At 58.6% G+C, this 57,671-nt stretch carries 42 protein-coding genes and 2 pseudogenes (2 of these 44 only partly in view); 16 read left to right on the top strand and 28 right to left on the bottom strand.

Going from position 1 to position 57,671, the window contains the following annotated elements:
• On the top strand, nucleotides 1–1,525 hold the 3' portion of the coding sequence (locus FFY45_RS09240; protein WP_176340204.1) for a phosphoglycerol transferase I. Its footprint begins 584 nt before the window's first position; only the last 1,525 of its 2,109 coding nucleotides appear in the window; its start codon lies beyond the left edge, outside the window; it ends in the stop codon at nucleotides 1,523–1,525.
• 456 nt (nucleotides 1,526–1,981) lie between these two features.
• Here FFY45_RS09240 and FFY45_RS09235 read toward each other — a convergent pair whose 3' ends face one another.
• Entirely contained in the window at nucleotides 1,982–4,405 is a 2,424-nt protein-coding gene (locus FFY45_RS09235) for a DUF3772 domain-containing protein (protein ID WP_176340254.1), read from the bottom strand.
• A 352-nt stretch (nucleotides 4,406–4,757) separates the two neighbouring features.
• Between FFY45_RS09235 and FFY45_RS09230 the strand changes: the two genes are divergently transcribed.
• Nucleotides 4,758–5,099 carry an HPF/RaiA family ribosome-associated protein gene (locus FFY45_RS09230; protein WP_006451224.1) on the top strand — a complete coding sequence of 114 codons (342 nt, stop codon included), beginning with the start codon at nucleotides 4,758–4,760 and terminating at the stop codon, nucleotides 5,097–5,099.
• Nucleotides 5,100–5,196: 97 nt separating this feature from the next.
• Here FFY45_RS09230 and FFY45_RS09225 read toward each other — a convergent pair whose 3' ends face one another.
• The 5 genes and pseudogenes from FFY45_RS09225 to FFY45_RS09210 form a co-directional block, all read right to left on the bottom strand.
• The gene (locus FFY45_RS09225; RefSeq protein ID WP_255171911.1) at nucleotides 5,197–9,825 is read right to left on the bottom strand and encodes a beta strand repeat-containing protein; all 4,629 of its coding nucleotides are present in this window, start codon (nucleotides 9,823–9,825) and stop codon (nucleotides 5,197–5,199) included.
• A gap of 354 nt (nucleotides 9,826–10,179) precedes the next feature.
• Nucleotides 10,180–10,314, bottom strand: a pseudogene (locus tag FFY45_RS22370) (ESPR domain-containing protein); the annotation flags it as partial.
• Nucleotides 10,315–11,325: 1,011 nt separating this feature from the next.
• Nucleotides 11,326–14,217 carry a winged helix-turn-helix domain-containing protein gene (locus FFY45_RS09220; protein WP_176340202.1) on the bottom strand — a complete coding sequence of 964 codons (2,892 nt, stop codon included), beginning with the start codon at nucleotides 14,215–14,217 and terminating at the stop codon, nucleotides 11,326–11,328.
• Between the two features lie 551 nt (nucleotides 14,218–14,768).
• Entirely contained in the window at nucleotides 14,769–15,452 is a 684-nt protein-coding gene (locus FFY45_RS09215) for a thermonuclease family protein (RefSeq protein WP_176340253.1), read from the bottom strand.
• A gap of 179 nt (nucleotides 15,453–15,631) precedes the next feature.
• On the bottom strand, nucleotides 15,632–15,802 hold the full coding sequence (locus tag FFY45_RS09210; protein WP_176340201.1) for a JAB domain-containing protein: 171 nt from the start codon (nucleotides 15,800–15,802) through the stop codon (nucleotides 15,632–15,634).
• Nucleotides 15,803–17,155: 1,353 nt separating this feature from the next.
• On the opposite strand from FFY45_RS09210, the gene FFY45_RS09205 reads away from it, so the two are divergent.
• On the top strand, nucleotides 17,156–17,332 hold the full coding sequence (locus FFY45_RS09205) for a hypothetical protein (protein WP_176340200.1): 177 nt from the start codon (nucleotides 17,156–17,158) through the stop codon (nucleotides 17,330–17,332).
• Between the two features lie 30 nt (nucleotides 17,333–17,362).
• On the opposite strand, the gene FFY45_RS09200 is transcribed toward FFY45_RS09205, so the two are convergent.
• Genes FFY45_RS09200 through FFY45_RS09180 form a run of 5 tightly spaced genes read right to left on the bottom strand, consistent with a single transcriptional unit; the run spans nucleotide 17,363 to nucleotide 23,210 of the window.
• On the bottom strand, nucleotides 17,363–17,935 hold the full coding sequence (locus tag FFY45_RS09200; protein WP_217902505.1) for a hypothetical protein: 573 nt from the start codon (nucleotides 17,933–17,935) through the stop codon (nucleotides 17,363–17,365).
• Between the two features lie 4 nt (nucleotides 17,936–17,939).
• Nucleotides 17,940–18,398 carry a very short patch repair endonuclease gene (locus tag FFY45_RS09195; RefSeq protein WP_176340199.1) on the bottom strand — a complete coding sequence of 153 codons (459 nt, stop codon included), beginning with the start codon at nucleotides 18,396–18,398 and terminating at the stop codon, nucleotides 17,940–17,942.
• Nucleotides 18,398–20,056, bottom strand: coding sequence for a DUF2357 domain-containing protein (locus FFY45_RS09190; protein WP_176340198.1), 1,659 nt, complete (start codon nucleotides 20,054–20,056; stop codon nucleotides 18,398–18,400). Before FFY45_RS09190 ends, FFY45_RS09195 begins: the two co-directional genes overlap by 1 nt.
• A gap of 3 nt (nucleotides 20,057–20,059) precedes the next feature.
• A complete protein-coding gene (locus FFY45_RS09185; RefSeq protein WP_176340197.1) occupies nucleotides 20,060–21,739 on the bottom strand; it encodes an McrB family protein in 1,680 nt (559 codons plus the stop codon).
• On the bottom strand, nucleotides 21,705–23,210 hold the full coding sequence (locus FFY45_RS09180; RefSeq protein WP_176340196.1) for a DNA cytosine methyltransferase: 1,506 nt from the start codon (nucleotides 23,208–23,210) through the stop codon (nucleotides 21,705–21,707). The genes FFY45_RS09185 and FFY45_RS09180 overlap by 35 nt, the downstream gene beginning before the upstream one ends.
• A gap of 499 nt (nucleotides 23,211–23,709) precedes the next feature.
• Between FFY45_RS09180 and FFY45_RS09175 the strand changes: the two genes are divergently transcribed.
• The 5 genes from FFY45_RS09175 to FFY45_RS09155 all read left to right on the top strand — a co-directional run bounded on the left by FFY45_RS09175 (nucleotide 23,710) and on the right by FFY45_RS09155 (nucleotide 33,018).
• Nucleotides 23,710–25,761, top strand: a complete 2,052-nt coding sequence (locus FFY45_RS09175; protein ID WP_176340195.1) for a UvrD-helicase domain-containing protein — start codon at nucleotides 23,710–23,712, stop codon at nucleotides 25,759–25,761.
• A complete protein-coding gene (locus tag FFY45_RS09170; protein ID WP_255171910.1) occupies nucleotides 25,689–28,844 on the top strand; it encodes a helicase-related protein in 3,156 nt (1,051 codons plus the stop codon). Before FFY45_RS09175 ends, FFY45_RS09170 begins: the two co-directional genes overlap by 73 nt.
• On the top strand, nucleotides 28,831–30,660 hold the full coding sequence (drmB, locus tag FFY45_RS09165; RefSeq protein ID WP_176340193.1) for a DUF1998 domain-containing protein: 1,830 nt from the start codon (nucleotides 28,831–28,833) through the stop codon (nucleotides 30,658–30,660). The genes FFY45_RS09170 and drmB overlap by 14 nt, the downstream gene beginning before the upstream one ends.
• Nucleotides 30,661–30,662: 2 nt before the next feature.
• Complete coding sequence (locus FFY45_RS09160) at nucleotides 30,663–32,303, top strand: nuclease-related domain-containing DEAD/DEAH box helicase (protein WP_176340192.1); 1,641 nt, start codon at nucleotides 30,663–30,665, stop codon at nucleotides 32,301–32,303.
• A 271-nt stretch (nucleotides 32,304–32,574) separates the two neighbouring features.
• Complete coding sequence (locus FFY45_RS09155) at nucleotides 32,575–33,018, top strand: hypothetical protein (protein ID WP_176340191.1); 444 nt, start codon at nucleotides 32,575–32,577, stop codon at nucleotides 33,016–33,018.
• 30 nt (nucleotides 33,019–33,048) lie between these two features.
• Here the strand turns inward: FFY45_RS09155 and FFY45_RS09150 are convergent, their stop codons facing one another.
• Nucleotides 33,049–34,560, bottom strand: coding sequence for a hypothetical protein (locus FFY45_RS09150; RefSeq protein WP_176340190.1), 1,512 nt, complete (start codon nucleotides 34,558–34,560; stop codon nucleotides 33,049–33,051).
• A gap of 402 nt (nucleotides 34,561–34,962) precedes the next feature.
• On the opposite strand from FFY45_RS09150, the gene FFY45_RS09145 reads away from it, so the two are divergent.
• Both FFY45_RS09145 and FFY45_RS09140 read left to right on the top strand, forming a co-directional pair.
• Complete coding sequence (locus tag FFY45_RS09145; RefSeq protein WP_176340189.1) at nucleotides 34,963–35,625, top strand: imm11 family protein; 663 nt, start codon at nucleotides 34,963–34,965, stop codon at nucleotides 35,623–35,625.
• 44 nt (nucleotides 35,626–35,669) lie between these two features.
• Entirely contained in the window at nucleotides 35,670–38,501 is a 2,832-nt protein-coding gene (locus tag FFY45_RS09140) for an XVIPCD domain-containing protein (RefSeq protein ID WP_176340188.1), read from the top strand.
• Between the two features lie 114 nt (nucleotides 38,502–38,615).
• Here FFY45_RS09140 and FFY45_RS09135 read toward each other — a convergent pair whose 3' ends face one another.
• The 5 genes from FFY45_RS09135 to FFY45_RS09115 form a co-directional block, all read right to left on the bottom strand.
• A complete protein-coding gene (locus FFY45_RS09135; protein WP_217902504.1) occupies nucleotides 38,616–39,731 on the bottom strand; it encodes a hypothetical protein in 1,116 nt (371 codons plus the stop codon).
• Nucleotides 39,732–39,760: 29 nt separating this feature from the next.
• Nucleotides 39,761–40,264: a DUF4365 domain-containing protein gene (locus FFY45_RS09130; protein ID WP_176340186.1), complete on the bottom strand. Its 504-nt coding sequence runs from the start codon at nucleotides 40,262–40,264 to the stop codon at nucleotides 39,761–39,763.
• A complete protein-coding gene (locus FFY45_RS09125) occupies nucleotides 40,192–41,079 on the bottom strand; it encodes a hypothetical protein (protein WP_306432056.1) in 888 nt (295 codons plus the stop codon). The genes FFY45_RS09130 and FFY45_RS09125 overlap by 73 nt, the downstream gene beginning before the upstream one ends.
• Before the next feature lie 81 nt (nucleotides 41,080–41,160).
• Nucleotides 41,161–41,490: a hypothetical protein gene (locus FFY45_RS22130; RefSeq protein WP_255171908.1), complete on the bottom strand. Its 330-nt coding sequence runs from the start codon at nucleotides 41,488–41,490 to the stop codon at nucleotides 41,161–41,163.
• A gap of 347 nt (nucleotides 41,491–41,837) precedes the next feature.
• Nucleotides 41,838–42,974, bottom strand: coding sequence for a hypothetical protein (locus FFY45_RS09115; protein ID WP_176340185.1), 1,137 nt, complete (start codon nucleotides 42,972–42,974; stop codon nucleotides 41,838–41,840).
• A gap of 300 nt (nucleotides 42,975–43,274) precedes the next feature.
• On the opposite strand from FFY45_RS09115, the gene FFY45_RS22365 reads away from it, so the two are divergent.
• The 3 genes from FFY45_RS22365 (at nucleotide 43,275) to FFY45_RS09100 (ending at nucleotide 46,387) form a co-directional block, all read left to right on the top strand.
• Complete coding sequence (locus FFY45_RS22365; RefSeq protein WP_176340252.1) at nucleotides 43,275–43,469, top strand: helix-turn-helix transcriptional regulator; 195 nt, start codon at nucleotides 43,275–43,277, stop codon at nucleotides 43,467–43,469.
• Nucleotides 43,470–43,785: 316 nt separating this feature from the next.
• Nucleotides 43,786–45,003: an inovirus-type Gp2 protein gene (locus FFY45_RS09105; protein WP_176340184.1), complete on the top strand. Its 1,218-nt coding sequence runs from the start codon at nucleotides 43,786–43,788 to the stop codon at nucleotides 45,001–45,003.
• A 37-nt stretch (nucleotides 45,004–45,040) separates the two neighbouring features.
• Nucleotides 45,041–46,387, top strand: a complete 1,347-nt coding sequence (locus FFY45_RS09100; protein ID WP_176340183.1) for a DUF3987 domain-containing protein — start codon at nucleotides 45,041–45,043, stop codon at nucleotides 46,385–46,387.
• Between the two features lie 77 nt (nucleotides 46,388–46,464).
• Here the strand turns inward: FFY45_RS09100 and FFY45_RS09095 are convergent, their stop codons facing one another.
• From FFY45_RS09095 to FFY45_RS09080, 4 genes are read right to left on the bottom strand one after another with little or no spacing between them, the layout of a single operon-like run.
• On the bottom strand, nucleotides 46,465–47,097 hold the full coding sequence (locus FFY45_RS09095; protein WP_255171907.1) for a hypothetical protein: 633 nt from the start codon (nucleotides 47,095–47,097) through the stop codon (nucleotides 46,465–46,467).
• Between the two features lie 10 nt (nucleotides 47,098–47,107).
• Nucleotides 47,108–47,377, bottom strand: coding sequence for a hypothetical protein (locus tag FFY45_RS09090; RefSeq protein ID WP_176340181.1), 270 nt, complete (start codon nucleotides 47,375–47,377; stop codon nucleotides 47,108–47,110).
• A 2-nt stretch (nucleotides 47,378–47,379) separates the two neighbouring features.
• Entirely contained in the window at nucleotides 47,380–47,598 is a 219-nt protein-coding gene (locus FFY45_RS09085) for a hypothetical protein (RefSeq protein ID WP_176340180.1), read from the bottom strand.
• A gap of 24 nt (nucleotides 47,599–47,622) precedes the next feature.
• Nucleotides 47,623–48,309 carry a J domain-containing protein gene (locus FFY45_RS09080; RefSeq protein WP_176340179.1) on the bottom strand — a complete coding sequence of 229 codons (687 nt, stop codon included), beginning with the start codon at nucleotides 48,307–48,309 and terminating at the stop codon, nucleotides 47,623–47,625.
• 211 nt (nucleotides 48,310–48,520) lie between these two features.
• Here FFY45_RS09080 and FFY45_RS09075 point away from each other — a divergent pair, with 211 nt between their 5' ends.
• Nucleotides 48,521–48,913, top strand: coding sequence for a helix-turn-helix domain-containing protein (locus tag FFY45_RS09075; RefSeq protein WP_176340178.1), 393 nt, complete (start codon nucleotides 48,521–48,523; stop codon nucleotides 48,911–48,913).
• A 62-nt stretch (nucleotides 48,914–48,975) separates the two neighbouring features.
• Here the strand turns inward: FFY45_RS09075 and FFY45_RS09070 are convergent, their stop codons facing one another.
• The 4 genes from FFY45_RS09070 to FFY45_RS09060 all read right to left on the bottom strand — a co-directional run bounded on the left by FFY45_RS09070 (nucleotide 48,976) and on the right by FFY45_RS09060 (nucleotide 51,224).
• Nucleotides 48,976–49,485, bottom strand: coding sequence for a JAB domain-containing protein (locus FFY45_RS09070; RefSeq protein ID WP_176340251.1), 510 nt, complete (start codon nucleotides 49,483–49,485; stop codon nucleotides 48,976–48,978).
• On the bottom strand, nucleotides 49,485–50,438 hold the full coding sequence (locus tag FFY45_RS09065; RefSeq protein WP_176340177.1) for a DUF932 domain-containing protein: 954 nt from the start codon (nucleotides 50,436–50,438) through the stop codon (nucleotides 49,485–49,487). The genes FFY45_RS09070 and FFY45_RS09065 overlap by 1 nt, the downstream gene beginning before the upstream one ends.
• A gap of 83 nt (nucleotides 50,439–50,521) precedes the next feature.
• On the bottom strand, nucleotides 50,522–50,647 hold the full coding sequence (locus FFY45_RS22125) for a hypothetical protein (RefSeq protein ID WP_255171906.1): 126 nt from the start codon (nucleotides 50,645–50,647) through the stop codon (nucleotides 50,522–50,524).
• A 340-nt stretch (nucleotides 50,648–50,987) separates the two neighbouring features.
• Nucleotides 50,988–51,224 (bottom strand): DUF6988 family protein, encoded by a 237-nt coding sequence (locus FFY45_RS09060; protein ID WP_439333522.1) that lies wholly within the window; start codon nucleotides 51,222–51,224, stop codon nucleotides 50,988–50,990.
• A gap of 161 nt (nucleotides 51,225–51,385) precedes the next feature.
• Here FFY45_RS09060 and FFY45_RS09055 point away from each other — a divergent pair, with 161 nt between their 5' ends.
• Complete coding sequence (locus tag FFY45_RS09055; RefSeq protein ID WP_176340175.1) at nucleotides 51,386–53,467, top strand: M13 family metallopeptidase; 2,082 nt, start codon at nucleotides 51,386–51,388, stop codon at nucleotides 53,465–53,467.
• A 435-nt stretch (nucleotides 53,468–53,902) separates the two neighbouring features.
• Complete coding sequence (locus tag FFY45_RS09050) at nucleotides 53,903–55,489, top strand: thioredoxin family protein (RefSeq protein ID WP_176340174.1); 1,587 nt, start codon at nucleotides 53,903–53,905, stop codon at nucleotides 55,487–55,489.
• A gap of 589 nt (nucleotides 55,490–56,078) precedes the next feature.
• Here FFY45_RS09050 and FFY45_RS22120 read toward each other — a convergent pair.
• The 3 genes and pseudogenes from FFY45_RS22120 to FFY45_RS09040 all read right to left on the bottom strand — a co-directional run.
• On the bottom strand, nucleotides 56,079–56,303 hold the full coding sequence (locus FFY45_RS22120) for a hypothetical protein (RefSeq protein ID WP_255171904.1): 225 nt from the start codon (nucleotides 56,301–56,303) through the stop codon (nucleotides 56,079–56,081).
• Between the two features lie 238 nt (nucleotides 56,304–56,541).
• Nucleotides 56,542–57,256, bottom strand: a pseudogene (locus FFY45_RS09045) (hypothetical protein).
• A 56-nt stretch (nucleotides 57,257–57,312) separates the two neighbouring features.
• Nucleotides 57,313–57,671 carry the 3' end of a S9 family peptidase gene (locus FFY45_RS09040; protein WP_176340173.1) on the bottom strand. Its footprint extends 1,573 nt past the window's final position, so only the last 359 of its 1,932 coding nucleotides appear in the window; its start codon lies off the right edge, out of view; the stop codon is at nucleotides 57,313–57,315.

Here is a 57,671-nt window from a genome sequence, read left to right as displayed (position 1 = left end):
CAACCTCACCTCCACCGAAGGCAGCGGCTGGACCATTGCCGGCATGGTCGCCTCGATGTGCGGCGTGCCGCTGACCACCGCGCCCGGCGACGAAAACAGCATGGGCCGCATGGGCCTGTTCCTGCCGGAGGCGCGCTGCCTGGGCGACTATCTCAAGGATCAGGGCTACCGCAATCACTATGTTGGTGGTGCCGATGCCAGCTTTGCCGGCAAGGGCAGTTTTCTGTCCAGCCATGGTTTCGATGTGGTGCACGACGTCAGCTACTTCCGCGACAAGGGCGTGGCGCCGAAACATTTTTCCGCCTGGGGCGTGCACGACGATGTACTGCTGGACGATGCCTGGGACAGCTTCCAGACGCTGTCGCGCGCCGGTCAGCCGTTCATGCTCACCACGCTGACCATGGACACCCACCATCCTGCCGGCCACTTGCCGCTGGCGTGCAAAGGCCAGCACTACGACAGCGCGCTGGGCGACATCGGTTTGTTGCATGCGATCAAGTGTAGCGATCGGTTGATCGGCGAGCTGGTCGCGCGCATTCGCAACAGCCGCTACGGCAAGAACACCATCATCGTGATCGCCTCCGATCACCTGGCGATGCCCAACGATCTCAGCGATGTACTCGCCAAGCAGAAGCGCGAAAACCTGCTGCTGTTCCTGGGCAAGGACATCGCGCCGCAGCAAGTGGTCACGCGCGCAGGCAGCACGTTGGATTCGGGTGCAACGCTGCTGCAATTGCTGGAACCTGGCATGCGCACGCTGGGCTTCGGCCGCTCGCTGCTGGCCAGCGATGCGCCACCCAGCGCCAGCGTGGCGGCCAGTCGCGACAGCGGCAAGGACTACCCGCGCTATCTCGCCTACGCGCGCACGCTATGGACCGGGCGCAGCACACGCATGTTGCGCATCAACGGCAATGGCGATGTGGTGGTGGGCGTGCAGCAGGTGCGCCCGCCGGTGCTGCTGGAATACGACGAGGACACCAATCTGAAAACGGTGTATCTGGAAAACACTTCGCGCCAGTTCGATCGCACCCACACCGAGGGCACGCTGGCGTACGTGGACCGCTGCACGGCATTCGAAGACGGCTCGGCCGACGGCGACTGGTGCGCACTGGTGGTCGATCGCCACCAGAGCATGAAGCTGTATCGCGACCCGGACCTGACCCGCGGCATCGCCGTCGATGCGCCATTGGATGCCAGCCAACAAGGCCCGCGCCCACGCGTGCGTCAGCCGATCATGCTCACCCAGACTGCGCGCAAGACCGAGGCCGGCCGCTATATGCTGGAGCTGTACGCTAAACGCCGGCCCACGCGTGCATTCTGGGTCGAAGCGGTGTCGTCCGAGCGCAAGGTGGTGCTGGCCCAGCAATGGGTGGTGCCCGATGCGGCGGGACGCATCCGCATGCCGGTAGGCCTGGAACATGCGGTGGAAGACCTGGAAATCCGCGCCTGGCTGGATTACACCGAAGACGTCAGCGTGGACGATCTGGCCCTGGTCAAGGAAACACCCGTCGCAGACCGCTCCTGAGTTGCGGCGCTGTACGGCCATAGAGCGGATGATCTGCGGCTTGGCTGCAAGCAGGGCATGACGTGCTTCTAATTCCCCAGCTATCGTGTTCTGCGAACCACGCCAGCAAGCCTACGCAACTTGCGAGGCGGCCAGCTTTTTATCCGGCTACCCGACTGACGTCCTGGTGCGGTGCCCTCACCGATTGCGGGACCGTGTGGCGGCATGGATGCCGCCACCGAGCCTCCAGGGACGGATTTACGGCGTGTCCCGCAAGCGGTGAGGGCACCGCACCCTCGACTCGACTCGACTAACCAAGCTTTTGATTTAATCGTTTGACTGTATCCAAACAACGCGAAGCCTCGACATCCCGGCTATTTTGGAGCAGTTGGACAGTGCGGATAGATCAGTCGTACAGCAGCTGATCTAAGGCGTGGCTGCAGCGCCCATGCCCGCACACTGCGTGCACTCGCCGGCTCAGTCTTCCGATGCAGGCGTGCCATCGCCGGCATCGCGCGCCACCGCAGCACCGGCTCGACTAAAGCGAATTTCCTGCGGCGATTGCAGCGCAATGCCTACGGTTTCCATCCGCTGCAGCAGCGCAAAGAACAACTCGCTGCGCACGCCATATGCATCGCGCGGGCTGCGGACATAGGCGAACGAATTGAAGTTGACGTGACCGCCGGCCAGCGAATCGATGAACACCGCCGGCGCCGGTTCGGCCAGCACCTTGGCGTGCTCGGCGAACAGTTCCAGCAGCATGTCGCGCACCTTCGCCACCTCGGCTTCCAGCGGCACCGAGAACTGCAGCTGCACCCGCCCCATCGGGTTGGACAGCGTCATGTTGCGCACGCTTTTGGTGATCAATTCCGAGTTGGGCACGATCAGGGTGGAGCGGTCGCCGACCTGGATTTCGGTGGCACGCACGCTGATCTTGCGCACATCGCCCTCCTGGTCACCAATGCGCACCCAATCGCCGATCTTCACCGGCCGCTCGGCCAGCAGGATCAAACCAGATACGAAGTTTTGCGTGATCGCCTGCAAACCGAAACCGATACCCACCGACAGCGCGCTCAACACCAGCGCAAGCCGCTTCAGATCCAGCCCGAGTGCGGTCAGGCCCCAGATCGCCACGATCAACCAGCCCAGATAGCGCGCCACCGTGCTGATCGAATTACGCGCACCGGCGTCCAGTTCGGTCTTGGGCAGATAGGTGTTGAGCAGCCACTGCTGCACCAAGTGCACCAGCCCCATGCCGAGCAGGAACACGCACAGGGCCCTGAACACATCGCTGGGCGTGATGATCAGCTCCTTGCCGATGGTGATGCCGTGCGAAACGTTCTCGGCCCAGCCGGTCACTGCAGTGATGTTGGCGCCGTAGGGCGTCAACAGTGCAGCGATGCCCAGCAGCACCAGCAGCACGCGCAACCCTGCCGACATCAACAACCCCACCTGCACCAGCCGCGCGCTGCCGATGTTCAACGCATGCGACAACGCGCGACTGAAACGCCCCTCGGGGTTGAACACCCAGACCATCAGATCGTCGGCGAAGACCACCAACAATCCGAGCAGGCTGCACACCAGGGTGATCCAGATGATCTGCCGCTCCACGAACAGCGCCAGATTGATGTAGCCGAACAACGCCGCCACCAGCGCCACGATCACTGCCAGATGGCCGAGCAGACGGATCAACACGATGTAGCCACCGCCGCGCGACACCACCGGCGGCGGTTCGCTGTCGTCGCTGCTGGTCACGCCCGCACTTGCCGCACGCGCACGCAGCGACAGACTCAAGCCAGCCAGCGCCGACAGGATCAATCCCGCGTACAGCAACGCGGCCAACGCATCGGTGGCGGTGGTCAGCGCAGCGCTGCTGCCGGCCACGTCATTGATGCGGATGGCCATGCCGCTGAACCAGCTCACTGCCGCCGTGGCCAGGCAATGCACGCGCAGGCGATCCACGGTGGCGTCGTCCAGCGGGAACAGCCGCCAGGTGGGCTGATGTTTCATCAGCAGGCTGGCGCTGAGCGAACCGACAAAGGCCGCGACAAAACTGATCACCACAAACGCACTCAGCAACTGCTCCAGATCTGCAGGCAGTTCGCTCAGCGCGCGGACGCTTTCGGCCAGCACCCATGCGGCCATGCCAAGACTCAGCGTGCCGATCAGCAGAAACCACAACGCCAACCCGGAGCGCCGCAAGCGCCCGCCCGGCGCACGCGAGGCCGCATAGCGCCGGCCAAGATGGCGCAGGAAGATGCGCAACGGAAACGCCAGCAAGACCGCCACCACTGCGCCGATCACCAGACCGCCGACGCCATTGGTCAGCGTCGCCGCGCGCACGGTCTGCACCGACTTGTCGAACAATGCCTGCAGCCGCGCGCGGTCGTCGGGCCATTGCTGCGCGATCTGGTTCCACAAGGTCGGCGACAGCGGCGAGGCCACCCGCGTGGACAGCTGCACGCTGAAACGCTGCACGCGTTCGCGCTCAAGCCGGTCGGCCAGATCCTTCGCGTTCAATGCCAGCAGGTTGGTCCGCCTGAACTCGGCATCCAGCCGATCGCGTTCTTTGGTCAGCGACTGGCGTTGGTTGCGCAAGTCGGCCGGTTCGTTCTTCGGCGCAACCCCAAGCCCGGCCAGGCGCTCGTTGAGCTCCTTCAGCGGCGGCTCCAGCGTGCGTGCCAGATCCTGCGCCTGCCGTTGCGCGCCGGTGACATCGTCGGTGAGCTTGCGCAGTTGATCGGTGTCGGACTTGTCCAGGCCGGCCTCGGCCTGGGCGAGCACCTTCTGCATGCTGTCCAGCTGGGTCTGCGCGTTCTCCAGCAGGGTGGGATCGTCCTGCGCCACGGCAGCGCCCACACACACCATCCATAACGCGACAAGCAACAACACACGCTGCAACACGCCGCGGTGGGCACCCAAAGCAACTCGGAATTCAGACACAGGCAGGCATCGGACAGGCGCGGACTACCGCAGTGTCGGCATCTTAATCCACTGCTTCCGGTACAGCAGATCGCTGCTGCCGTGAGGATTCATTCTGGCAGAGCTCGCCAGTGTGGACTGGCAATCCGCGATTGGCCATTCGTGCGCGACAGCCGCGACACAGCTGGCAGCCGCATGGGATGGACGTCCCACCCATCCCGACCTGCGCATGAACGCGGTGCAGCTTGTCACCTCGCGGCAACGGTGCGCTGTCGCAGAATCGAGTCACCGCTACGGCAGACGCAGCGGATGACCGCGAAGGAGACACCCTATGCAGATTCAGATCCAGACCGACAAGCACGTGCCGCATGACCCCTCTGTCGTGCAGCATGTCGAGAAGACCTGCTCCGCCCAGCTGGCGCATTTCGCCAACGACATCACCCGCGTCGAAGTGCATTTGCGCGATGAAAACGGTCAACGCGGCGGCGCGGCGGATCGCACCTGCAGCATCGAAGCCCATGTCGCCGGCCTGCCGCCGATCGCGGCCACCAATAGCGCCGAGACCACCGCTTCCGCCGTCACCGGCGCCGCGCGCAAGCTGCGTACCGCCATCGAACATGCGCGTGGCAAGCAGCACGCCAAGGCGACTGCACCGCCGCCGGACATGCTCTGACTCTGAGCATCCGAGCTACGGCAGGGCCGCACTGCGCCCCTGCCGTGCCGCTGCGGCGCAGCGTGCGAAGGATGCGTTGACGGATCAACGCACTTGATCAGTCGCCAAGCACGCCACTGACGCCCACGTACGCGCCAATGCCATCCCTATTGGTCGACGCACCGCCTTCCACGCTCCAACGTCCGCTCTCGACGGTATGCCGCAAGCTGACGCCAAACGCGGCTTCGCTCTTGTAGGCGCCGAAGCCCGCGTAGTAGGTCGTGCGGCCGGCCACGTACGGCGCCGGCTTGATCGCGATCGCGGTGGCGATGCCCGCATGCATGTCGCGTTCCAGCCGGCGGACGTCGCCCCTCAGGTTCCACACATCGCTGCGCACCGTGGCCACCTGGCCATCGGTGTAGCTATTGGCCTGGACGACCGCATCGCCGAGACCGGATTTCAGCTGGCCAATGTTGACTGCATCGGTCGCCGCAGTGCCGGCCGCGACATTACGCACCGTGGTCTGGCCGGTACCGTTCGGGTTGAGCGTCATGCTGTTGGCGTTGTTGCTCCCGTCGGCGTTCTTGTCGTACTGCAGACCGCCGGTGGTGAAGCCCTTCAACTGCGCGACGTTGACCGCATCGGTGTCGGCGGTACCCACCGCCACATTGGTCACCCGGCGTTCGCTGCCGGCGGAGCCGACGGAGACGGTGCCCTCCTGATTGGCCACCGAACCTGCGCCCAGGGCGACGGCGTTGCCTGCGGAGGCGATGGCGCCGCTACCGAGCGCGGTGGCGCTAGTGCCGGAGGCGGTCGCACCCGCACCGCCTGCCGACGCGTTGGTGCCAGTGGCCGTCGGCGCCGCGTTGTTGTCCTGGCTCACCTGGAACAGACCCGCCGACCCGTTCCTGACGTTGTTGACATCGCCTTCGACAGTGGCGATCCGGTCGTCGTACTGGGCCACATTGCCGGCGATCCGATCGACACGCGTGTCGGTGTAGTTGTTAGCTTGGGTGACGGCCTGGTCGACCCCTGATTGCAATTGCGCCACGTTGACCGCGTCGTCCGCCGCCGAACCGGCCGCCATGCCGCCGATGGTTCGGCCACCGACGTGCACCTGGCCGGTCGAGTTGCTGCTGCCCACGTACGCCGCGTTGTAGCCGTTCTGCGCGCCGACCGTGGTCGACGAGCCAGCGCCGAGCGCGACCGAGTTGGCATGGCCGGCGACCGCATCGCGGCCCACCGCCACCGCATTCTCGGCCGAACCGGTGGCGTTGTAGCCCACCGCAGTCGACCCCACGCCCTGTGCATGCGCATCAGCGTCGGCCAGGCCGTTGTCGTTGCTGCGCGCATAACGCAGACCGGCTCCGTTCTGCGCGACATAAGCCGCATCGCTTGGGCCGGCGACCTGATAGAGCTGGGCACCGTTGACCGCGTCGGTCGAGGTGGCCGACACCTCGCCCTGGGCCAGGTTGGTGAGCTTGCTGCCGCCCGTCGCACCGCCATCGGTACTCACCTGACCGGCCAGCGTCGCCTTGCTGAAATCGACTTCGCCCGGGTCGATCTCGCCGTCCGCATCGAGGTCGTTCCAGTCGTACTTCACCGAGCGCTGTTCGGCCTGGGTGGCGCTGGCCGCCACCGCCTTGAGCTGGCCGACGTTGACGGCATCGGTTTCTTCCGCGCCTGCGGTCACGCCGGTGACGCGGCGATTGCCGACGTTGACCTCACCGGTCGCGGTGCCGCCGACCAGGTAAGCCGCATTACCGAGCGTACTGCCGTTGGCGACCGAACCCGCACCGATCGCCACACTGCCGGCATGCCCGGCCTGAGCGTTGCGACCGATCGCGACCGCATCCGCCGCCGAGCTGGTGGCGTTGTAACCCACCGCAGTCGAACCCACGCCCTGGGCGTGTGCATCGTCCTCGGCCAGGCCGGTGTCGTTGGTGCGTGCATAGCGCGTGCCGCGGCCGTTCTGTTGCAGATACGCCGGATCGGCCGGGCCCATCTGGTTCTTGATGTTGGTGATGTCGCCTTCGCTGGTGGTGACACGGTTGTCGAGAGTGGTGATGTCGCCCTCGGCCGTGGTCACGCGGTTGTCGAGCGCCGCGACGTCCTGGTTGGTCTGGAACAACTGCGAGCCGTTGACCGCTTCGGTGCTGGCCGCACTCAGATCGGCCGCAGCCACGCCACTGATCTTGCCGGTGCCGCCGTCGTTGATGATGACGTTGCCGAACTTCGGCGAGTCGGCCAACTGCACGTTGATCGCACCCGTAGCCGGGTCGGTCACCGTCTTGATGTTGCCGCCACTGTAGGTACCGACGGCGGTCGCATCGCCGCGGATCGAAAGCGTCTGGCCCAGGTCACGGTGCACATCGCCGGCGCTGGCGTCGTTGCCGGTGAAGTTCAGGCCCAGCGAGCTGGAGCCGCCAGCCACTGCATCGAGCTGGCTCTTGTTGACGCCGTCGGTCGCGGCGACACCTGCCGCGACATTCGTGATGACCTGGCCGCCGGCATTGATACCGGCCGCGGTCACGCTCGGGCCACCGGTGATGACCAAGCCGGTGCTGTTAAGCGTGGTGGCGCCGGTGGTGACGCTGTTGACGGTGATGTCGTCGGCCAGATCTAAGCTGACGTTGTTGTCAGTGCCGGTCTTGCTGACGACGATGTTCCCATCAGTATTATTGAGATCGACCGCCTCGCCTGGGGCGACATTGGTGCTGTTGGCGCCTTGCGCGGAGACGTTGAAGCCCGCGTTCGCAGTCGCACCGACCGCATCCAGCTGGCTCTTGTTGACGCCGTCGGTTGCGGCGACACCTGCGGCGACATTCGTGATGACTTGGTTGCCAGCATTGATCCCGGCCGCAGTCATGCTCGGGCCACCGGTGATGGTCAGGCCGGTGCTGTTAAGCGTGGTGGCACCGGCGGTGACGCTGTTGATGGTGATGTCGTCGGCCAGATCGAAGCTGACGTTGTTGTCAGTGCCGGTCTTGCTGACGAGGATGTTGCCGTCGCTGTTGTTGAGGTCGACCGCCTCGCTCGGGTCGACGTTGGAGCCGTTGGCGCCCTGCGCGGTGAGGGTGAAGCCGGCGCCGGCGGCCTGCACCGCCTGATTGGTAGCAAACAACTGGCTGCCGTTGACCGCATCGGTGCTGGTGCCGCTGAGAGCGCCCGCCGCAACATTGCTAATGACCTGGCCGCCGGCATTGATGCCGGCCGCGGTTACGCTCGGGCCACCGGTGATGGTCAGACCGCTACTGTTGAGCGTAGTGGCACCGGCGGTGACGCTGTTGACGGTGATGTCGTCGGCCAGATCGAAGCTGACGTTGTCGTCGGTGCCGGTCTTGCTGACGACGATATTGCCGTCGCTGTTATTGAGGTCCACCGCCTCGCCCGGGGCCACGTTGGTGCTGTTGGCACCTTGCGCGCTGACGTTGAAGCCCGCGTTCGCAGTCGCACCGACCGCATCCAGCTGGCTCTTGTTGACGCCGTCGGTTGCGGCAACACCGGCGGCAACATTCGTGATGACCTGGCTACCGGCATTGATGCCGGCTACAGTCACGCTTGGGCCACCGGTGATGACCAGACCGCTGCTGTTGAGCGTGGTGGCACCGGCGGTGACGCTGTTCACCGTGATGTCGTCGGCCAGATCGAAACTGACGTTGTTGTTGCCGCCAGTCTTGCTGACCAAGATATTGCCGTCGGTATTGTTGAGGTCGACCGCCTCGCTCGGGTCGACGTTGGAGCCGTTGGCGCCTTGCGCGGTAAGGGCGAAGCCGGCGCCGGCGGCCTGGACCGCCTGATCGGTGGCGAACAACTGGCTGCCGTTGACGGCATCGGTGCTGGTGCCGCTGAGACGGCCGGCGGCGACGTTGGTGACTGTGCGCTCGTTCCCCACCGTGCCCACGCTGACCGTGCTGGTCGGCGCGGTGCCGGCGAAGTTGTAGGTGGTGCCGCGGATGACGGTGCTGGTAGTGCCAACTGCGGCGGCGGCCGACGAGCCGCTGCCCAGCGCAACGCTGCGCGCGATATTGGCCGAAGCACCATCGCCCATCGCGACCGCGCCTGCGGCGCCGGCCGAGCTTGCGTTGCCGAGCGCGACCGCGCCCTGGCCCGAGGCGGTGTTGGCGTTACCGAGCGCGAGCGCACCCTGCCCGGTTGCGGTGTTATCGGCACCCACCGCGACCGCGCCTGTGCCGCTGGCGGTGTTGGGGTCGCCGATCGCGACCGCGCCGTTGCCGGTAGCGGTCTGGGCACGGCCGATGGCCACGGCACCGCCGGTCGCGGTGCCGCCATTGGCGGTGGTACCGGTCGAACCGATGGCGACGTTACGCCCCGTGGCGCCGGACACCACACCATCGCCTTGGGCGATACCGAAGGCTCCGTTGACTGTGGCGCCGCGGCCGAGGGCAATGCCCGAGGTGCCCGCCGCGACCACCGAGGATTGCGCACCGACCGCGACGGCATCGGTGCCAGCCGCGTTCGCGCCCGCTGTCGCGTTGGCGCCCAGCGCAACAGCTCCCGCGCCTCCTGCGTTGGCATTGCGCCCGGTTGCAATGCCGTAGGAGCCAGCGATAGCGGCATCGCCTTGGGCGATGCCGTAGGTGCCGCTGACGGCCGAACCGCGCCCGACGGCGATACCGGACGTACTCGTCGCGGTGACCGACGACTGTCCGCCGATCGCGATGGAATTCGCGCCCGCAGCGCTGGCGCCGCCGTTGGTCGCAGTGTCGTTGCTACCCAAGGCCAATGCCCCCGCTCCCGCCGCGTTCGCCGCTCTGCCGAACGCCGACGCGTTGAGACCGCCTGCGCGGCTATTGCTGCCCACAGCCGACGCTCCGGCTGTTGTTGCCTGGGCATCGTTGCCGAGCGCCGTCGAGAGCGAGCCTATCGCTTGCGAGACGTACCCAAAGGCGGCGGAATTGTTTCTCGTCGCCTTTGCACTGTCGCCGAACACGGTGGATCCCCCTTCACCGGCTTCGGCGTTTACGCCGCACGCGAAAGAGTTAGCCCCTCCTAGCACGGCACCGCCATTGTCGTCGTCCACGACGGCGTTATAAAGATCGCATCTGCGTTGGGCGTTGACCTCTGCTGCCCCGCCGAGCATAAAAACCAAGAGCACCGGTGCCAGGGCCCGCGAGGCCCCACGAGACTTCTTCTTGCCGCCTTTCGCCAATTCGGACGCGACGACCCACGTTCCCAGGCTCTTGCTCCACACCTTGCAATAAATAATGTTCATCGGTCATTCCCTTGCGCCCATCGGCGCATCGACAGCAATTGAATGAATACCGATCACAGACCGATATTCGCCCGCGGCTAATACGCCCCATAAAGGGCGAACCGTGTAGTGTCGGGATGGGCAACCGCTGTATATCGAGCGAGTCGCCTTTTCAAATAGATTAGCCAAGCCAGCGATCAAAGGATCCTTTGGATCTTTCCGCTGTTCTGCGTGTGCCACTCCCCCCTGCGGAAGCCACAATAGGCAACGACATCACGATCAGCATCTAAGGAGATATATTTTTTTTGTTATTTCTTCGCAGACCGTTGAGCATTCTGGCGAGAGGAGAGGAAGCTGGGAACCACTATGGCCGCACTTGGCGATATGCCCGCAGCTTGCATGGGCGCTTGTAGTTCAATGAGTTATACCGAAATCCAAACTCACAACTTGCTGCTTGAGCGGCTCCGCGCCGTCAGAAGCGCTGCAGCTGAGCGCCATCCAATCCGTCTAGTTAATACGTGGTGTTTAAACACTCATCCAACCCGAGCTATCCTTAGAGGACTTTGATGAAACTGCCATGACCCAATCCGAATTCAAGATTTCATGGCCTCGCCATGCGAACCAGGCACCCTGCACATCTCTCCGAAGCGGGTCATAGCTGTTCCTGGGATCCGGGCGAAGGACTTAACGGCGATAGCCCATTCCAATTCCAATCTCTCCGGAAATTTCATCGCCCGCGACAACCAGGCTACGGCGAGCCTGCGGCGCTGTTTGCGAAACCTCGCGCGAATGGTGTCGGCTGCACACGCCAACCATTTAAAATACCGAGCAGCTGATATACCGGTTAAGGCATTATTCGCCGCCATAGTTGGACTAGCGCGGCGCCTTTAAAATATAGACTTCATTCACGCACCGAAGAACTGATTCCGCCGCCTCTTCTGCTCCAGCCACGCTCCGACCTTGCGCTGTAGCTCAATCGCCGTGGTGCGAACACGCGCCTGAAATTACAGCAGCTACGGATGGGTCCGCGCGCTATGGCGGCGGCCACCCCGAACCGGCGGACCGCCCGCCAGTCTTTGCAATCAGCGCTTCGCGCTCTGCGACGCTGCAGTCATCCTGCATGATGCCCGCAGGCAGCAGGCGGTGGACCTGAAGCTCCATAGCGACGTCGCCGAGGCGGCGGGCTTCGCGATGCAGCCTCGATGCGACCGCTGCGGCCTCGCCCATGTCGCCACGTGCGCGCGCGTCCCAGGCCTCAAGCAGGTCCAGTCGGCTGAGCAAGGACCAGGCGTCGCTCGGAAGGAGTTTCCTGGCTTCGGCAGAATGCGACCGGCTCAGCGCCCACACCCCTCGGGTAGCAGCGCTTTCGGCCTGGCCGACGCGCACCGCCGCGACCAACATCGTGTAACCGGTCGGCTGCAATTCGGGCAGAACCTTCGCATAGATACGCTCGGCACGATCGGTATCTCCCAGGCGCACGGCGATCGCGGCGATGCCGATCAGGTGCGCCCACTGACTGGGCGCCCCCATGACCGGTGACTTCTCCGCCTGCTCCAACAAGGCAGCTGCTCGCCGTCGATCACCGGAAACTAGCTCGAGGCGGCTTTCGCTGAGGATCGCGGAGGGCTCTGCGAACCAATAGTCCGCCTTCGCGCATCGCTCCAGGCTTTGCCGCGCTTCCGGGAGGCGCCCCAGCTCGATCAGGATGTCTGCGCGGCTGCAGTTCAAACCCGCCCGAATTCCCGTGTCCGCTTGTTGTTGCACGGGGATGGGCTGCAACTCCTCCGCATTGCCCAGTGCAGACAACGCGTCCTGGTAGCGTCCACGAATAAAGGCCAGCTTTGCCACGCGCTGCCCGTAGATGTACACCGCGCCCGTTTGCAGATTCGCGTTGCGCAGCCGAGCGATGCTCACATCAGCGTCGGCAAATTGCCCCGTCTGGATCAGGTCATCGAGCAGCAAGACGCCGATCTGGCGCATCGAATGCACGTCCCCTGATGTTTCCGCCACCGAATAGGACTGCTGCAACCTGGTGCGGTAAGTGGCGATGTCGCCCCTGCCAGCCAACCTGCCGGCACTGGCCATAAGGGCCATGATTTCCAGTCGTCGGTAACCGCCCGCGCGGGCAGTCGCCAGCAGTTCGTCCATGCCGGCGTCGCCGTCCGGGCGGGGAGGCCCGGTCATCTGTGCGAGAAACCGCGAATGCAGGGCCCGGGTCGAATTGCCAGCTTGGTCGTAAAGGTCGGCGGCCCGCCCGTACCAGGGCGAGGCGCCGCGCTCTGGATGCTGGCCCGTATCGGCCATGGCCAAGGTCAGCATGGCGTCCGCACGCTCCAGCGTCCATCCGGGCCCCAGCTCTCGCAACATCTTCTCCGCAGCAGTGGCCAGCGCGCGCGAGCTGTCCAACTCGCCCATCATGCGGTAAGCATCGGCGCGGTACTGATCCTTGGCGATGCGTACGCTGACCGGCTCGTGGTCGTTGGACATCGCCGCCAGCCGCAGCTGTGCATCCTTCGGTCGTCCGACTGCCAGCAGCAGGCGCACCTGTTCCAGCCGGTAGGCGGCCTTCTCCGGATAACGTTCGATCAGTGACGAATAGGCTTCGAGTGCGTTGCGTTCGCTCGCTGGATCGAGCGCCAGACGCTTCGCCTGCAAATGCGCGTCAACCCCAGCGGGCACCGGCGCCAGCAGCCGCACCGCCGCTTGCATCTGTGCGTTCGCCACCGCCGAGTTGTACAACTCGGCCTGGGCCTCGGCCAGTTGCAGGCGCATCAAACCAAAACGCGGCGCCATCGCGACCACCTCCGCGCCGATTCTGGCCACCGCCATCCAGTCGCGCTGGCGGCGTGCGTCCGCTGCCTGGGCATAGCGCTCGGCCGCGCGCGCGCTGAACTCCAGCGTGGGCCACGGCCGCTGGTCTTTCGGCATCAGCTTGGCCACGACTTGACGCGACACCGAGTCGATCAGCGCGGGCGCCTCGGATCGATCGCCCTTCGCTTCGAAACGCGCTTCCTTGCCGTCGCGCAACAAGCGCGCATAGACCGCGATCCGCTCGGGAGCGTCCGGTAAACGCTCCGAGGACAGGAACACCACATCAACCGACGACGGGCCGCCGCCAGCCGCCAGATCGCTTTGCGCGATCAGGTTGACTTCCGACAGGCTGTCCAGCTTCCACGACAGCCATTGCTCCAACAGCGTCGTCGCCCACGTCGTCGAGTCGTGTTGATCGTGTGCCGCCACGATTGCCACCGCCCGCCCTTGACGGTCGGCAGTCGCCCGCCAGGGTTGTCCCACCACCGACGCAACAACGACGCAGACCAACACCAGTGCGGCTGCGGCCGAGCCCCACAGATATCGGCCTCTGATCGGAGCCATCTGAGGCGGCGCACTCACCGCTGGCCACGCGGACTCGCGCACCATCACCTGGTCTCCAGCGGGTTGCGCATTCGCCACCACCACGGGGACCGCGGCAGGATCGATGCTTTCGAGCGGGGAAGTAAGGCGCGGGAGCGCCTCTGCCACCGCCGGCTCGATGGCCCTGGCTGAGGCGTGGGCGTCGGGCGCGTCCTCGGCGGACGGCAACTGCTGAAACCATTGCAAAGGTCCCGGAGACTCGAACACATAGCCGCTCTTGGCGACCGTGCGGACCCAGTTCTTGCGCGCCTCACCCAGCGCTTTGCGCAGCAGCCAGATGTTCTGCGACAGGTTGGAGTCTTCGACGATCGTGCCCGCCCACAGACGGTCGAACAGTTCGGTGCGCGTGTGAACCCTGTCCGGTTCGGCCAGGAACAACAGCAATAGATCGAAGATGCGCTGTGGCAACTCCACGCTCTGTCCGGAATGGATCAGCCGGCGGAAACGCAGATCCACCGTTAGATCGGCCAATTGCAAAAACCGGGCATCGGAAGGCCAGGGGCCGGTCATGGCGATGTCACCTTGCGCAAGTGTTCATGCGTCGCAGGGCGAACGGGCGGATCGGCGAGCCGCCTCACTGCAAATGCCCGATTGAAGTCGCACTTTCTGAAGTCGCACCCTCGCAATCCCAGCCCCGCTCCCGTCTGCAGACCGAACAGCCATGCGCATAATGCATTGCTGAATCATGATGCGACCTATGCCAGCGATCGGCAAGCCCAGCACATGACAGTGAAGTGGACACCGTCACAATCGGAAAGAAAGAGCGTCGGAGCATTCGGAGACGACAGCCGATCCGACGCGAAGCAGTCCTCGCGGCCGCGAAGCGACGCAGCGTCGGGTACCCATCGGCACAGCCCCAGCTCACCGTGCGCGACGGCGTCGAGCGTCTGGAAGAATGCCAGCAGCTTGTTGGCCGCGCCGCTCGCCATGTCATCGCGCGACACCGGGACTGGCTGTTCCTCCGCAGCGGTCAGCCTGCTTGCCTTGCTGTTCCGGTGAGTGCCGCGGCCAATGACGCCAGTTCGATCAATCGGCTACCCGCGCTTGTGCAACAGCGGGCATCAACGCTTTGCCGGCTGCCATCCGGCCTCCAAGGCTTCTCTGGAACTGCAGAACATCCGCTCGCCACGTGCGGTCGCAATGGAGGTGCGTTCGTAGTCGCGTTGACCGGGCATGTGGAAAATCTTTTTTCCCTTGCTGGAGATATTCCCTTTGACCTTGCAACCCGCGATGGCAGCAGTCGATGCGTGGGATGACGCCTTGACCGATGACGCGCGTTTGGCGCGTCGGAAGTCCGATGGCATCTGAAAGGATCCGCTCCAGATGTTGCGTTTTTGCTGCTGGGCGATGCGTTCGTCTGCGACGAAGGAGGTGGCGTATTGGCGATATGCCACTGCCCAACCCGAGCGGACCATCCAGCCGTTGAGGGACTGTCCTTGGACGAAGCACTCCGCAACGACCCTTCCATAGCGATCCATGTCGTGCGGTTCACACCGCACGGTTTTGTCTAGCAGATGGCTGTCCAGCGCTGCGGCTGAGCGTCGACCACACGGCCAAGCACGCCCGTCCTTGGCTGTGCACTGCTGTGCGCTTTCCGGGGCATCGATGCCCCAAAGACGGATGCGCTTTTGAGCGACGGTGATGGTGTCTCCGTCGGTCACCGTCGCGCGGCCGACAAGCTCTTGTGCGAAAACGGATGAAGCAATAAGTGCGAGCGAAAAAAGCAACGAACATCTGAACAACATCAACAGCAACTTCCTTCAAGAAAATCGGCAACGCGCGGTCCTTTCTGCTCGCCTTGTTCGCAACGTTTCAGCCGGTTGGCTGTGTCAGGTCGGCTCCGTCGGCCTGAGCGCCGGGCAAGCAATAGATGCGTGCCAAAACAGCCCGGCACTGTAGCGGGAAGCGGCTGCGAAAGGGAGCGCTATACCCAACCCCCTTGCCGCCAGGCTGACGTTCTTCTGGCCGCGATGACCAGGTGGTCAAGGACCCGCATGTCGAGCAGGCTCAGTGATTGCTGCAGGCGCTTGGCGAGCTGGCGGTGGGCTTCGCTCGGCTCCGGATTGCCCGATACGGGGTGGGCCCTGGTGCCCACCCTGCAATCGACTACAGGCCACGCTGTTCAAGGATCCGGGCTTCATCGCGCATGCCCGGCTTCGTTGCTGCGCCCCAAAACGCCAATCTCGCCCCTGTGCTGGGGGCTAGTGCCCTCATCCATGCCCCCAATCACGCCGGATTCGAATGAATCGAGGTGGACACGCAAGGACCTGCAGGCAACAAAAAACCCCCGATTTCTCGAGGGTTTTTGACTTTTACGGACTTCTCTGGGAGGTCCATCTGGTGCGCCCGGAGGGCTTCCAATAGTCCATATAAAGTCATGATTTTCAAGATTTTATTTGGAAGCAGCCTGTATCAATGCCCCCGAAAATGCCCCCGGGGACATTGGATGTCTAAACACAAGGCTGGACAACCAGATGCAGATAAACCGCAGCCGAACAAGCTCGATTAAGCGGTGATAGCTCATGCTTTGCCCCATCCGCGACGTTCACCGAAGATAGACGTACAGCTGGCACCTAGCCCAGCAGCGTGGCCTCCAGTTCTCGGTACCCCTGCACCCCGTCGGCCCATTCGCGGACGGCAACATCTACACGACGAGCCTTGGCAAAACTTGTTTGATACCCAAGCTACTGGGGAGCGAGCAACACCGGGCATATCTTCGCATTGGCTCAATCGAGCTTTCCGGCCCTTGAGCGGTTGCAAGCCTACGAGACTGCCGTACAAGCCGGTCGACGCCACTGAACGTGAAGTATGGGCTGTGCGCGCCGAACGCCATCTATCACAGCCTCGGGGGTCTGATAGTCGTCGCGTGCCGCTATTCTCAGAACTGCGGAGACATACAGGCGAGCAGAGGGTCAATTGCTCAATTACGTCTTCCAACAAGCCATGGCCGTGTGGGATAACAGACCAGGCCACCAATTGAGAGGGTTGATAAGGCAAAAGCCCTCACGCTGCGCCTGAGCTGCGTCCGGGCCGACGCCTTGAACCACCGCTTGAAGAGCACGGAAGCAGAAGCATGACTATCCACGAAGTCCTCGCCCAAGAACTCCGAACTGCCCACTCGACATGGCCAGCGCTGGAGCTCTGAGGAACTTAGAGAACTAATCGACGGCCTCGAGCGCGGCATAGATCTGGATCAGCTTGCCTGCAGCCACCAGCGGTCACGCTCAGGCATCAGTGCGGCGGCAGCCCGCATTCTTCCTGAGCAGATGCGGCGGGCAACGCAAACGCACCCAATTGCCGTCCTAGCCCAGTACCTACTGCAACAGCAGAAGAGTCTACAGACCTCGACGGTCGACAGAGTTCCTACCGATTCCGTATTCCAGAGCGAACCCAGGCTGATTCCGCAGGGGTCTTCAGCGAGTGAGCCTTCGGCCTCAAGTACATCGCCATGATTGAGGTAGCGAACCAGAAGGTTCAAAACGCGCCAACTGCAGATGAAGTGCTGTCGATCGACCACACCGACGTGCCCATGTCAGTGGCCGTCGCGATTCAGAGCCTGGGCAACAAGCGCGACCGTTATGTTCTAGAAATGCACTTGGGTGTACGTGGCCAACGTCTGCCGTAGACGCGCTTGAAGCGCGGCCCGAGTTCAGTTTTACTGTTTTACCCGATGAGGGAGAACGCGATCAAGCACCACGCAATTCGTCCGGATCGACCGCTTGTTCTCTGGCGCCCCAGGATAAAGCTGGCGGCCGCAGTCGAGTGCTCGTTTAGAGCGTGATACGTACCATGCATTCATCCGTGTGTCCCAGCTTCGAACGACACAGAACTGTTCCCAATCCAGTTCGACGACCCTCTCCAAAGTAAAGCTTTCATCCAGTAAAACAATAAGAATGAACTCAAACAGCTGACGTTCCGGAGCCAGCGGGTCCGGATATATGGTTCCCGTCTTCTGGGCTCTCTGAAGCGTCTTGATGGAATAGCGATTTCCAGCTCGGGAGATGGCGTCGATGCTCTTGGTGCCTCGCGGAGCAGGAACAAGAACTGGCAGATCAGTACGCTCTTTGAAGAGAGAGATTGCCAGCTTCTCGCCAATCTCGCCCACATTAAAATTAAGTCCACGCTTTCTTGCTTCGGCGTCGATCTGGGCGCGTAGCGCAAGGAGCTGGATGTCATCGAGCTGACCTACATCAAAGGAGATGGTGCCAGACTGCTTTTTAATGTTCATGCTTCTACTCCGCTCCACGGATACTGATCTGCGCGACCCCACTTGAGAGCAGGAACGAGCGGCACTGCTGTAAGACCTCTTTAGCCCCCTTTCTTCCGGGTCCCTTGAGGCTACACTCCCACACAATGGCGACTTGCCAGCCCTTTTCGAGAAGGGAATTTTCTACTCGTTTATCGCGAACGCGGTTCGAGGCAATTTTATCTTTCCAAAAGTCCCTTCGGGTTGTGGGAAGCTTGAACAAGGAGCAGTCGTGTCCGTGCCAAAAGCAACCATGCACGAATATCACCGCACGGTAGCGTGGAAAGATAAGATCGGGGCGACCTGGAAGTGATCGATCCTGGAGCCTGTATCGAAAACCTAGTGCATGCAGTCCGCGTCTGATGATCATCTCCGGCTTGGTATCACGCCCGCGGATCCGGCTCATATTGAGCCGGCGTTGATCAGGCGTGAGAACGTCGGCCATCAGATGCTTCCTGCGGCGTCCGCGACGATAGTCCTGAGCGCACTGCGCAGCGCCTCGCCGCTCATGCCAGGGCGCAGGGTGATGGCGCCGAACCGGAACTTCTCTCGGTATTGGGGATGAAAGAGCCGGCCGGGGACCGGCGTCTTCTTGAAGTCCTCTCCGATCACAGGGACATGAGGTGTGAGCAGGTAGGCGGCAGTCACTAGGCCGGAGACTTGGTCATTGTCTGCCTGCGTTACAAGCGCATCCCGATATGTGTGGATCGAGTTGAGCGCATCGTTCAGCCCGTCATTGATCCGGTATTTGGCATCAAGCACGATGACCTGCCTCTGCGCTGCGTTGAAGCCGGTGCCGGTAAAGACTACGTCGGGCACCATGGTTCTGCTGAAGCTGCCTTCTCCGCCGGGCTCACACCAGTACTCGCGGTAGCGTCTCTGAAAGCTGATGAGCCTGTCAGGCCCGACGGGCACGGTAACCGAGCCTGAAGACAGCGTCAGCCCGCCAGCGGCGTCGGTGGTGAACAGGCCACTGAGATCGGCACCTTCCTGTCCGTATTCTTCGATCGCTGCACGAAGAAGTCGCAGAAAACACCAAAGTTCGTAAAGCTCGTAGGTTCTGGCCAGCGGCATCTGCAGAAAGTCGCCGAAAAGTGCTGCAAGACCGAGATTCATGTCCTGCCACAGCCGGTAGAGACGGCTGTAGGCCGGATCGCTTCTGAACAGTGGCGACATTTTCAAAGTGGCAGGCGAGCTCCCAACGTCTGCCAGAAACCCGCTGCGGACTATGCCGGACAGCTTGCGTGCGACGCGTCGTGAGCGTACTGACCAGCTCCCGGAGGTGCTGACCATTTCCGGGTCGTCTTTCCGTGCAAGACCTTCCAGCGTGTCGGCGATGCTGCTCAGCCATGCAGCCCATGCCTCAAGGCAGGCCTTGATCTGGCGATGCTCGGCTATGTCCGCACTGTTGCTCCGGCGCCGGGTGGTGATCTGCGCGGGCAGGCGCCCGCCGAGCGCTTGTGGCAGCCTTGAGGGCGCACGTGTTTCTTTCAATACCACGCCCTTCCTGAAAGATCTGATGATCTCAGGTCCGGTCAGGCGGCTTGCGCGATGAAAGGGCAATGTCACCAGTTCGGACTGAAGGAAATTCCTTGGGAAACGTCCGATCGTATTGACCGCCTCGATGATTGCTTCTGCACGCGAGTGCAGGAACTCAAGGCGTGCGAGCGGCGGCGGGCGGTTCCCCGGCTGGCGCGCGATACCTTTACGGAAAGCACTCAAAGAAAAAAGCGAGAAGGTATCTTCAAGAACTTCGCGCACCATGGCGTCGAAGTCGTCCCGGGTGAGCTTGCGTAGGTCAGGATCAGTTGTGATCTCCAAACGCTGCGCCCCTGAGCCTGGAAGCTTCAGCGCAATCTGGACTGCGCCTGCGTGAAATCCAGGCGTCCATCTCCACCGTGCTGTATCCGCTTTTTTTGAGCGCAGCGCTTCTGCCGGCACATCGTCGATAAGCAGATCGGCCTCAGGCGCCTGATCGCTGTCGCGCAACTCAAACAAGTAGGAGGCAGCCTCGCGGATGCATCCAGGAGGAATGTTGTCCCGTGCGGGCCAGACTTGCCAGCTCTGGCCGCCACCTTCGCTATGTATGTGGAGCGAACTCATACTTCAGCGCATTGCCTGAAAGGAGCCGAACTCGTCCAGATCATCCTTTAACTTCCTGATGTAGCTGAGGGTGCGAGGAAGGCCCTGGCATGCTTTCTCAAGTGCGGTGAGCAAAGGCCGCTGGCGCTCAGAGCCTCGAAGCTTCACCAAAATCTTCTGAACGAGAAGATCGTCAGTGACCTGATCTGCAGGGCTCTGGAGGTGCGCGGCGTCGAATGCGTGATAGCGGACGAACTCTTCGAGCACCCGGTATCCAAAGCCCTGGCCGTGCTGCTGCATCAATCCATGGATCTCGAGAAGCTTGTCGCGGGCGGCATCGCATGCAGCCCGCAGCTCATTACTGCGCCCGGCCAGCGAGACAAGAAAGCCTGCCGCATCAACCGCTGACATGTCGATCACCGTAGCGCGGTCCAGCACTTTGTCACTGACCGGATTGGTTGTCTCATCAATGTTGATCGTGCCGATGATGTACAGATTGGACGGCAGCGGGATCTCTGCGCGCACCGACGATCCGGTCGTGCCCTCCAAAGGAACACTGTTGGAGTGTAGTTGCAGCGCTCCACCGGTCTCGATTGCCGAGAGCATGTCGGAGAAGTAATACTCCACACGCGCAAGATTCATCTCATCCAGGATGACGAACACCGGCGATTCGCGATGTGCAGTGGCCACCAGTACGGCTTCGAGAAAGGTAGGCACCACGTATCTGTTGGTCAGGACATCGTGATAACCGGTTAGACCTGCAGGGTCAGTCCACTCCGGACGCACCGGACACACGAACAGCAGGGGATCTGCAGCTGTGTCAGAGTTCAAGCCATGGACGGCACGGGCATATTTCAGTGCCAGCTGGGTTTTGCCTGTCCCGGAGAGCCCGGACAAGATGACGAAATGCTTGTGCTCAAGGAAGTTCAACGCGGCATGGAAACGCCGGACCTCGCCGCCGGGATAATGGCCTCCGAGTGCCTCTACTGCGGCTTCAAGCTGGGCTACAGGAATGACCGAGGGCATGCGCCGCATGTCAGCGCTGAGAGAGGCAACGTCCGACCAGATCGACAGCTCGTGAATCTTATCGCTGCCAACCAAGCTTCCGAGCCATCCGATAAACTCACGCGCCAATAGGCTGCGCCTGGCAGAGGCAGTCGGTGGATGCAGCGCGACAACAATCTCATCGGGCTCGGTCGCAGGCCCGAACGGCGCCATGTCGATGTTCAAGCTGCCCCAGAACTGGGAGTTACGCAGCCACAATCGGCCGTCGCCGGCCAGATAGATCGGGACCAAGTTGTTCCTAGGGCTGTATCTGATGCTGGCCTCCGCAAACTCGGTATCGTCGCTGCCGGCAGCAGCCTCCAGTGAGAAATCTGTTTCTGCTTCCTCATTCCGGCCGGCAGCAGCGCCCAGTCGCTTCATCTCGCTGAGCCGGGCAAGAAAGCTGGCTTTGTCCTTGCGGACCAGTACTGCAAAGTAGACCTCATCCTCCGGTGGAAATCTGAGGACGCAGCCGAGGATCACGGCCTCCACGTCTTCCTTGACGGTATCCAGGTTCACTACGCCAAGCTGGATCCCGCCCTCGATGATCTTTGCGCTGTTGGACACCCCGAACAACTCACGCGGTTTTACAGCCTTTGAAGTCTTGAAGTGCTGTTGCGCCGCTTCAAGAAACTGCTTCTGCCGTTCGATGAGACTCATCCGTTGTTTCCTTTTCCGTGGCGTGCTGTCTAATGGTCTTAAGCATGTGCGAAGCCAGAACCCTGGCCATCAGCGGAGGAACTGCGTTACCGATTTGCTTGAATGCCGGGTTCATCGTTCCGCTGAAGCGGAAGCCGTCAGGGAAGGACTGCAGGCGGGCGGCCTCGCGGACCGAGATCGTTCTGGCCTGACTGCTGTCATAGTGGATATGGCTGTAGCCGTCCTTGCCGAGATGGGCCATCAGCGTGCGCGCAGGCTGCTTGCGCCAGATCTTGCGCCACTTGTTCGGGAACTTACTGGCGTCATAAGGCGGAACGATCGAATCCCACAGCGCTTTGTACTTTGCCGAACCCTCGGAGATCTTCTGTCCGCTATTGCGGGCGGCGGCCAGCTTTTCCTGGAACATTTCTACCGCGTGGGCGTAGGCCTGGGGATACTGATCACCTTCGTTCATACGGGCAAACAGATCGTAATCGCGCGGCAGATAGCGGATCACGTGATCGTTGGGGCCTTCACTGGTACCCTCATGCCCGGGCCATGTGCGCATCAGGATTGCATAGGCAGATGGCTTCTTCCTGCCATAGCCTGCGGCCGTGTCAAAACGGCGTGCGCCACGCGAGAGCTTGCCAGTGGCCAGCAACTGTCTAGCATCGATCCGGGGGAGATCTGCCAGCGCATCCTCGGCGGTCACTGCGGGAGGCAGATCCATCGTGGCCGCAGGCGGCGTGACGTACGAGTGGGCTTGGCCGGCCAGACTACGTAGGGTTTTAAGAGCGACCGAGCGCGAGCCCTCATAGCCAGGTGGAAGCACTAGCCAGTTGGTGGGAGCAGGAAAGGACACACTGACGCCAAGTTCCTTCCTGTAGGCGATGAGGAACATACGCTCGCGCATCTGAGGGACGCCGTAGAAAGCAGCGTTGAGCAGGGTGTAGCCGCAGACGTAGCCCTTAGCACTAAGAACCTCGCAGGTTTCCTCTGCAATATTCTGCCCCCCATGGTTGAGGATGTCGGGCACGTTTTCCATCAAGACAGCGAGCGGCTGGAACGTGTCGACGTACTCCAGATACTTCTTGTAAAGCTGAGCGCGGGGGTCATGGATGAAGGCCTCCGGGTGCTCCTCAATCTCTCGGAGCTTGGAGCGACCGACGCGAGCGAAGGCCTGACATGGGGGGCCGCCCACGACGACGTCGAACGCATCCGCAGTGCCGCCCAGACCCATGCGATCACATAGTTCCTCAGGTGTGGTTTGGGTAATGTCGATAGCCTGACTGTGCGCAGGAGCACCGGCATGGAAATTCAGGCCGTGAGAGCGCGCAGCGTCATTGTCAAATTCTACCGATGCCCGCAGCTCGAAGCCTGCAGCTTCAAAGCCGAGGGAGATACCGCCGCAGCCAGCAAAAAGATCCAGCACACGGGGCTTTACCCCAGAACGCAGGCGCTCCAGCTTGCGGAGGATGACGTTGTTACTCATGAATCAGATCCTTGTCGCGATATGCGAAGGGGCAGCTCACGCTGTCCCTGAAATTCGTCCAAAAAGCGTTGCACAGCCATCCGGATGACCCAGGCAGAGGAGACCTGATTGGTATCCGCCAGCGCTTGGATCTGGAGGTGCACCTCCTCAGACAGCATGACAGAGGTCCTGATGGTCTTGCGGTCCGGAGCAATAGACGGTCGGGCCATGGGCTGGGACCAGAAGTGAATGTGGCGCCATTCTGCACCACAATGCGTATAATTGCACCCTCTCCAGGTGCGCCCGCACAAGATTGCCCACTTATATCGTTTCGAGAAATAAAGACGGGGTGCATGTCCCCAGGCTAGCTCTTTAGCGTCTCACTGATGTAGACAGCCTCGGCCTTGAACGACTGCCTAGAGAACAAGGAAAGGCAGATATCCAACTAGAATCTGATCAAAAGGCGGGTTCGCAACACAGTACACTTGGGCATACGTGAACATGGAAGGCGCGTCAGGGGATGTCAGAGGATTTAGAAGTTCGTGTACTGCTGAATGGCAGGGCTATCGCCACGATTTTCCGCCCTCTTAGGGAGATAGACGGGCAGCCAGCGATAACGTTCAAAAAGCAGCTCTGGCCGCTGGTTGCTGGCTCAATTGAGCTCGGAGTAGATCAAGATTCAACTACGCTGAAGCCGCCCTCCTCCGGAACCGAAAAGGTGTTGGTGGTTAACAAGCCGGCGCGAGAGGCTCCGCCAATCCGCGCGCCGCTTCTGCAACCACTCCCACCCGAAAGCGAAGCTCTTGGGCAAGGCGCGCCAACTTGGCAGGGCGATCCCATCAATGAACCGCCGGACGCGCGTTTGTTAGTTGATGCTGGCCCAGGAACGGGAAAAACGCACGCTGCCTGTGCGCGAGTCGCCGCGATGGTTAATCGTGGGATTCCCGCAACTCGTATCTGCCTCGTGAGCTTCACGCGCACCGCCGTTGTGGAAATTCGCAACCGTATCGCCCGAGCTCTCGAAGACCCCGCCGACGCCTCCAGCGTCCGGATCGTTACCCTAGATGCGTTCGCGTGGGCCATCCAGTCTGGCTTCTCACAAGATGCGCGACTCACTGGCAGTTATGAAGACAACATCCAAGCGGCACGTCGTCTGATCCGGGAGGACAGCGACGTTGCTGACGATGTAGCACGCATCGAGCATCTCATCGTCGATGAGGCGCAAGACATTGTCGGACCTCGCGCTGATCTGGTACTCACAATGATTGACGCGTTATACCCGGAAAGCGGAGTAACTGTCTTTGCTGATCGGGCGCAGGCGATTTATGGCTTCGCGGAAGGACATAGCGAGTCACAAGGTACGAATCTACTCGACGCTGTTTCTGCGCTGGGTTTCCATCAGACACGCTTAACCCAGGTTCACCGTACCGCGGACCCGCGCCTCCTCACGATCTTCACCGACCTGCGCCATGAGCTCCTCGAAGGAAAGCGGTCGGACATGGGAAATCATCTCCGAAAAGAGATTCAGCGCCTTGCCCATGGAAAAGTGGGAGACGTGACCAAGCTCGACTTGGCCGAACTCCCCGATGATTCGCTTGTGCTCATGCGGAACCGATTTGACGTCTTGCTTGCGTCCAGTCGCTCTGGACTAATACCACACCGCCTTCGCCTTTCTGGTCTTCCTATCTGCGTACGCGCTTGGGTAGCGCAGCTGTTCTGGGACTACCTGCAGCGACGCATCTCACGAGACGAGTTCGAGAAGCGCTGGGACGCCCGTAATGTCCATGCACCCTTCGATTGCAATGAAGCATGGAACCGCTGCGTCGAAGTGGCCGGCGACTCCGCAGTGACCATTGATCTCCATAAGCTTCGCAGAGTTCTCTCCCGCACGAACCCCCCAATGATCTTCTGCATGGCTGAATTCGGAACCGCCGGACCCATCATCGGCACCATTCATGCTAGCAAGGGGCGCGAAGCGCCGACCGTCTATTTGTATCTACAAGACCGACATGGCCCAGACAAGACTGGGGAAGAGGCGCGCGTGATATTTGTGGGTGCGACCCGTGCGCGCGAGCGCCTGCTGGTCGGCACCACCGGCATGGCTGGTGGCAGCCATACAAATGGAAGAGTGTGGCGTCGTGCCGGCGACTATCTCCAGGTGGAAGTCGGGAGGCACTTCGACCTTGAGCCGCCGGGCCTCGTTGGCAGGCCTTTTTTCACTCGGCAGGATGACGCAATGACGGCGCAGATGGCGTGGCGCTCGCAATCGCAGCGCCAGAGCTTGACGCTGCGTGTGGAGGAGGGCGTGGGCTGGCAGTTCACTCTTACTGACGGTGAACAGCGTCTGGCTGGCATGAGCGAGAGCTTCCGATCCGATATCAGGCAGATAGCTTGGCACTTGAATAAACACATTGGCTGGCTTGGTCATGTTCGATCGATCGGCCTTCGAACAATGGTCGTGGCACCCGAGAGCCCTTACTTGGACACCATGCTCGAGCCTTGGAAATCAAGCGGCTTTCTGTTTTCCCCTCTCCTTACATCTCTTTCGATCGCCAAACCGAGATCCCGTTGATGTCAGCACGCGACAACCTAATCGAGCGCCTTAAGGTCGACCTGATCGGGCCATTCGCCCCTGACGAGTCGATAGATGCAAAGCCGTCTGACGTCTATCTCACTGGCATATTGTGGCCGCAAAACACCGCCATTCCGCCCGATCAGGATGAGCGGCTTGCAATCGCTGGTGGAGACGGCGACAGCAACGAAGAGACTGATGAGGCATCTCAGCCTCCAGCGGCACAGATGCGTCGTCCATCTACAGCAGGGATTTCTTTCGCCTGCGTATCTGACGACGATGCTTTGCCCAGGGTAATTGTTGAGATTGCATGCGGGCGCTATGCGCCACATCCGGAAGAGAAGGGAAAGTGGGTGAGAATTTCTTGTTCGCTACCGCCAATCGAGATTGTGCTTCCCCAAACGAAGGCAGACATTCCTCTGGCTGCTATTGGCATCGAGGGTGTTCGCTTAAATGTGCGTGTGCTTCCCTTCGAAGCAGGCTCTCTTGTGACAATCACGCTAGTTAACGGCGCTACGCCAGAGCGGAGCCGCGAGGCCATCGAGCAGGCAACCTTATTTCAGACCGAAATGATAGTCAGCGCGGCAACCGGGTCGCGGTTGATCACACGCCCAAGCCGAAAGGCGGCTGTAGATGCTGACGATCGCTCCAATGCTCTTCTTTTCAGGCGCTCACGCGAGTATGCAACCGGACACACCTGCTCCGCCCAATGGGACCTAGATAAGCAGGAAGGCGAGATTAATAAAGTGCGAACGGCTTGGATCCCGCAGGCTATAAGCCCCGCCATCAGTCCCGATGGCTCGTCTCACTTCGCGGAATTAGTGAGCAATGGCGCGCTTGCAGCTGCAACGTTGGCGCGAAGCTCCGACAGTGAGCTGGTAGGCCACCTAAGCGCCCTTTGCGAGGCCTACCACGCTTGGCTTGAAGATCAGAGGGCTGCGATTTCTGATATCCCACAGCAGCTTTTGGGAACTGCAGAAGCTCATCTCGGGGAGGTCTCGCACGTGCTCGGGCGGATGCGTTGCTGTATCGATCGCCTCTCATCCGATGCTGCCATGGCAGAAGCATTCCGGCTCGCTAACCTTGCTATGGAAACACAGCGCAAGTGGGGCGGCTCGCCTCTCATCTGGCGGCCTTTTCAGCTCGGCTTTCTGCTCCTCTCCATGGAGTCGACGCTCGATCCGCAACATCCCGACCGGTCTGTAATGGACCTCCTTTGGTTCCCAACGGGCGGCGGAAAGACTGAGGCTTATCTCGGTCTCGTAGCAATGGTCGCGTTCCATCGTCGTTTGATTGGAGCAAGTCCCGAGGATGGCGATGGGGTGGCTTGCATCATGCGTTACACCCTGCGTCTCCTAACCACCCAGCAGTTCATACGAGCTGCGGCCACGGTCTGTGCCTGTGAAGCCATCCGCTGCGGCACTGTCGACCCGGGTCGAAAAGTGAACCTCGGCAGGACGCCGTTTTCATTGGGCCTATGGGTCGGTGGCGACGCAACGCCAAACACGCGCAAGGACGCCTTCGACAACCGAGGTGACCCGTTTAAACCCTCTGCCCGGCAGCTCACTAAGTGCCCGTGTTGCGGTGTGGATCTTGACTACTTGCAACGGCGACCAACTGACCCTGTGGTGATTCGATGCCACAGTGCAGGCTGTGCGCTCTCCAACGCGCCGATCCCTGTATTCGCGGTCGACGAAGACATCTACCAGCAGCGGCCGACAATGCTCATTGGCACCATCGATAAATTCGCGCAGATAGTCCGCAAATCAGAATCAAGCGCACTCTTTGGCGTCGGTACCCCAATGCAGCCTCAGCTTATCCTGCAGGATGAGCTTCACCTGATTGCCGGTCCATTGGGCACGCTGACAGGTCTCTACGAGACAGCAGTCGATATCATCCTTTCGGCCAACGGACATCAACCTAAAATTATTGGATCAACTGCCACCATTCGTCGTGCGCAAGAGCAGGTTCGCGCTCTGTTTGACAGACGCACCTGCCAGTTCCCTCCCCCTGGACTTGATGCTGAAGACTCTGGCTTTGCCGTGCCTGACAAGACGCTTGCGGGACGTTGCTATGTCGGACTTACAACAGCCGGTCGATCCGCAAAATTCACTCTCCAAGCCGTGTCAGCCTCACTATTGAATGGCGCTCTACATGCTTTGGACGAGCAGCATAGAGATCCATACTGGACCCTGCTTGCATACTTCAACTCGCTGAGAGAACTGGGCGGTGCGCTCGTGCTCATGCAGGACGACGTCTCCGACACTCTCGCCCTCCTTGCTGCGCGTACCAGTGCGACGGCCCGTCAGCTATCAGATATCGAGGAGTTGACATCCCGTCGTAGCCAAGCCGAGATCCGCGACATGCTGGAAAAACTGGCTGTGCGCGTTGATCGGCCTGGAGCCGTCGATGTGGTTCTTGCCACAAACATGGTGAGTGTCGGTGTCGATATTCCGCGATTGGGCCTCATGCTCGTAAATGGTCAGCCCAAGACGATGGCGGAATACATTCAGGCAACAAGCCGCGTCGGTCGCGGCAGGGTGCCAGGTCTTGTTGTTGTACTGCTTAACAATGCTAAGCCTCGCGACCGTTCTCATTACGAGACCTTCAGTACTTGGCACTCAATGCTGTATAGGTTCGTCGAAGCAACTAGTGCCACTCCGTTTGCCTCACGTGCTCGTGACCGTGCGCTTCATGCAGTGCTGGTAGCACTCGTCCGACACCTGATTCCTGAAATGCTCGAAAACCCCGCTTGGTCGGAAGCGTCGATCGAAAAAGCGCGCGAACTCACGGGCCTCGTCGCGGCACGCGCTGGACGGATCGACGGAGACGAGACAGATGTGCTTGATGAGCTTAATCGCAGTCTTGATGCATGGATTCGGCGCGCACCAGAAATCTACTGGAAGAGGAAAGGCTCAAGGGCCTCATCTCTCATGCAAAGCGCCGAAGAGGCGGCCGCAAGGCGCGCTACCGGTCGTGTGGTGGGTCAGGCGTGGCCGACGCCAAACTCCATGCGTGGTGTTGAGCCTGCAACGCCCTACCGCCTTGTGTCTGCACTAAGGAACACTGATGTCGCGCAATAAGCTTGGCGATCTACGTCGCAGCGCAGCGGCTTCCCTATTTGGCCCTGGCGCCGTTATCGACTTCCGCGCTGGAGATGCCCCGATCTCCGCTGTGGCAGCTGGCCTTGAAGAATGGGATCGAAACTTTCCACCTGCGGGCATGCGCAACGAGCAGACGGTGCTGGAGGCGCGCCTGCAAAAAAAGCTGGGCGTACAGGGCTTCCGCCTACCTCCCGTTTCGGCTGAAGATTTTGATCGGCCGGACAACAAGGCGCTCGTGGCTATACGCTTTCCAAACTGGTTGCAGTGCCCGCAGTGTAGCAGACTTGCTGAATGGCGGGCTTGGTCAGATGAGTCCGGCCAACCTGGTCTTTACTGCGCTCAGTGCACCCAGCGTATGCCTGGACGCAGGAAGGTCTGGGTGGTGCCCGTCCGTTTTGTGATGGCTTGCGAGGGAGGGCATCTGGATGAGTTCCCGTGGCATGCATGGCTGCGACACAACGAAGGGTGTCAGAAGCGTAGCTTCCTCAGCCTTGTGTCCGAGCGTGCAGGTCTTGCCGGGCTCATCTTGAGCTGCCCGAGCTGCCATGCAAGGCGCTCGATGGATCGCGTGTTCTCCGAGGAAACGTGGGAGACATTTCCGAATTGCCGAGGCAGACGATTGTGGCTTGCAGGAGCCGATGAAACCTGCGAACACAAAGCCCGCGCCGTCCAGCGTGGCGCATCGAATCTCTACTTCCCGGTGGTCGAGTCTGCACTGAGCATCCCCCCATGGTCAGATCAGTTGCAAGAAGCGATGGGTGTGATGTGGGACCAGTTTATGAATGTTGAGGATGCGGACGAGCGCGCGCTGCTTGTGCGCATTCTTGCGAAGAACGAACTCAAACCCGTTCTCGCTGAGCTCGGACTGACGCCGGATGCGTTTGCCGAACAGCTCAATCGCCGTCTTACTTCTCACGAGCAGATCGACACCAAGAACCTCAGGGGTGAAGAGCATCGCCAGTTCACGAGTGGCGTCGCCGACCAAGGGCCGGACCGCGAGTTTGAGATGCGGCCGCAGATTGTGTCCATCGGCATAGATAAGTGGTTCTCGCACCTTGTGCGCGTCGTGCGCTTGCGTGAGGTGAGGGCGCTGAAGGGATTTACGCGCATCCATCCGCCAGGTGACCCTGACTCGCCAAATATTGCGCCAATCTCCGCGCAGCGTCTCGACTGGCTCCCCGCCATCGAGGTGCGCGGCGAGGGAGTCTACCTAGAGATCGATAGTGGTGCGCTTTTGCAGTGGGAGAAGCAGGCAGCAGTCATTGAGCGCATCCGCGTACTGAATGATCGATATCAAGCTGATTGGCGCGAGCGCTTCGGCGCAGAAATGCCTCCGCGCCCGATCACGCCCCGGCACGTGCTTGTGCATACGCTCGCTCATGCCCTAATGCGCCAGCTCACGCTGGATTGCGGTTACTCCTCAACTGCACTTAGAGAACGACTCTACATTGACGAGGGCGATGCGCCGATGGCGGGTCTGCTTATCTATACAGCTACCACCGACGACGACGGCACGTTGGGGGGCCTGCAGCGTGAAGGAGAGCCTGGGCGAATGGAGCGCACCATCGTTACAGCCATTCAGGCTCAGGCGTGGTGCTCCTCTGACCCGCTCTGCATTGAGGATCTTCTCGCAAGCACTGGTGGCATGTCGCTTGCTGCCTGTCATGCTTGTGTGCTCTCGCCAGAAACCTCGTGCGAGGAGTTCAACCAATTTCTCGATCGCGCTCTCCTTGTTGGAACACCTGCGGCTCCATCGCTTGGATTCTTCCATAGCCTCATAGCGGAGCAGTACTAGCCATGGCAACCATGTGGCCGCGCATGCTCCCAGCAGCAATCCGTAGTGAGTCTCGTCGCTCAGCTGAGATTCGCGTATTTGATGCCCTTTCCGCGCAGCTTAGTGCTTCTTGGACGATCTTCTATTCTCGCCCTTGGCTAGGCGAGACTGCATCAGGTGGCGAGATTGATGGCGAGTGTGACTTTGTTGTGGCTCACCCGGACCACGGCGTGCTTTTTATTGAGGTTAAGGGTGGCTCTATTAGCTACGACCCAGCAGACGACCGATGGCAGAGTACCGATCGCTATGGAATTCGTCATCGCATAAAGAACCCAGTCAAGCAGGCCTCTGATAGCAAGCATGCACTTCTTGCAAAAGCTCGAGCGGAACGCGGCTGGCCAAGCGGCTTCATCCGCTTTCGTCATGGTGTAATTTTTCCCGATGTCTCTGCGGTGCCGTTGAGCATGGGGCCAGATAAGCCGCGTGAGCTCTTCGCGACTCGTACTGATCTCGACCAGTTAGCAAACTGGATTTTTAAGCGCCTCTACGGCGGAAATGAGGATCCGTTAGGACAGCAGGGGCTTCGTGTTTTGAATCAACTGCTTGCGCGTCCGATTCAGCTGCACTCGCCACTTTCCTATTCGAGTGCAGACGATGATGAGGCCATCGAGAACTTGACGCCTCAACAGTTCCACATCCTGACTGCATTTGAAGGGCTTCATCGCGTTGCGGTGTCAGGCGGTGCTGGGACGGGCAAGACCGTTCTTGCCTGTGAAGATGCTAGGCGCATCGCGGCAAGAGGGCTACGCACTCTTCTCACCTGTGGATCCTCACAGCTTGCTGAGCACATCCGCGTAGTTCTGCAGGATAGCGACGTCCAAGTTGAGACCTTCGCCGATTTGGCTCACCGAGTAGGAAGAGAGTCCGGGTTACTGACGAGCGGTGCCACGTTGCCAGTTAAGCAGCTCCCTGACTTGGTGTTTGACAGTTTAGCTGCTAGGCCTGACCTTGCCTACGACGCGGTGGTCGTTGATGAGGCGCAGGATTTCACGCCCACGACGTGGATTGCGATCGACGCACTTGCCGGTCTCACCGAATCGTCAATCTTGCACGCCTACTTTGATAGCAACCAAAGAGTTTATGGAGAACTGCGTAGCCACTTCGACTCCTACACGTTGATTCCAATCAGGCTAAGCCGAAATCTGCGGAATACTCAAAATATTCACAAGGCCACGCAACGCTTTTACAGGGGGCCGCTCCTGTCTGCAGATGGGCCTCTTGGTGCCGAGGTTAATTGGATCTTGGCCGAAGATAAAGCGATGGAGAATCACGCTTTAGGCGAGATCTTACGACTGATCAATGCAGAAGGCGTGCTACCAAGTGATATCGCCGTGCTGAGTTGCGATTCAGAGCTCTTGCAAAGTCTGACCTCTCGTTTGCGCGATCAGATCCACGCAGGACTTAGTCTTTCGACGATTTCCGATTTCAAGGGATTGGAACGTCGTTTTATCTTACTGCTCGCAACTCGCGAACTTGCAGATTTTTCAGAGCTAGCCTACGTTGCGCTATCCCGGGCCCGAACGCACCTGACCGTGATAGGATCTAAGCAATTATTGAACTGGCTTGGAACCGATGAGGCCCGTCTTGAGAGCCCTTCGTCATGAGGCTTTCAAGGCATTAGCGGGACATGCTACTGGATCAACTTGTCACAAGCCAGTCTTGCCACAGGTGATGTTTACCGAGAACTGAGGCAAGTTTTGAGGAAAAAGCGATTGGCGGGCGACGGATCTTCAATCATCAGACTAGCGCTGAGCATAAAGCGCACAAGCAAGCACAGGCTCGGCGCCTAATGCTCTAGCTGATGTCCAGCTTATGAAGCTTACTCAGACAGTTTTATCGCCGGCTAAAGCAAGTCCGATTTCAAAGGAGATAGCAATGTCCATGAGTGTAGTAGTAAATCAAGCCAAACAGGTCGAGGGAAGACTGCAAGCTCTCGGTGCGATTGGCCGCGGCTTGCACGAGAAGGCCAATAGCGTGGAGCAGATTCTCGGATCAAAACTGACCAAGCGAATCCGTTTTTTGGCTTCTGTAAGGAATCAGGTTGTGCACAACCCTGAAGTCGAGTTGACCCCCGAACTTCTCTCTAGTTTCCTGAGTGCAGCCGAAGACGCTCTCGGTGAACTCGACCGCTTACTCACAACGCGGTCGGAATCAAGCGAAGGACAGCAGTCTGATAATCGGGTTGGCGAAAGTCCGCTTGGCCCGAGAATGGTCGCTGTTTGGGATAGTACATCTACTGGAGGAAAGATCGGACTTGTCATCGGGGCTGTAGCACTTAGCGCGCTCTATGTGAAGGGAAAGATCGATGACTGGTGGTGAATGCTTCCGGCCTCATGCGTGCGGATGAACTTAGAATCGCTCGCCCGCACCGAGTCCGGCATGTTCAGTTCGAAATACCGAATCGACCAATAATCCATGAGTAGTCATGTAAAAATACGTTGGAGGACTAGATATGGGCGTTTCGCCCAGATTTGGAAGATTTTCGTCTATGCGCTGGTAGCGACTCAGTGAATTATTATAGTTCCTAATATTTGACTGAAGCTCCGACCATAGGCGACCCATACTGTACACTCCCTGGACGGGGCGTGAATGATAGAAACCATCTAGCAAGGGAGCGTTCCAGATTAGCTCAATTAAAATTAACCAGTCGAATTCAGAACTATTTACTTGAATTTTTTCTAGGCAACTTATTAAGCACCTAGAGGCCGCTTTTTCTGCAGAATTTTCGCCAAGATCATCTCTAAAATTAGCTTCAATCTCTGCAGCCAAAGTTCGGATTAGAAGATCAAGCTCTTGACCAACAACCCTATTTCTTCGAGCTTCTGCAATTTTTGGCACTACTACAGAAAGCGCTTTGACCGACCAGCGTAGCGCCCCGGCCAATCGCACGTGAATACCCAGCATTCCAAACTTTAAATTAGGCAGATACTTAGATTTATGCCAGATTATACTTCCATCAGAAACGCTTTCAAAATCGCTTAATCCAGCATGGGCTTTGAAATACGAAAATGCCTCATCGAGCCTAAGAAGATCCGCAGCCTCGGCAAAAACAAAGGGTATTTCTGAAATTTTCAGGAGCTCCCTACTGAGCTCCAGATCATCCGCTGGATACGTAGGGAGCTCCCCAACATGCTTGGCTTGTAGTTCAGTTGCGCCATCGATGTAGGTCACGCAGCAAGTCCGATCTGCCAAGACTCCAACCATTAGACTAGCGCCAGCAAGTGAAAGCAAATTAATGCATGCAAATTTATGTGCCTGCATTAGACCTTGCTTTAGCTTCGCCTGGTCGAACCCGTCTAAGGACCCTTTTGATTCAACTGCAGACCAGCAACCATATGTATCTTGAACAAAAAAATCAGGATTATTTGCAATTAAGGTCTGAGCAAATCCAGAGAGATTAACAGCTGGACTCCCAAGAATTTTGTAATGCCAGAACCGCAGCGGTGGACCACCACCGTTCCGAATGTTTTGCCAGTCCTCCGTGACGACCCTTGCATAGATCATCCCAAGTACGAAAGAAGCAGAAGATTTCTCGTTACTCTCTAAAAATCTAACGAATGAAGCTCGCTTAGCCACAACAACGCCAGCTCCAGTCACACTCTTCACTATTAGTGATTTAACCAAATCTAGACGCTCAGTCAGATATTTATTCAAAGCAGTCCATTCCCCCGCAGTCGCGAGGACCCTACTGCCAGCAATCAAACCATATCCGCAATCAGCAGCAGCCGCGACGACCCTTGGGTCATCCGGTGGTGGTAGAGCATGCTTAGAATGAATCTGAAACTGAGCCATGAATCCACCGCCAAAGCTAACAGTCGAAAAAACCGGCTTAAGGACAAAAAACTCAGTTTGATTAGCCATAAATTTTCATCTGTTATAACTCGCGGATTGAATTATATTTTTTTACTCCCAAATTATACCACAGAAAGGAAAGGCGAAGACTTAAATTTACAACCAACAATCGAAGATTGTTCGTTATAAAAAATCAAAAATAACGCAGCATAGCTGTGCGTCATTAATCAAATTAATTTATCGATAAATTTGAATTAGACACCCATAAAACCTTAATTTAACTCGACCTGCACATGAGCTCGTTACCCCTCCTTAGCCACCTCGTATCAGGCAGTGCATCAGAACAGACTACACGAGATGAGAATGCTCCTAGGGACATACTTGTCACCTGCTTTACAGAAAGGCCGCCCGTTGCCATAGAATCCCTAAGATCAAAGGAATCAGCTGCGATCTGCGGCGCAACCGTCCACGATGGAAATCACCATGACCGACCAAGCAGCAATCCCCGTCACCGTCGCGAGCGACTCCCACCTGGGAGAGTTTTTTGTCCTCCGGCCAAGCTTCCGGGGCAATGGTCAGAGCGCTGGCTTGAAGATTGCCAACGAAGAACTGCTTCTGCCCCCTGGCATGAACACCATGGATCCTCCCAATGGTGATCCAAGCCAGTATCCGGTGAGGCCACACCTAGTACAGGTGCCGGGACAGCAAGAGATGCCGCGTGATTTCGAGAAGCTGGCGGGCATCTGGATCGTTTCAGAAGCATTGAAGCAGGTGTTCGACGCCGTCGATCCGGAAGGCTTCGCCTTTGCGGCTTGCGACTTCACCCTTGCCGACGGCACGCAGGGTCCTCAGTACTACCTCTGCAACGTGACGCGTTGGCTTGATGCGCTTGATGAGAACGAATCGCGGGTCCAGATCGAGATCGAACACGATTACGAGACCGGAGAAGACCTCAACTTCTACAGCGTATCCGGCGGCGCAAGCCTTGTATTCAATCGGGAAGTCGTTGGTAACGCCCACATCTTCCGTCAGTTACGCCTAGGAACCGAGGCCATTTGTGACCGCGTTCTGTTCGACGCCTTGAGCGCAGCCCAACTTAGCGGCCCTTCGCTGCGAGACGCCGCAGACCTCTAACGCGTCAAACCCTCGATACGGATTTCTGAGCGGGAGTTGCACCGATGGCTGACACACCGGCTTTCCAAGGACACCATGTCATTGAACAAGCGGCTTTCAGTGAGAGCCGATTGCTGCAGTCGCTTTCCAAAAGCGGCCTGTTCGATTTGCATGGTCCACGCAACATCCTCAATCTTCCGGCCGACCAGGCGCTGGCGGCCAAGATGGGACTGTCGCCGCACCCCGGTGGACCGCTTGGGGCGTATTCAGAGGAACTTGCGAATCGGCTTGAAAGATTGGAACTGTCCCCCGACGGACAAGCAACGCTACGCGGCAATCAGGCGGCCGCGCAGCGCATCGCGGCTAGAGTCAATGGTCTGACCGACACGCTCAAGGTGGGCCTGGTCAACGGCGATCTCGTGAGCAATACGCCGCAGGGCATGACGCCCCAGCAGGCGAACGCAAAAATCCGAGCTTTTCATGGTGATCTCGCCGCTTACCAGCAAAGCCATGCCGGCCAGATTGCCGATGTAGGAAAGATGGCCGCAGCAGAGGCGCGCTGGGCCGGCGTAACGCGGTCTGAAGGCAATGTCCAACTGGCCTTAGAAGCGATCGATCAGCCAGGATCATCCACCCTTAGTGATAGATGGGGTGGCCGGCAGTCACTTGGCACAGCAGTTGCTGAAGCAAACCAAGCCGGCCGCCTGCCAATCACCGAACCGATGGAAGCGCGTCTGCGCCTCACCTTTCCTCAAGAAATGCCTCCGGTTCTTGCGCGACCAGCGGCCGTACCTCGGATTCCCGGCGTCCCAGGCGAAGGCAGCATCGTTACAGGCGAAGGTCTTGCAGCGGAGGCTGCCGGAGCACGTGGGCTTTCTGGTGCTCGTATCGCGGGTGCGGCTGGCGTAGCGCTCATGGCCTACGACTTCACTGTTACCGGCCACCGCGTTATCCAGCTAAGTACGCAAGGCAACGACACCGGCGCCGCCTCGACGGCCACACACTTCGTCGGCCGCAATGCAGGCGGCATCGCTGGCGGCTTCCTGCTTGGTGCCGGCTACGGCGCCGCCACCGGCTCATGGACCGGGCCAGGCGCGCTCGCGACCGGTTTGGCCGGCGGCCTGGTCGGCGGCTACCTTGGGGAACGCTGGGCTGAGAAACAGGACATCGACCGGATCTATACACAGCCAGACCGCAGTGGCAACGAGTGGACGCGCAACCCAGAGGATCCACAAGGCACGTGGACGCGTACGGTAAGCGCTCCATTGCCGAGCGGCGGCTATCAGGAGACGCGCCTGGTTGCCGCTGGCCGCCTTGCCGATGAACTGAACTATCGCGCGGCTAACGACTCGTATTCACTCGGACTGGCAAATTCACCAAAGCCCCAGAACCCATACCGCCTGGATGCCAAGAACGAAACGCATCCGCCTCGTGAACCGTTTGAAACGGGCCGCGACTATGTGCGCGATGCACAGACCGGGAAGTGGCAGCTTGAAATCAGGGAAAATATTGACGGCAAGATACCAGTCACACGCAATGCACCGATCAGCACCGAGCGTGAGACCGCACTGGAGAGCCAGTCGCAGACGATCATTGCGCAGAACGCCGCCAACACTCCGGAAGCAACAGCGGCCCGCTACCAGATTGCCTACAACCAGTTCGGCTGGAATGAGTTCGCCAATCGCGAACCGGTGCCCCAGGCCATCACGAACGCACGCACGCAACCGCAGCCGTTACAGGCTTCCGACGGTCATTCCTACACCCGCGACGCCAACGGCGAATGGACCACGCCCGGCACGCTCTATGGCACCAATGCGGCTACCGGCAACACGCGCGAGGAATTGAACCGCACGTGGCAGAGCCAGCAGGCCGGGCTTCAAGACATGGCGTCGATGGCGGAGGTCGCCCGCAGCAATCCCACACCGACGCAGAGTGACTTGCACAGCCAGGTGGCCGGGATGTACGCCCGCGCTGGCATTACGCGCACTGACGCGCAGATCGATGCAGCCACGGCGGCAGTTGCACAAGACCATGCACGCGATACGGGCAAGCAGATGCCCTTTTTCCTGCAGCTGCAGGAAGATGGCTCAATTGCCACGGTGGTTGGCCAGAACGACGACCGCATGGAGATCAGGGCGACCACGACGGCAGCAGAGATATCGCAGGCAGAACGGCAGCAGGCTGTGCCTGCCAACGCACCCCAAGCCAATCCCCCTGCGCAGTCGCCTCAGACGCAGCAGCCTGCAGCACCTTCCTCGCAAACCCCGTCATCCAGCGCGCCGTCGTCGCAGACAGCGCCAGGAAGGTCGTCCTCGCTGGACGACGATCATGCGCAGGAGCGTACAGCGGCCACGGGCGCGACCACAGCACAGATCGCCGCACCGGGAATGCAGATGGGTGCGCGCTCTGTTGCATCGCACGATCCTCGGGAAGACGAGCAGCTATCTGTGAATCGTCAGAGCGCCGTTGGCCCAAAGCCTCAAGACGCTGCGCTGGTGGAGCAACTACGCTCATCCATCGCAAGGCTCGACGAAAGCGCCAACAAACCGTGGGATGAGCGCAGCGATCGCATGGTTGCGAGCGCGTACAAAATGGCAGTTGAGGCGGGGTTCAAGCCCGGTGACAAGGTCGACGTCGCACTGAACGTACCGACCGACAAGCTACCAGGCGGGGTGACGATGTTCGTGATGCGCTCAGGCCCAGGCGCGTCCCCAGATCCGTATGCCAACCGCGCGCATATACCGACCAGCGAGGCACTGGCAGTTGCTCCCGAACAACAGTATCTGGCGGCGAACCAAGCACGCGATACGCAAGATCAAACACGACTGCAAGAGCTCGCACAGGCACGCGACCATACCCAGGATGATCCAAGCAGGAGCGGGCCGCGAATATCGTAATTAGCTCTAACTCGCGCACTTTAACTTTTTTCAGATCCTAGAGTAGCCTTACCTCTTTTGCCAAACTATCGAAAACTAACTGAGTCCCCACTGGCTCACAGGCCAACGCGAATATCAAAGAAGATCTTCCATCCAAATTACAACAAAGTTTTTTGGCATTAAAAGCTCTGCACTCCTCGCCTTTATGTGCACGTCCCCTTGAACCTTAACCATTTGCCCTTGGTCATGAGCAATAACCGCCAAATGGTAATCATCACCCATCAGTGAGACACGGATCTTGCGATCCATATCGCTGACATTAGCATCCAAGGTTATGACCCCCTCAGTTTCGCCTTTTTGACGAACCAGTTTTGTGATATGACCTGTCAATATTCTATCTTGTAAGACGTAGTCATCTTTGTAGTATTCCGATGCCCTCTTCAGAATTTGCACTTGCCGCTCTTCAAAATTGAATTTACGGGGTTCGCTTTCAAACATCGGGCCAGATGATGCCGTGACAATTACCTCAAAAGCTCGATTGTTTTTTTCCCCACTAAAACCGAGCAAAGCATCACAAAGATTTGCACTTGCACCTGATGAAACTGCTGCGTCGAACACCTTAATCTCGCCTACGTCTTCGTATCTCATGCTCGCTGTCGAAAGTGCGTCTAACCCAGCTACGAGCTTGGATGTGATGGCCTGACCCAAACCAACAGAGTCCGCAATTGGAATAGCGGCGTCAGACTGATCGAGCGGGAAGTTCTCCTGATTAGGCGCAATCACATTGACTACGTAGCTTCCAATCTCTGTCTGCCCGAGAAGGAGAGAGTCCAGGTAGCCGCGAGCATCTTTAGAGGTGGGTCCGGAGAAATGCCGACGATTGGCGTACACGGCCTGCGCAGCGGCGGCCAGCAAATCTTTAGCTTTTGATATAAGCAACACACCATCGTTAATTGGGATAGTCCCGTCCTGCGTGTCCGCATGAACAACCCTAATGGTGATGACATTAGAGATGAGGCGCTTGACGTCACTAATCACATCGAAAACAGGACGCTTTTCAAATGATGCAATGGCCGTCAGTGCATCGCGTAGTCGCTGCTTAAGATCTTTAACATACGGAAACGGGAGAACCACTTCGGCGTCTAGGTCATTACGCCTATGCCATATTGTCGCTACACTCCGAATCTTACCGTCTTCGAACCACTGCCTCGACTGTAGATAAGCATGTATCTGCTCGATGGATACGGGCATGTCCGTCCGAGCACGACTGTCGTTTTCAATCACAACGACTCCCCCATGCTTGCACGGTCCATCATCTGCCAGAGCGCCGTGCTAGTTAGACGCTGCACCAGTGGTATATCCACGGTGACGGATGTCTGGTTGACGGTCGGAGCATGGTCTCGTAGCGAAATCCAATGGCAAGACTTGAATAATACGATGTGATCGTCATTATTTTTTATCCACTCTTGAAAATCATCAGGCACTAGCAATACAGCGAGATAACGCGGTACCACCACATCATCGCCACGGAGGTCATTGTAGTTTTTTATCTTCAACGGGAACTTAATTACATCATCTATTATCAATTCCTGAGAAGAGCATTTTAACTGGACTTGAATCATTGGGCTTCGCATCCTGCCCGGACCGAAGTCACCTTTCGTTTGAAAGGTGATGTCGATGCTGTCGTCGTCAACTCGAAAATCGCCCCTATTTAGCCCAGCCTGCGCCGCGAGCGCGCAAACGTAGGCGTACTGGAACTCCTCTTTCTGCTTCTGCGGATCCATCTACCAAGCCATACTCTTCCCAGAGGCCTGATGTTCACATATATCCGGGTTGACAGCCATGGGGCAAGGAACGTTTTCGCCAAGCCCCTACCAAGCGTGCCAGGGATCCTGTGCTTAACGGTTGTGCAGACTTGCAGCAATTGCGCACGACGAATTGGGCTGGACACTAGGCCCATATCAACGCTAGCGAGCTCCAATGCCTTGACATCACCGCATTGAGCTAACGTGTCTGTAACAGTGGCCACGCGCTTGTCTACCTGCCGGCCCAGCTGTTCCAGGAATGCTGCTCGAACCTCTTTGTCGCTAGCCATCGCACCGCCAGATGTGACAGTAGCCGCGCGCTTGTATAGCACGAATGCTCGCGCCACCTCATTGCCTACGTTTTCCACCATTGCGGTGAATGCTTCACGTGACGACAGTTCGATCACCTCGGCAAGCTCGGCGACGGTTACCTCCATCACTGTGATCTGCGTTCCGATCTCCAGACGCATAGCGGCGTATTCCTCGACCAGCGCCAGCGCCGAGGTCTCGGCCGCTCGCAGCTTTTGGATGTTACGGGTCAGCGTGCCATCAGCCTCACGCAGCAGCCCACTCCATTGCTGACGCGCGGCGTCGGCCTCTGCCTGCGCCGCCTCTCGTGCACGCGTCATCGTCGCCACGCGCTCGGTGAGCGCCTTCTTCCGCGCCAGCGCCTCATCGAGTGTCTGTGCTGCGGCTTCGTCTGCCACGCGCACGGGGCATGATTTGGCGGCCAACATCGCAGCTTCTTCCGAAGCGCCGCTCGTGTTGGGGATGGTTTTTTCGCTATTACTCATTTGGCACTACTCCAGTTGTTTGGCGCCCGTATGCGCTCACGCACGCCGACGGCCAAGGTGATGACACGCACTGCAGGCAGCTCACAACGAGCCGTCATGCACCTTGCGCGAGTCGAAGATGTATAGGCGAACGGCGCCCATACCGGGCACACGCACGACCTGTGAGGGCTTGCCATCGGCTGCGGGCTTGATCCAGCCCGCAGCTATCAATTCACGCGCGGCTTGCCGCGCGTCATGGCCGGCACGCAACTCACGACGGAAGGCCTCGGGCAGCACCATGTATTCGGTGACGCTAACCTCATCGAAGCGACGGAAGCCGGCGCGTGCTTGTACGGGAAGACCGTCCGCTGCGCGGAATCGCTCAGGGCGGCTTTCGCCATGTGCTTCGAAGAACGCGCGGATGCGCGACATCAGTGCGTTAGTGTCAGCGCTACCTAAGCCAACACGGCGCTGTAGCCATGCTTGGAGGCAGCTGGCAACGCCTTTTGGTCTCATACGCTTCTGCCAATCCGTGCGCTGGCGACGGCAGGCGCTATCTAGTCATCCGCAAAGGCGACGATGGCGGACTGCTCCGTCACGCGGTTTACCTGCGCGTGACAAGCGGTGGCCGGATAGCAACAACCCGTCTCAAGCCCCAGGCGCCCTGCCCCTCTTCGATACATCCGGTAGTAGCTGGCAAACCTCTGACACCGTGGGACCTTAAACCAATTTGCTGCACACCAACTTGCACATCCAACCTTTTCCCCTTGCATCACAAACTACGAAAATGGAAATTTTTCCCTGGAAATTTGATCACTTCTCTTAAGCAACGCCTTCACACGCTCTCCTTTCCATTCAGTATCACCAACAATCATCTTAATTATATTAAAAACCACCGTTGGTTTATCGAAGCCAACCGTTTCAAGATGGAGCTCTAACATCCTGACCAAATCGAAATCAGCGGACTCGGAATAATTAGCCCACCAAGACGCCAAGAGAATCACAGCCCTCAACTCTCTAGTCAAAAACTTCTGAGCGAGAAAGCTTTCGGCCTCATCATTCAAAATCAACGCACTCAAGTATTTCAAATCTATTTTTTTATTCTCTTTGAAATTATTAATAGGGTCAGCAACTCCTCTACGGTCGCTATAAATTATCCTGTCTGCTTCGTCTAATGCTTTACCGCGGAAAGCTTTTGGCGCCAAAATCCGAAGCTGTGGTAATACCACCTTCGGATCTTCTTTGGCCTCACGAATTCTGTAAGAAGCTGTATATAGGAGGCGAATGGCATTAGGCACATCCTCCAACGCAGGAGGGAATTCACGCATATACGGATAAAAACTTTTCTGTAACGCGTCGGCATCTCGAATTTCGATATAAATATTACCCATATCGATCATAAGACTGAGTGCTAGTTCGCGCCATTTCGGCGCGTAAAGAAAAGCCCTGCTTTCCGCCTTGCGCTTATCAAGCTGATCTATAGCGTAAGCCTTATGAAAGCTAATGCGCTCATAACCAGCATCAGAATTTTTGGTTGAAGGGATATCTATCAACCCACCACATTCAAATACCCTGCAGGTGGTTGCACCATCCGCCCTTTGCAGGTCGTCAATTGACCCACGACTAAGTCTAAAAAAACTAACGCCTTCATTGAATTCCGGATTCACCCCCCGGACCCCGTGATCAACCAACGCGACGTTTAAAGAATTGTCTATCCTGACATAAAGCGGAATCTCCCTTTTCCGGATGAAGTCCAATGGATCCACATCACCGCGTATCTGTGCGAGCTTTTTATCCAACGTTCCATAAAGCAAAACGCCACTTACCCTTATCTCAGCTTTTGCTCTATTTGATTCAGAACCATCACTTGATTCGGATTCATGTTCTACGACTGTTTGATGCTCGTCAGCTGCCATGGCGTCCTCGTAACCCTAAGCCCCCTCAATAGTAGCGCCGCAGAGTTCGCTTGCAAGTCGTCTTGCTAATGAGGGCCATCGATGAGACGGCACTGGACATTGTCGAATTAACCCGTAGCTGCGCGCCCACTCGGCCGGCATGGCGGCCTCACACCGAGCCCTGACGCCCATAGGTAGCGCCGCTCATGCGCCTCTAGGGGATTTGGCAACTTTGAAATTCCCTTGGCAAGTTTGATCGTCGACTCAGATTGGTGCACGGTTCTTGTCCGCCACAGCGTGTGGCGCAACCAAGGCAATCCAATGCGCACTTACACTACTGACTACTACCTGCGTCTCCGTGACGTAACTCGGATCACCGGTCTCAGCCGCTCGTCCATCTATAACTACATCGCCGCTGGCCTGTTCCCCAAGCAGCGCGCGATGGGCATTCGTGCAGTCCGCTGGCTAGCGAGTGAAGTGCATGCTTGGGTAGAAGATCGTGCTCGTGCCAACTAGCGCCGAACGCTAATTCGACGAAGCCCGATTAAACGTAAAGAGGGTATTCCTACCCATTTCAGTTTTCATCAGGGCTAGCGCCTAAGGATATGCGCTTTAATTGAATTAAGGATATATATCTAATTAGCAATAAGCATGTAGCGCACAAGTAGATACCGCGCGCAATGGCAATACTCTCTGCAGCAGCATGATCAAGTGCACGCTTATCAACGGCAACACTATCTAACTTTTATATTCCGTATTCGGAATTAACTACTGACATCACAAACACAAGGCATTGCGACCTAGCGGATAGCTGTGGCCGCAATGAAATATTATGCCAAACATTCAGAAAGCAACTGTAGCCCTTTCTACTTCTTCTCTATCCATCAAGCTCCTCCGGGAACAGGAGATCCAGCACGACTACATGTCTGACAGTGGACTTCTCCAGTCCCCCCGAGCGCTCGACTTGAATGGGGCATTCAAGGAACGTGAACTCAGCGTCCTGCTGAAGCTGCTGGCTAAACTCTTCGACAAAATTACTGATTCCGATGCCCCACCTTTTGTTCCAGCCGCTCGGCGTACGACACGGCTGCCAGCAGTTTATAAGCTGACTAGCTTGGGACGGACCCTTCGTGCCAACTGCGTTCAATTCCTCAAACAAGGGGATGACAACCCGGATTGGGTACGCGATTATGCAGACCATCTTTTCAGTCCGATGATCACAGTCATGCTCCGCGCCATGAAGCGCTGGGCTGCGGATACCGCCTTTTTACCGAACAGCGGTAGCTTCGAGCCTGTTGATGACTATGACAAGGCAGCCCTGGATGCAATTAATCGCATCGTTGCCTTCGTACGTCGCGTTAGTGCGTCCCGGAAGTTCGAAAATGCTTGGAATGATTATATCCGGCAGTCCAATGCGAACTTCCGCAGCGGAAGTAATTTCATCTATCTGCTTTTCTCCCGGCATACCCGTCTACTTGTTCTACGTGTCGACTGTTATTTGCGTCCAGACTCACGCGCTTGGGGTCTTGGGGACGAGGCAGATGCTCATGCGGTCAAGCTTCTTCGTAAATTGCGCGACGGGAACATTGTTCCGGGCTATCTCGGAGCGATCATCAAGCGGGAAAACGGAATTAAACGGGGAATGCACTGGCACTGGATGATTTTCATGAATGCCAATAGCTACGAGAGTGCCTGCTATTACAGTAAAGCAATTGGTGAGGCATGGATGAAGCTGGTCGGGAACCACCGCGCCAGCTATTTCAATTGTTACACCCGTCGTCACGAGCACAAATTCAACGGCTTGGGCATCGTACATCTCAACGACATCGAGAAGCTCATTGGCATTCGCGCCGCCCTCCACTACATGACTAAGCGCGACTGCGTTTTGCGCGCCACGAGTGGCAAGCAGCAAGACTTCCGTCGCAGCAAACCCCGCATTCCCAACGGCTCCCAGCGCGGTCCAAAACGCAAGGAGTCAGACAGCCTCCGCGAGGTGAAACGAGCGCTCGGGGGTACGCGTAGCCGCTATCCGGCCTGGCTCGAATCGTAAACCGTTCTCTCTCCCCTACTGATCTCGGATAACTAACATGTTCTACAGTTTTCGCCCCGCCTGCCCCATCGATGCGCTTCCAGACCTGCTTTACAACGCCGCCTGCGAGGTGGGCCGCATCACCGAGGCACCAGCTGAGATCCTGCTCACCGATGCGATCGGCGCTGCGTGCTCAGCCGTGCACCTTCGTCATGATGTAAGCGCCCCAGACGGGCGGACTATGCCCACATCGATTTTCACGGCAGCGCTGGGCCGCTCAGGGATCGGTAAAGGCCAGTCTATGATCCAGTTCTTTAAGGCCTTCAAGGAAGACACCAAAGAGAAGCTTAGGCAAGAGCTCGCCGCTGGTAAAACCGCGCAGACTGACGAAGATCTGATCCTTGAAGAAATCAGTCTCGCGGCGCTCATGGACCGTCTGTGTGGCTTCGGTAAGGGTTGTTCCATCCAGATCGAAGAAGGCGCGCGCTTTATGCCACAGATGATCAAGCTCGAAGGCATCCTGACCCAGTTGTATAGCGGAGATCCTCCAATCAAGCGCCGCGTGAAGCGCATCTTCCAGACTGCATTCGACGCGCGCCTGAGCATCGGTCTTCGTTTTCAGCCTCGCATTTTTTACAATTGCTTACTCAAGTTCGCTGGGCAAGCATACGAACAAGGCTTATGGCCACGCTTCATCCTTGCCTGCCACGATCCGGAACTCTTTCCCGCCCCCCAACCTCTGATGACACCGCGCGCAGGAGGATCCGGCCACAACGATCGCCTGCAGGCGGTTCTCAAGAAGCTTGTTAGTCAGGCACAGCAATACCCATCGGAGACACCTCGTACGGTAGTAGTACTGAGCAAGGACGCCGCTGTACGCATGCGCATGCTGAAAGAAGACATCAAGGATTGCTATCCCAAGCATTACAATGCCATCAAGCCGTCCGTTGACCGCGCCTGGGAGAACACGCTGCGCCTGGCTGCTGTCTTCCACATCGTCTGTGAGGAAGAAGGCGAGATCAGCCAGGAGATGGTTGAGTGTGCCTGGACGATCATGGAGTGGTCGCTCACCCAGCACTACATGGTGTTTGTCGAAGCAGCTCGTCCGGAGTCGAAGCAGAAGCCACGTGCAGTAGCCCGCTCTCACGCACCCCGCAAGGCCCGCCCTGCCGATGATGCGCGGCTGGTCCTGGAGTCGGTTTGGAGTGCACGCAGACTGCGCTCAAGTGACGAAAAATTTCTCGACGAGGTTGAACGGCTAGCTGGCTTGCCACCGAAGCGGTTTAGCGACGCAGTGGAGTGGCTGGTGCGTAAGGGGCAGGTTGTCGTGCTGGGTGTGGACGAGTTCCGTCGCATCCGCGCCCTTGTACCACGTCCCTCCTACACGTCGGATGGCCGCCTGTAACGTCAAAAAAAATAGCTTTGCACCTCTGTGCCAAGTAGGGGAAGCGAATGCTCCCCTACTTGGCACAGAGGCACAGATTAAGGCGATGGCTGCACCTGCAGCCACTTACCCCCATGAAACACGTACAAGGCCTCCTCTTCCGTTGACGGACAGCAATCCGGATCATCCGGCCCCTGTACAAGCAACTTCACGTGCACCGTGCCATCTTCCACGCTCACATTCTGAGCAGCAACTCCGAAGCCAGAAACTGACGTGGTGCCGGCCAACTGCAACTGGCCGGATTCCTTGCGCTGGAAAGCCGCTAGGTAGCTACCACCTCCGTTGCCACCGCCACCGCCTTCCAGGGTGTACAAGGCCACCACTTCTGGCTTGCCATCCCCGGCCAGATCGCCTTCGACTACCTTCCGCGCTTCCTTGTACTCGGTAGCTCCGTCGGCCTTCTTCGCCTCCTGGGCGATCGCTGCGTTGATGACATCAGCGTCCGGCGTGATCTGGACAGCTTCCTGCGCAGGCGCTTTCTCTGCCTCGGCTTTTACGTCCTTGGCCGCATCGCACTGGATAACCTCGGCCTCTGCTCGCTTGGTATCCGCCGGAACCTCACAGCCAGCCAGGTTGATATCGCCAGCTTTCGTTACCTCATCTGCTTTGCCACATCCCGTCACGGCTAGCGCGGCTAGCAGGACCATCGCGGACCGGTAAATCTGCTTCATCTTCATTTCCTTATTGCTTCCTGCACTGTTGTGCGGCATTGGCCAATTGATCGATGAAGTCCGGAGGCGGAGAACCCTCGGACTGAATTGCAACTATCCCTTCTTCCCCGTAATGCGCCTGCAGCTTGTCGAAAGCGCATTTGCAAACAGACTTGTCCCCTCCACTACTGGCACAGCTGCCAATGAATTCGTTGCGCGCCTTGTCCGCCTTGCTGCTGCATGCTCCAAGCATCAGCAGCGCCGCCAGAGCGGTCGCAATCTTTGCGGCATTTCCTGTCATGACTAGGCCCTCCTTCGCACGAGGATCAGCACGCCGCCGATGACGACGAGCCAAATCAACCCGCTCAAAAGCCCCCCGAACGCCGGGAAAACAATTGCTGGCCAGACCAGCGCGCGACCGAGGTTGTAGGCGAATCCCTTGTAGGCGTAGTGCCCCCAATTGGCGAAGCAGATCGCAGCAATTAACACCGAGGCTCCGTAAAGCCCAATCAGATACTTCATTTCTTCCCCCTGTTGTTGGTTGGCTCATTGGCCTTGTTGCAAATAGCGGCTTACGGCCTTGAAGAGCACCGTCAAGTCACCTTTGTTGGGCATGTTCAGATCGGCAAAGCGCTCGCCGTTGATGTAGACGTACTTCCCTTCTGTCGTGATCGCCGACAGGACTCCTAGCAGGCGAACCTCCACTGGCTGGAACGCCGCTTTGCATCTGATCTGCGCTTCAGTGATCAAGACACCTTCCCGTGCACCGCCAAAAAGCGTGTCGTCGATCAGCACAACCACGTCCCTTGGTTGTAGTCCTTGCCCGTAGGACTCCAGTGCGCCGGCGAGCTTTTTATGAGGGATGCGTGGGGCGATGAAGATCCGCTCAAGCGGTTCGCCGTTCAGTGCCAAGCCGTCCAGCGCCTGCAAAAGCGTCAATGCATACGACTGCCCTTGCTCGGGCGCGCTGGTGGCACCTGCATGGCTTGTTGGCCGCGTTGAGCGATCTCGGCATTCCTCATCCACTCGCGCACGGCTGACAGGATCCCGAAGTGCCGCATAAGCCTCATTAACCTCCTGCATCTTCGAGGTCGCCCAGTTCAGCGTTTCCGCATCTGCGTTGGCGTAGCGGTCCGGGTGGTACTGGCTACGTCGGCCCCTGTAGGCGAGTTCGATCTCTCTCAACGCAGCACCCGGTCGTATGCCGAGAACTCCGTAATAATCCTTTCCCAACCTCAATCTCCTTTGCCAGCTTGAAAACTCAAGGCTTTAACCCACTCATCGAGCTATGGCGTTCAACTCCACAGCAAGGCGCCCGGCGTTCTTAGTCCGGTAGCCACAATCCTGCCGAACTTGCACAAAACTTACGTGACACGTAGAGTCTACCCTGCGCGTAGACCTTCAGCCATCCTGTTGGAATGCGCCCACCGTTTTTATTCATCCAATGACTGTCGTTCCAACCACGCCGCGTAGCGTGGTGGCTGCGCGTTTGCGCCAGGCTCGTCAGCTACGGGGTCTAAGCCAGCGAGAAGTTGGAGTGCGCATGGGTCTGGACAAAGACACTGCTTCGGCACGCATAAGCCGCTATGAGAGCGAATCAATGGCAATCAGCTTGGAGTCGCTCTTTGAGCTGGCCCGAGCGCTAGGCGTGCCTCCGGCTTATCTGCTCGCGACCACGCCGGAAATGGCTGATGCGATCCTATCGCTAGGAAATGAAAGCGAATCACAGCAAAGGGATCTTGCGACAGTGCTTAAAGCGTTGACGAAATTATCTGCAACCCAGCGCAACGCTTTCGCTCAGAGCATCGTTGACGCCGCACCTTCAGAGGAGCCATAACTTCTCTGCGCCCGACCTAATGGGCCGGGCGCTATGCCGGTCTATCCCCAGAGCATTTGTGCTTACACCCATCCCCGGGAAGCCATCGAAACCGCCTGCTGGGCTGTGACCACGAAATGGTCCAACAGCCGGATCTCCACTAACTGCAAGATGGTCTTCAACTGGAACGTGACAGCCCGGTCGGCTGCCGAAGGTTCAGTGTGGCCACTCGGGTGGTTGTGAGCGACGATGACCGCCGCAGCGTTCAAGGCCAACGCGCGCTGGACGACGATGCGCGGATGCACCTCTGCGCCCTCCACTGACCCGGAGAACAAACGCTCCACCCCGATTAGCCGGTGCTGGTTATCGAGAAACGCAACCTCGAAGTGCTCCCGTATCTCACCGCCCAACCGCAGCCGGAAGAAGGCGCCGCACTTGGAAACGTCACCTAGTCGTGGACCTGATTCGCAGGCACGCTGTTCGAGGATGCGTAGGGCGCGCGCGACGATCTTGTCATCCCGTGTGCGGATGACTTCCCGTGATAGTGCAGGCCCGCCATCAGACGGCGCACATGTGCGTGTCTCGGCCTGCATCACGCCACCATCCCCATCACTTCCTCCCACGCGCGCTGCTTGATCTTGGCTCCCTGCCCAAACCAAGCCGCATCCCGGCGATGGTCATCACTTCGAGCACGTCGATGATGATCAACATGCTCGGTGATGGCATTGAGCAGACCCCAAGCCGTTGCTCGGCTGGAAGCAAGCTTGGATCCTCGCCCATCGCCCTCATACAGCGCGCGCACTTTAGCCACTGCCTGTTCGTTGACCACCTGCACCGCATTGGGAGTGGCGTAGGTCAACACACGACGCAGCAGGGCATCGACAGCGTCTGGGTCTACGGGGGATTCGCACAATGTTTTCATTCGATCTACGAAACCGCCCCAGGCTGACACCGTAATGCCGAGCTGTCGCTTCACGAGGTCCGAATCGAAGTGGCTTCGGTGCGGCACCTTGATGGCGCCACCACTGTCTCCCACGGCAACCGCCAGGGTGTTGTTGCAGACCACCCTGATGGAGGTGAATTGCGCTGTAGTGGCCAGCGTCCCATCACAGGCAGTGGCCAGGAGAAGATAGCCGTCCACTCTGTCCCTCCCGCGAAGCAGGGTGCTCTGACCTGTCCTGGCAAGCGCCCAGAACTTGCGTCCCTCACGCAGGACGCCAGCCGTCTCCAGCTCGAATCCGTTGTTTGCCGTCAGGTCCCGGTAGAACTCCAGGATCTCCCCTGGCTGGACGACTTGGAAGCGCTTCGAAACCACTGCCAGAGGCGCCTTGGTGTCAGAGCGATAGAGGACCTTGTTCCCAGGAAACGCATTGATGGCCCCAAGGTTCTGGCTGCCAGTGATGTATCGAACCTCGGACTCCTCGATCTTCCAGTCCATCCCAGCCTGTTCCTTCCATGTCTCGATGGGCTGCTGTCGAGCGAGCTGATTACCTAGCCCATGCCAGGGCTTTTGGCCGACATAGGCCATTGATTCAAGCAAGTGCATTGTCGATTCCTAATAGTTGAGGGCATAAATGCACAAGGCCCGGACGAGCCGGGCCTTGTGAGAGGTAACGTCGGTTATACCGATCAGTGATCGAAGAAATCACTACAGTTAGGGCAAGTCGCCGCCACCGTGCATTTGACGATGCCCGCCATAACGGCTGTGGCCACGACCATGATGCAGTAGATCAACTCGACCTTGCTCTTCATCATTACGTGCATCCTAAGCTGGCACTGCAGTGCGGAGCGCCGGACGCGAGGCAGGGGTCCTGCTTCGTATAGGTAATATGGTTTCAAAATAAATTTGATTGAAACACCGAATCTCCTATGAGCCAGGGCCCATCTTTCAATACTGTCTAGCTTTGGCCGAACTATTCTTTTCGTGCAACTAAGTGGAAATAATCGACAGGGCTACGCCTTAATTTTTATTCGACCTCCTTCAAATCTTAGTAAATTAGCTACCGCACACCGAGGACATCATCCACGAAAATTCCTCATGAACGCCAACAAAAAAATTTCCTCGTAACGCCCGCCTTTTATTAAACCTTTTTGGCTACAGGTCCAGCGCTCTGGCCAGGATGGCCGTCTGCAAGGCAGTAAGTACCGGCATCCCGTTGACATGGATTAGCGTATTGCTGATCAGGTCTAGGGAATCGTCCTCCTGATGCCTGCGCACGTGATGAATGCCTGAATGCGGGTAGGACTTAATTACCTTCCTGTTGTAAGCCATGAACTCATTCATGGACCCCACTGCAGCGTGAGGAGCACTCTCACCTAGCGCACCCACCATCATAGTGACGGGACGTTGGGAGCGTTATATTTATCCAACGCTTCGCTTTCACGCACACGTAAGTCCAGCGGAGATCGGGAATACTCAACTTTGCTCAGCTGACGCCCACCTGCTCGAACGGGTCAACTAAGCTGTGGGAATTATCTCCACCCACAGCAACCATGAATCCACTGAGCAAAAAGACACTTGCACTAGCGATCTTCATTGCCTTGACCGGTTGTAAGCAAACCGGCGACCAAGCGCCTGCGCCCGCAGCAAAGTCTTCCGCAGCAGCTGCGCCTACGCCGGCGCTGGATATCGGTGAGCTTGATACTCATGTCGACGCCTGCCAGGATCTGAATGCATTTGCCAATGGAAAAACGCTGGCGAAGGGGATTCCCGATGACGAGATCGGTATCGGCACCTCCTATGACGTCTACAACGCCAGCTATCGCGATCAGCATGACATTGCCGAGACGTTGCTGCAGTCGCGCCCTGCAGCCGGTTCGATCGAGCAACTGGTCAGAACCTTTTATGTATCCGGGATGGACACCGAGAGCATAGATCGCCTAGGCGCAACACCGATACAGCACCGGCTCGCTCAAATCGATGCCTTGAAGGATCAGCGCGACATTGCCCGCTTCATCACCCAACGCCACGCCGATGGCGCCAATGTGCTGTTCCAGTTTACTGCACAGCCCGACGCGCAGACTGTGTCGAGAATGGTTGGATTAGCCTGGGTCGAGGGCATGACACTTCCCTCAAAAGACTATTATGTCGATGCGCAGTATGCAGGCATTCGCACGGCCTACCTTACGTATATCGAGCAGTCGTTTGTACTGGCTGGCACACCAGCCGACCAGGCCGCAGCGCAGGCAAGGCAGGTTCTGCAACTGGAAATCCGTCTGGCGGCGGCACTGCTGCCACGTTCCGAACAGCGGGACCCGAAAAAAATGTATCACTGGCTCACCACTGCACAAGCCAATGCCTTAACCCCACACTTTGCATGGGACAGCTATATGGCGGCGCAGGGCGTGGCTGGAGAGAAAGGCGTTGCATTGTCCCAGCTCGCGTTCTTCAAGACATTCGACAAGCTGTTGCAAACCGCGCCAGCGTCGCAATGGCGAGCTTATCTGCGCTTCCGTGCCATCGATGATGCGGCACCGGCGCTGAGCAAGCCATTCGTCGAGAATCACTTCAATTTTTATGCACGGACGTTGGAAGGCCGGCAGGTGCAGACGCCACGATGGAAGCAGGTGATCCAGTCATTGAACGATACGATCGCAGAGGCAATGGGCCAGCTCTATGTGGCCAGGGAGTTCTCTCCTGCCTCCAAGCAGCACGCGCTCGAACTGGTGGAAAATGTGCGTGCCGCGATGAAGCTTCGGATCGAACACGCCGACTGGCTAAGCCCGCCAACCAAGGCCAAGGCGCTGGATAAGCTGGCCAATATCATCCCGAAGATCGGGTATCCCGACACTTGGCGGGATTGGTCAGGCTTGCAACTGGAAGAGAGCGCCTACCTTGGCAATATCGAGCGCGCTGCTGCGTTCAATCATCACGCCGACATGGCCAAGATCGGCAAGCCGGTCGATCGGATGAGTTGGGGTGAAGTGGCACCACAGACAGTGAACGCCTTCTACAACCCTAGCGAAAACAGCATCTACTTTCCCGCAGTGATCCTGCAGCCGCCGTTGTTCAGCGCGACTGCCGACGACGGCCTCAACTATGGCGGTATCGGGGGCATGATCGGGCACGAGATCAGTCATGCCTTTGATGACCAGGGTAGACAGTTCGATGCTATCGGTGCAAACCGCAACTGGTGGCTGCCCCCGGATGTTGCCGCGTTCCAGACCCGCGCCGACAGAATCAAGCAGCAGGTGAGCAGCTACGTGCCGCTCAAGAACAGGCCGGACCTGCACGTCAACGGGCAGTTGGTCCTGGGCGAGAGCATCGCCGACTTCACCGGGGTCACCATCGCCTACGACGCGCTGATGCTGGACCTGAAGAAACATCCCGACCGCGATGTCGCTATCGACGGGTATACGCCCGAACAACGATTCTTCGTCAACTGGGCTCGGCTTTATCGCAATGCGCGCCGGGAAGAAGCACAGGTGAAGGCACTCAATTCCGACCCCCACCCACCCAGTGTCGTGCGCGTCAATGCCGGGCCAGCCAACATGCCGCAGTACGCCAAGGCATTCTCATGCAAGGCCGGCGATGCGATGGTGCGCTCCGAGCAGGAACGCTCACAGATTTGGTAAAGCAGGAAGAGCGGCTTTAGCTGTACAACACCGAACGAGGAAATCTAAGGGGCATGTGCACACCTCGATTTTCGCCTTCTCCGACAGGGTCAGCTATAGAGGCAACACAATAGGCAGCTCTGCCAAGAGGGAGTACATAGCACGACTGGAGCGTCCGACGCGCGGAATGACAGGCCCTCTGACCGCACTAAGCGTTCCTGATCTGCTGGCATGCCGAAAGAACCATGCTGGCTTCTGTGCGACAGCTGCGGTGACCTGCCGGATAACCACCCTGGAACAGCTATGTTCTTCGCCAATGATGCGCTTGGCGTAACGCGAGTTCGCATTGCGGGGCCTTTATAAAATCAGATGAAGTGACAGTACCGGTGCGCGCCTTGCAGCGTTCAAGGCTGTCCGACCGCGCGTTCAACTCTCTCCTCCAAGCAAAGGCTTTTCATGGCACTGTCTTTCCGTTCGCCATCCCTCGCTTTGATGACGCTTTCCGCCGTCCTCGCAACGCTAACTGCCTGCGAGAAATCGACACCATCAGCGCCAACTCCCCCGTCCACGGCTGCACCGGCTGAGCCACAGGCCAGCATCCAGTGGCATGAGGGCAAAGTCGAAAAGGCATTCGAGGAGGCAGTGAAGACCGGTAAGCCGATCCTGATGTACTGGGGTGCAGTATGGTGCCCGCCCTGCAATCGCCTGAAGGTCACCACGTTCAAGGACCCGGCGTTCATTGCACAGATGCAGCAGTTTGTGGCGGTGCACCTGGATGGAGACTCGGAAGAAGCGCAGTCCGCTGGCGAGCGCTTCGGCGTCAAAGGATACCCGACCATTATCATGCTGCGCCCGGATGGCACTGAGATCACTCGGGTGATAGGAGATAGCACGACAGCTCAGCTCATCCAAAGTCTGCGTGCGGCCACTCAGCTCAGCATAAGTACCAAGCAGCTACTTGAGGTGGCGCTGAAGAACCCTTCATCCTTGAAACGCGATGAATGGGCGCTGCTGAGCAATTACGGTTGGCTGCTAGACAACCAACTAGTCGACGCCAAAGACGCACCTGGCGTGCTTTCCACGCTCGCAAAGACCGCGCCGGAGCCGCACCTGCAACGCCGCTTCGGTCTACTGGCGGTGCTCGTCTCCACCCAGAAGCCAGCTACGACGCCAGCCACGAACGCATTGCTGCGGACAGTGATTGCCGATCCGACGGACGTACAGGCCAACCTGCATCTACTAAATTCCGGTGCCGCCACGCTGGTGGCAGCCGCCACCAACGATGCTGGTGAACGCGCCGCCTTGTCCAAGGCGTTGAATCAGGCATTGGCAAAGGCATACGCCGACCCCACGCTGCCAATTGTAGATCGGCTGCGCACTTCATCGGCCGTTGTCGAACTTGCGCGACTGGCCCAGGGGGAGAACGCTGCGTCGGACCCAAGCGGGGCACACTCCCCGCTACCCGCCTCCGTAGTCGAGACGGTTCATCAGCGTGTGCGTTGGGCATTGTCAGCGGCAAAGACTGCGGAAGAGCGTCAGGCCACCGTTGAAAGTGCGGCCGGACTCCTGGTTGAGGTAGGCGACACTACTGGAGCCGAACAACTGCTGCTGGCCGAATTGGGGCGTAGCAAGACCCCGTCTTACTACATGCCTTACCTAGGCCAACTAGCCGAGGGGCGCGGTGACAGCAAGTCCGCCCTGTCGTGGTTCAAAAAGGCGTATGAGACACCAGGCAGTGAAGGGACGCTCGTGCAGAGAGGCGTGGCCTACTTGGATACGTTGATCCGCCTAAGTCCGGATGATGCTGCCGGCATAGAGTCCGTTGCAATCAGTGTCATTGATGACCTGGCTGCGCAAACCGACAGCTACCTGCATGACAATCGAGAACACTTCGATCCAGTCGGAGCGTCGCTGCAGTCCTGGAGCAAGCAACACCAGGCGCAAGGCTCTGCGGTGCTGACGCGAGTTCGTCAGAAAGCACAGGCCGTATGCGGCCACAAGACGGACTGTGTCGCTTGGCTTGGCAACGCACCTGACGTATGACCGTGCATCTGGACCGCGCTGCCAACGTTATGGAGATCACCGCAACCGTTGCCCGCACAACTACACGGGGAGACGGGCTAATGACGGACGGGCCGCCTGCTCCACGTATGCAAAACCTTAGGCGATAAGCGGGCTATCTGGAGTCTTTGACTGTGAAGCATCTAATCTCGTCGACTCGAACCCGGCTAGGAAAATACCTACAGTCCAGCCCACCTATCACCGACAGTATTTTGAGCCCTTTCCCGCCATGATGACGAGTCACCAAGGCCTGTCCTGGCGGCCGCTTGTCTGACGATGGTGGCAGGCAAATTGAGGGTATAGCACCATCGAGGGGGATCAGTCTTGGGCGTTACCGCTATTCGGCACGTGGGCGACTACTTGCTCACGGCGCATATCATCCCGGCTGACGGGATGTTCCTATCGGAGCTCCTGATTTCCAAGCCCGGGGGCATCACGCTTCACCGCCAAACAGTCTCCAGTGTCGCCTTCTCTGATCCAAGCGCTGCGTATGACCATGCCAAACACTGGATGGCCGCGTGCTCTGTGTCGAGCACAGGCTCGGTAATCACGGCCTGACCACCCCTTGGCCTCAACCTTCGCCTTCCGCGAGCGTTACGTCATGCCAGGCCAAAATCTCGTCGATACGTCGTCCGACGAATTCGGCATCTTCAGACGTGAGTGCCTCCGCCTTAATTAGCTGCACCATACCTGCGAACGCCCGCAAGAAGTGGCAGCGATCCGGACTCGACGCCCGTAGTGCTGGCACTGCTGCATCTAAGTGTTCAAGGTGGATACGCAACTCGGCTCTGTCCATAGCCCAGAGTATCGGCAGCGCTGTCGCAGCGCCTGAGACACATGACGCATCCCCTGAGAGTAAGGAGCTGGCGGAAGCTGTATGAGTGCCGGCAGGACGCTGCGCAAACGCAGCGCGGAATGAGCGACGTCGATTCCACGTCGGGCTGAGTTTGCTTGCGCTTGGCCAACCTCGTGAACCAAGGCCCAAGTCCATCGCGATGTCAGGAAGCCCAAGCCCATCGCCGCCCTATCCGATTTCAACCAGCAGGCACCCGCTCAAACGACGCGAAATCGCGTTGTCCATTCAATAGCAGCGAAAGCACCGAGCTGCCATCCGGACGGATCTGCATACTGGCTTGGCTATCGCTGAGCCGTCGGCAATATCCTCTATCGTTGGCTCCAATCCAGGCAGTCAAAGCGCCCGAATTACGTCCGGCGTAGCGTAATTCCACTTGGCAGTCGCGAGGAGCTCCATAGCGGAGGCGGCCGATGATATCTCCCGGCCTGACCGCGGCTGACACGATCTCTAGTTGTGCTCATATCAGCCCTGCTCCGCGCCAGCGTCCAGCTTCGACCAGTCCTACGCTGTCCTTGATTAAAGGCAATGACCATTGGCGCCTCGTGCCCTTGCAGAGTGATATGTATGCCTGCCGAAGACCCATCCGCCTTTTGGATTTGGGCACGTCTACCAGTCAGCGCGTCGCAGAACTTGCCACCGTTGCGCGGCAGCAACATGTAACCATCTGCCTGATCTCGCAACTCAAGCGCGCAATTGAAAGGGGGTCCAAATCGCACATCTCCAGTCTGGGCACTGTCGACTCCTGTCGCGCGCCCACTCAGGCGAACGTAGACCGGACCAGCTACGCCGCTGGCGGAAAGCGTTCCTCGCCAGTCACCGGTAGGAATAGTGTCTGCCGGCGCCGCCGGAGTGGCCTGAGCTGCAGTCAGCGCCATACAGAGAGCAAGCGCCATGGGGAGCTAGAATTCCCTCTTCTCTACCATCCGGATCGTAGGATTTCATCTGAGTTCTACTTTGGGGTCTCCACCCCCAATACTCCGCGTAGAAATGCTGTCTCCACTTGTAAACTTAAATCCTGATTCTGCTTCTTTCGCCAGCCGTGTCCCTCATCGAAAAAGAGCAAATACGACACACGTACGCCACGCTGGCGAATCGCTGCGACCATCTGCTCGCTCTCGGATTGTGGTACCCGAGGATCATTGGATCCTTGCTCGATCAGCATTGGCTTCGTGATCCTCGCGACATTCGTGCGCGGCGAAATGCGGGAGAAAAATTCTTGCATATGAGGCAGACGCTCATCGCCATACTCAGCACGACGATTGGCGCGGCGATATGTCTCCGTATTCTGAAGAAACGTCGTCCAATTAC

It is taken from the genome of Xanthomonas hortorum (assembly GCF_011305375.1).
GTDB classification, from domain to species: domain Bacteria; phylum Pseudomonadota; class Gammaproteobacteria; order Xanthomonadales; family Xanthomonadaceae; genus Xanthomonas; species Xanthomonas hortorum_E.
Note: the sequence above shows the minus strand (reverse complement) of the source record. Positions and strands in the feature narration are given on the sequence as shown.

Excerpts from the sequence above, each read along its gene's own strand:
- FFY45_RS09230 (WP_006451224.1), top strand. The coding sequence starts at position 4,758 with ATGCAGATTCAGATCCAGACCGACAAGCACGTGCCGCATGACCCCTCT.
- FFY45_RS09220 (WP_176340202.1), bottom strand. The coding sequence starts at position 14,217 with ATGACCGGCCCCTGGCCTTCCGATGCCCGGTTTTTGCAATTGGCCGAT.
- FFY45_RS09215 (WP_176340253.1), bottom strand. The coding sequence starts at position 15,452 with ATGTTGTTCAGATGTTCGTTGCTTTTTTCGCTCGCACTTATTGCTTCA.
- FFY45_RS09205 (WP_176340200.1), top strand. The coding sequence starts at position 17,156 with ATGATTGAGGTAGCGAACCAGAAGGTTCAAAACGCGCCAACTGCAGAT.
- FFY45_RS09200 (WP_217902505.1), bottom strand. The coding sequence starts at position 17,935 with ATGAACATTAAAAAGCAGTCTGGCACCATCTCCTTTGATGTAGGTCAG.
- FFY45_RS09195 (WP_176340199.1), bottom strand. The coding sequence starts at position 18,398 with ATGGCCGACGTTCTCACGCCTGATCAACGCCGGCTCAATATGAGCCGG.
- FFY45_RS09190 (WP_176340198.1), bottom strand. The coding sequence starts at position 20,056 with ATGAGTTCGCTCCACATACATAGCGAAGGTGGCGGCCAGAGCTGGCAA.
- FFY45_RS09185 (WP_176340197.1), bottom strand. The coding sequence starts at position 21,739 with ATGAGTCTCATCGAACGGCAGAAGCAGTTTCTTGAAGCGGCGCAACAG.
- FFY45_RS09180 (WP_176340196.1), bottom strand. The coding sequence starts at position 23,210 with ATGAGTAACAACGTCATCCTCCGCAAGCTGGAGCGCCTGCGTTCTGGG.
- FFY45_RS09175 (WP_176340195.1), top strand. The coding sequence starts at position 23,710 with ATGTCAGAGGATTTAGAAGTTCGTGTACTGCTGAATGGCAGGGCTATC.
- drmB (WP_176340193.1), top strand. The coding sequence starts at position 28,831 with ATGTCGCGCAATAAGCTTGGCGATCTACGTCGCAGCGCAGCGGCTTCC.
- FFY45_RS09160 (WP_176340192.1), top strand. The coding sequence starts at position 30,663 with ATGGCAACCATGTGGCCGCGCATGCTCCCAGCAGCAATCCGTAGTGAG.
- FFY45_RS09155 (WP_176340191.1), top strand. The coding sequence starts at position 32,575 with ATGTCCATGAGTGTAGTAGTAAATCAAGCCAAACAGGTCGAGGGAAGA.
- FFY45_RS09150 (WP_176340190.1), bottom strand. The coding sequence starts at position 34,560 with ATGGCTAATCAAACTGAGTTTTTTGTCCTTAAGCCGGTTTTTTCGACT.
- FFY45_RS09145 (WP_176340189.1), top strand. The coding sequence starts at position 34,963 with ATGGAAATCACCATGACCGACCAAGCAGCAATCCCCGTCACCGTCGCG.
- FFY45_RS09140 (WP_176340188.1), top strand. The coding sequence starts at position 35,670 with ATGGCTGACACACCGGCTTTCCAAGGACACCATGTCATTGAACAAGCG.
- FFY45_RS09135 (WP_217902504.1), bottom strand. The coding sequence starts at position 39,731 with ATGCCCGTATCCATCGAGCAGATACATGCTTATCTACAGTCGAGGCAG.
- FFY45_RS09130 (WP_176340186.1), bottom strand. The coding sequence starts at position 40,264 with ATGGATCCGCAGAAGCAGAAAGAGGAGTTCCAGTACGCCTACGTTTGC.
- FFY45_RS09125 (WP_306432056.1), bottom strand. The coding sequence starts at position 41,079 with ATGAGTAATAGCGAAAAAACCATCCCCAACACGAGCGGCGCTTCGGAA.
- FFY45_RS22130 (WP_255171908.1), bottom strand. The coding sequence starts at position 41,490 with ATGTCGCGCATCCGCGCGTTCTTCGAAGCACATGGCGAAAGCCGCCCT.
- FFY45_RS09115 (WP_176340185.1), bottom strand. The coding sequence starts at position 42,974 with ATGGCAGCTGACGAGCATCAAACAGTCGTAGAACATGAATCCGAATCA.
- FFY45_RS22365 (WP_176340252.1), top strand. The coding sequence starts at position 43,275 with ATGCGCACTTACACTACTGACTACTACCTGCGTCTCCGTGACGTAACT.
- FFY45_RS09105 (WP_176340184.1), top strand. The coding sequence starts at position 43,786 with ATGCCAAACATTCAGAAAGCAACTGTAGCCCTTTCTACTTCTTCTCTA.
- FFY45_RS09100 (WP_176340183.1), top strand. The coding sequence starts at position 45,041 with ATGTTCTACAGTTTTCGCCCCGCCTGCCCCATCGATGCGCTTCCAGAC.
- FFY45_RS09095 (WP_255171907.1), bottom strand. The coding sequence starts at position 47,097 with ATGAAGCAGATTTACCGGTCCGCGATGGTCCTGCTAGCCGCGCTAGCC.
- FFY45_RS09090 (WP_176340181.1), bottom strand. The coding sequence starts at position 47,377 with ATGACAGGAAATGCCGCAAAGATTGCGACCGCTCTGGCGGCGCTGCTG.
- FFY45_RS09085 (WP_176340180.1), bottom strand. The coding sequence starts at position 47,598 with ATGAAGTATCTGATTGGGCTTTACGGAGCCTCGGTGTTAATTGCTGCG.
- FFY45_RS09075 (WP_176340178.1), top strand. The coding sequence starts at position 48,521 with ATGACTGTCGTTCCAACCACGCCGCGTAGCGTGGTGGCTGCGCGTTTG.
- FFY45_RS09070 (WP_176340251.1), bottom strand. The coding sequence starts at position 49,485 with ATGCAGGCCGAGACACGCACATGTGCGCCGTCTGATGGCGGGCCTGCA.
- FFY45_RS09065 (WP_176340177.1), bottom strand. The coding sequence starts at position 50,438 with ATGCACTTGCTTGAATCAATGGCCTATGTCGGCCAAAAGCCCTGGCAT.
- FFY45_RS22125 (WP_255171906.1), bottom strand. The coding sequence starts at position 50,647 with ATGATGAAGAGCAAGGTCGAGTTGATCTACTGCATCATGGTCGTGGCC.
- FFY45_RS09060 (WP_439333522.1), bottom strand. The coding sequence starts at position 51,224 with ATGGTGGGTGCGCTAGGTGAGAGTGCTCCTCACGCTGCAGTGGGGTCC.
- FFY45_RS09055 (WP_176340175.1), top strand. The coding sequence starts at position 51,386 with ATGAATCCACTGAGCAAAAAGACACTTGCACTAGCGATCTTCATTGCC.
- FFY45_RS09050 (WP_176340174.1), top strand. The coding sequence starts at position 53,903 with ATGGCACTGTCTTTCCGTTCGCCATCCCTCGCTTTGATGACGCTTTCC.
- FFY45_RS22120 (WP_255171904.1), bottom strand. The coding sequence starts at position 56,303 with ATGGACAGAGCCGAGTTGCGTATCCACCTTGAACACTTAGATGCAGCA.